We start from the raw sequence: 54,700 nt of genomic DNA on the forward strand, positions 1-54,700 counted from the left end.
GGCCAAAACGCCCACCGTCTACGCCATCGTCATCGCCATGGCGCTGCTGCTCACCGATACCTCGCTGCCCCTGTGGCTCGCCAACAGCGTGGATTTGATGTCGGGCTTCACCGTACCGCTGATGCTGATCACCCTCGGCGTATCGCTTGCCAGCATTCAGGTGAAAAGCCTGCGCTCGGGCGTTGCTTTCAGCATGGTGCGCATTCCCCTGGCCGCGGCCGCCGCTTGGTTGATTGGCCAAGCGCTCGGCCTGCCGCCGATGGCGCAGAGCATTTTAGTGCTGCAAATGAGCATGCCGGTGGCGGTTTTCAACTACCTTTTCGCCCAAAAATCCGGCCGCGAACCCGCTTACGTGGCGAGCTTGGTCTTTTGCTCGACCCTGTTGGCACTGCTCTATCTCCCCGTACTGCTGGCGCTTTTAATGTGAGCTAGGCTGAAGAGCACGCTATCGCCGACAGGAGACCACCATGTTGCCCCGTGCTTTGACCACCCCTTGCTTCATCACAGCCGCGCTACTGCTCCCCCTCCATGCCCACGCCAGTGACCCGATCGCCACCATTGAAAGCGATCACCTGACGTTTCACATCCAACGCGTGGCGCACGACCTCCACCATCCCTGGGCGGTGGCGTTTCTGCCTGATGGGCGCTACCTCGTCAGCGAACGCAGCGGCGCGCTACTGCTGGTGGAGAGAAACGGTGAGAAACGTACGCTATCCGGGATTCCCGATGTCAGTACCCACGGTCAAGGCGGGTTACTGGACGTCTCGCTACACCCGCGCTTCGGCGAAGAAGGCGGCGGGCATGATTGGGTCTACTTCACCTGGAGTAAGCCCGACGGCAACCGCAGCCGCACGGCGCTATCGCGGGCGAAGTGGCAAAACGATGCCCTTCACGATGTTGAACTTGTGTTTGAACAGAACCTCGCCTCAGCCCCCGGCCGCCATTACGGCTCGCGCATCGCCTGGCTACCCGACGACACGCTGCTCATGAGCATTGGCTGTCTCTTTTACACCCCTTTTTATGTCTAAAAGTGTGGTCCGACACTTCCCCCCCCCATCAGCAAACTTATACCGCTGACTCACTCACCCTCCGCGACGCTCCGCGGATCAGCCGCGCGCAGGCCCGCGACGACCATGCCGGCGCCACCCTACGCCTCACCGCCACCGGCGGCGTTCCCCACGACAACCCATTCGTCGATGACGCCAATACACTCGATGAGATTTACACCCTGGGTAACCGCAACATTCAGGGCCTGACCGTGCGCGACAACGGCGAGCCCTGGGCCTCAGAACACGGCCCGCGTACCGGCGATGAACTCAACTACCTGCAGGCAGGCGAGAACTATGGCTGGCCGAAAGTCAGCCTGGGCAACGACTACGCCACCAACGAGCCCATCGGCGCAGACTCACTGCCGGGGATGGTCGACCCGGTTTACGTCTTCGCGGGCCGCTTCGCGCCCTCCGGCTTGACCGAAGTGGCAAGCAGTGATTTCGCCGCCTGGCAGGGAGACCTGCTCGCCGGCGGGCTTGCCAGCGAAACGCTCATTCGCCTAACCCTCAATGATCAAGAAGTGACGCAGGAGGAAGTGTTGCTTCAAGGGCAGCTTGGGCGTATTCGCGCCGTCAACCAATCCCCGGAGGGGGCTATTTACCTGCTGACCGATGAAGCACAAGGCGCGCTCTACCGTTTAATCCCCCAAACCGAGTAAACGCCATCCCCACGCGCAATCGCGCATAGTGTCGTTCCCACCGCAGACGGCCCCTTTTGGGCCTCTGTGGAAGGGGCCTCTGTGGAAGTTTGTCACTACTTATGTATAATCACTCATAATATTTCTATCTGATTTCATGCCCTTTTATTTATGGTTGAGTAATAACGCAGCGCTAGCCTTGCGTCAGGTTAGCGTTGGCTATTGGCGACCGATCCCCGGGCATGGCGACTTTTCTCTTAATCAAAGGCATAGCCGATGGACGAGACACGCAACGTCAAAATCAAGGTGCGCGGCTTAAGCAAAGTGTTTGGCAAACAGCCCAAAAAAGCGCTTGAGTTACGCGATCAAGGCCTTAAACGCCCGGAAATCTTGGAAAAAACCGGCCAAACACTAGGCCTTTCCAATATCAATTTCGATGTCTACGAAGGTGAGCTGCTCGTGATCATGGGGCTATCGGGTTCGGGCAAGTCGACCCTGATACGCTGCCTCAATCGCCTCATCGACACCACCGAAGGCGAGATCGTCATTGATGGCGAGAACATTCCCGACCTGAGTGAAAAAGCGCTGTTAGAGTGCCGACGGCGCCACTTCTCGATGGTGTTTCAAAACTTTGCCCTCTTCCCTCACCGCACGGTGCAGCAAAACGCTGAATTTGGCTTGGAAATTCGCGGTGTCGATAAGGCGGAGCGGCAAAAAGTCGCCCATGATGCCCTCAAGCAAGTAGGGCTAGATGGCTGGGAAGACGCCTACCCCAATCAGCTCTCCGGCGGGATGCAGCAGCGTGTGGGGCTTGCGCGTGCCCTGGCCAACGATGCCAGCGTCTTGCTGATGGACGAGGCCTTCTCGGCACTCGACCCCTTGATCCGCAAGGACATGCAGCAAGAGCTGTTACAGCTTCAAACCCGCATGAAAAAAACCACCGTCTTTATCACCCACGACCTGGACGAAGCGCTGAGCATTGGCGACCGTATCGTGCTGTTGAAAGACGGGGAGATCGTTCAGATCGGCACGCCCGAAGAGATCCTCACCAAGCCGGCCGATGAGTACGTGCGCCGCTTTATCGAAGGCGTGGATATGTCGCGCATCCTCACCGCCGAGAGCGCCATGCGCAAGGTGCGCTCCACCGCACGCGACACTGACGGCCCGCGCACGGCGCTGCGTAAAATGCGCGATAACAGTATCGACTCCATCTACGTCACCGATCGCGACCGCAAGCTGATGGGGCTTTTGGAAGTCGATGCCGCCAGCCAGGCGATCGAAGCCGGCGCGGAGAGCATTACCGACTACCTCACCCAAGATTTTCGTCGCGTGGCGCCAGATGAGCCGCTGCATAACCTGTTCGCGATGTTTAGCGAGAAAAGCTTCCCCATTGCCGTGGTCGATGAAGAGCAGCGGCTGCTTGGCGTTGTCGTTAAAGGCGCTGTTTTAGACGAACTGGCACGCGCAGGAGATCAATAATGGAAATTGCAAGCATCCCCTTAGGCGCCTGGATCGAAGGCGGCTTGAACTGGCTTACCAGTGAATACTCGGTGGTCACGCGCGGTATTTCACGCGTGACGGAGAGCGGTATTGAAGCGTTAAACGAGGCGCTGATGTGGCTGCCCGAGTGGGCATTGATGGCCATTATCGCGCTTTTGTGCTGGCGCGCTGCCTCTATTCGCCTCGCGATTGGCGCGGTAGCCGGGCTTGCGCTGATCTGGAACCTCGGGCTTTGGCTGCCCATGATCGAGACGCTCACCCTGGTGGTGATCGCCACGCTTGTGGCCGTGGTGATCGCGCTTCCCGTGGGGATCGCCGCCGCGCTCTCGGAGCGGCTTTATCGCGGCATCATGCCGGTTCTCGATTTCATGCAGACCATGCCCGCCTTCGTGTACCTGATCCCGGCGATTCCGTTTTTCGGTATCGGCTCCGTCTCGGCGATCTTCGCCACGGTGATTTTCTCCATGCCGCCGGCGATTCGCTTTACCACCCTGGGGATTCGCCAGGTGCCGGTCGAGCTGATTGAAGCCGCTGACGCCTATGGCGCCACGCGCGGGCAAAAACTCGTCAAGGTTCAGCTGCCGCTATCGCTGCCAACCGTCATGGCGGGTGTCAACCAGACGATTATGCTGGCGCTGTCGATGGTGGTGATCGCGGCGATGATCGGTGCCGATGGCCTGGGTAGCGAAGTGTGGCGTGCTATCCAGCGCCTGCGCCCCGGCGACGGTTTCGAGGCCGGTATCGCCGTGGTGATTCTGGCCATGCTGCTCGACCGGTTAACGCAATCACTACGCCGCTCGCGGGCGAAATAAGCCTCGTTGAGCGCCCCGTTGAGAAGGCCCCTTGATCAGGGGCTTTTTCACAACCATGCTAAGTTAAGCCGTATTCCGTAAATCAGCTTTAACCGACTGACCTCAGTGTTATGTTGCATAACATACGATTTTCAACCCAAAGAAGGATCGCTGAATGAAGAAGCATGCACTCAATCACTCTGTTCGCCTCGCCTCGCTTTCCCTTATTGCCGGTGCTGGCTTAGCGGCCGGCAGCGCTGCCCAAGCAGATAATCACGGCCCTATCACTCTGGCATACGTTGAGTGGTCGGATGCAGTTGCATCGACTAACGTTATGCGCGCTGTGCTAGAGCAAGAGGGGTATGAAGTCGAGACCAAATCGCTCTCCGCTGCGGCTATGTGGCAGGCCGTTGCCACCGGGGACGCCGATGCCATGACCACCGCATGGCTGCCAACGACTCATGAGAACTACAACGAGCGCCTTGGCGATCAAATGGTCGATCTCGGTGTTAACCTAGACGGCACAAAGCTTGGCCTCGTTGTTCCCGCTTACTCTGAAGTTGACTCTATCCCGGAGCTTAACGAACACGTCGAGAGCTTCAACGGTGAGATCATCGGTATCGACCCGGGTGCGGGCCTCATGGGGCTTACCGAAGAGGTGATTGAGGCCTATGACTTAGATTACGACTTGCGCAGCGGCAGTGGCGCGACGATGACGGCAGCGCTCGCCAATGCGATCCAGAACGAAGAGAACATTGTTGTTACCGGCTGGACGCCGCACTGGAAATTCGCCCGCTTTGATCTGAAATACCTCGACGACCCCAAGAATATTTTAGGCGGTGCCGAGCAGATTCATACCTTTGCGCGCGAAGGTCTGGAAGACGATATGCCTGGTGCTTACGCCATTCTGGATGCCTTTGAGTGGACGCCCGAGCAGATGGGTCAGGTACAGCTACTCAACCAAGAAGAGGGTTCAGACCCTTACGAAAACGCCAAGCAGTGGGTAGAAAATAACCCGGATATCGTCAAAGAGTGGATCAACGGCGAATCGTAAAACCCCTTCATCGTTCTGTTAAGCGGCCACCACCCCATAGGGGCGTGGCCGTCTCAGGTAAGGATGACCTACCTAAAACAGCTGAGGAGTTTTCGCATGTTTAAGCACATTATGGTGCCGATTGATCTGGCGCATATCGAAGTGCTAGAGCCATCTCTCGATGTTGTCGCCGATATGGCCAAACACTACGACGCCAAAATCACCTACGTTGGCGTCACCTCCAACACGCCCAATAGCGTGGCGCGCACCCCGGATGAGTACGAGCAAAAGCTCGATGCGTTCGCGCAAAAACGCCATGACGTGCACGGGCAACCCGTCAAAGCCAAAGTATATAGCTCAACGGACCCGGTCGCCGACCTGGACGACATCCTCATTGATGCCATTGAGGAACTCAACGTCGACTTAATCATCATGGCCACTCACCTCCCCAAAAAGCTCGATGCCGTCATCCCCTCCCACGGCGGCAAAGTGGCCACCCACACAGATGTCTCTGTCTTTTTGGTAAGACCGCAAGAACAGTGATTTGCGACTCGCATTTAACGGCGCACGCTTTCGCATCACCTTTGCGCTAACGAAGGCAACGTAAACGTATCGCTACGGAGAAGTCTCGTGGAGAAAAACACACAGAAGCCCGAGGACGACGCGCCAGCGTCAGAGGGTATTCCGGCGCCTGAAGGGGCCGCCAACCTGATTGATACCGATTATGTTATCGGTCAGGACAACATCACCGCCTCGCCCATGGGGATCAACGTGGACCTGCACGGCAAGGTCTTCATGTTCTCCTCCATCGTCATCCTGCTGTTCGTGATTCTCACGCTAGCCATGCAGGCGCAGATGGAGCCGATCTTCAACAGCATGTTCAGCTTTTTGACCACCAAGCTTGGCTGGGTGTTTCTGCTGGGTGCCAATGTCTTTGTTATTCTCGCTTTAGTGCTGATCTTTACGCCATTGGGTAAAGTACGCATCGGTGGCGCCAATGCCACACCGGACTTTGGCTATCTGGGCTGGTTTGCGATGCTATTCGCCGCGGGCATGGGCATCGGCCTTATGTTTTATGGCGTCTCCGAGCCGCTGGGCCACTACGGCACCGCCATGGGCGGTATCAGCGTCGGTGAAGATGGCATACGCACCGACTGGGCACCGTTGGGGGCCGCCGAAGGCGACCAGGCGGGCGCCGTCTCGTTGAGCATGGCCGCCACTATCTTCCACTGGGGGCTTCACCCTTGGGGCGCCTACGCCATTGTCGGCCTGTCACTGGCGATCTTCGCCTTTAATAAGGGCCTGCCGCTCACCATGCGCTCCATCTTTTACCCCATCCTGGGTGAGCGCGTTTGGGGCTGGCCGGGACATGTCATCGATATACTGGCCGTATTCGCCACGCTGTTTGGCCTAACCACCTCGCTGGGGCTAGGCGCGACTCAGGCGTCGGCGGGTCTCAACTACCTGTTCGGCATTCCCGACACCAACGCCACCTTGATCCTGCTGATTCTCGGTATCACCGTGGTCGCGCTGGGTTCGATCATGTTGGGTGTGGATAAAGGCGTGCAGCGCCTCTCGCAGCTCAACATGGCACTGGCGCTGCTGTTGATGCTTTTCGTGATCCTGGTGGGGCCAACGCTGATGATCGCCACCGGTGTGGTCGAGAACCTTATTGGCTATGTGATCAACCTGCCGGCACTCTCCATGCCGTTCGGGCGCGAAGATGCTAACTTTTCGCAGGGCTGGACCGCCTTTTATTGGGCCTGGTGGATCGCATGGTCGCCGTTCGTCGGCATGTTTATTGCCCGCGTTAGCCGTGGCCGCAGCGTGCGCGAATTTTTGATCGCCGTACTGGTGGTTCCCACCCTGGGTTCGGTGATATGGATGACCGCCTTCGGCACCACCGCGATTGACCAGGTCATCAACCAAGGCATCACCGAGGTGCAGGATGCCGCGCTTGAGCTGCAGCTCTTCACGATGCTGGAGCACCTGCCGTTGACGGCCATCACCTCCTTTGTTGGCATTGTCTTGGTCATTGTGTTCTTCGTGACCTCATCGGACTCCGGTTCGCTGGTGATCGACTCTATCACCGCCGGCGGCAAGGTCGATGCGCCTAAACCTCAGCGTATCTTCTGGGCGCTGATCGAGGGCGCGCTCGCCATCGCCCTGCTGCTAGGTGGCGGTCTCGCCGCGCTGCAAACGGCGGCGCTGACAACCGGCCTTCCCTTCACCCTGGTGTTGTTGGTGGGCTGCTACGCCATCGTCAAAGGATTGATGAGCGAGCCTCGCGTGGGCAAAGCGTAACCTTCAATCCCGCATGACTACATGCAACGACAAAGGGCAGCCTTCGGGCTGCCCTTTTTTGTGCCTGCATGCGTTTTATTAACACCAAAGCGCGCGCAGGGGTGTTTTTTCGTCGTAGTTTGTCGCTATTTGCGCCTGCAGTAGCTCGGCGGTCGCCAGCGCATCGACTAACGCATGGTGGCCTTGATAAAGGGGGAGGCCATACCGATCCCGGCTGGCGTTTAAACGGATCGAGACTGGCGGGCGCCCCAACCAGCGGCGAAAGCGCGACCAAAGCGACTGACGGTGCAAGCGCGCCTCCAGCGACATCGTATCGATCACCGGAAACATCACCCCCTCCCCGCGTCTCGCCTTTACCGCGGCATCCAAAAATGGCCGCTCGATGTTGCGAAAGTGGACCACCACCACGCGCCCCGCAAGCGCTTCCAGAAGGGGCTCTAGGATGTCATTCAAATCCGGGGCATGGGCAATTTCTGAGTGAGTAATATGGTGATACGCCACGGAGGAGGCCGACAGCGGGCGCGGCGGTTTCACCACCCAGTAGCGCCGTTCAGCAAGCCTGATGCGATTGAGCGTAAACGGCACCACCCCGATACTCAAAATCGCGTGGCGGCGCTCATCCAGGCCCGTCGTCTCCATATCCAGCGCGGCCATTGGCACATCGCGAATGGGCGTATCGGGCTCGGGCAGCGGTGTGGCAAAAAAGCGGGCGATCGCGGCATCATGGGCGCGTGCCGCACGCGCCTGCATGTAGGCGCTCCAGTCCGCCTGGGTGACTTTTTTTCTTGGCCGAATACCATTCATTAGCGCTGCCCCTGCCGGCTCGCCGGCACCGGATAGCGGAACTTGAGGAACTTCTGCGCATTGCTCAGCACCTGGAAAGCATCTTTCAGCCCGTGGCGCTCTTGGCTCTCGACGTTTTCGGGCTCGATGTTGTTATCCGGTGTGCGCTCCTCTTGCAGATCAATCATCTGGTGGCGAATGCGCGACAGGCATAAAAACTCAAGCGCGTAGCTCAGCTTATCACCGACACCGCTGGCCAGTAGCTGGGTGTTATTGATGGCTTGTAGACGTTCGAAAGAGTTTTGTGCTTTGGCACCGCAGGCAAGCGCATGAACGCGGATGAGGTCGACCATGGGAGCTGTGCCGCGCCGTTTCAGATTGATGGAGTTGTTCTGCTTGCCATCTTTCTCCATCACAAAGGTGCGGAATACCCCAAGCGGCGGCGTGCGGTTGAGCGCATTACGCGCCATGGCGGCAAGAAACAGCGGCGATTTAGGCGCCTGGGTCGCGATAAGATCCTGGAGCTCCTCTATGTAGACATCCTCACCGTAGGCGCTGTCGAGATCGAAGAAAATCGAGCTATGCAGCAGCTTCTCCGGCGTGGGGTTCGCCATCCAGTCGTGAAAGTAGCCCTTCCATACCTTGAGCGGCTGACGCCACTGGGTATTGGTCGCCATCACATCGCCTTTGCAGTAGGTGTAACCGCAGGCATCCAAGCCGTCGCTGACAAATTTGGCCAGTTGGTAAAAGTATTCATCGTGCTGCTCGGGGTCGAACGCGTCTGAAAGAACAAGGGCGTTGTCCTGATCGGTGACGATGGTTTGCTCATTGCGCGCCATCGAGCCGTTGACCATATAACAGTACGGCACCGGCGGCGGCCCAAGCGACTCCTCGGCAAGCTCTAGCAAACGCCGCGTGAAACTGCGCCCGATGGTGGAGAGCGCACTGCCCACCATTTGCGAATTGGCGCCCTCCTGCACCATGCGCACAAAGGCGGCGCGTACGTCGGGCGCTAGGCGTGCAAGCCCCTCAACGCTTGCCTGATTGAAGATATTGCTGACCAGGTACAACCCGCTGTGGGTTTCGTAACGGATAATATCTGAGAGATGCACCACCCCAACCGGGCGCTGGCGATAGAGCACGGGCAGATGATGCACGTTGTTGCGCAGCATGATCAGCATCGCTTCGTAGATCGATACATCCGACTGCACGGTGATCAGCCGGTGAGAAATCACTTTCTCAATCGGCGTTGAAGGGTCAAGGCCTTTCGCCACGACCGCGGTGCGAAAATCGCTATCGGTCATGATCCCGCACATCTGCCACGACTCGCCCTCGCTGTCCTTAAAGCTGTAGCGGGGTTCATCGGCGCCTTGCTTTAGCACTAACAGGGCGGATGCCTGCGCGTCGGTCATCTGCTGGGCAGCCGCTTGCACGCTCGTGGTAACGTCCACCATGACGGGGTAGCGCGTGAGCAGCTTGCGTATCCGCGTCACCATCATGTCATTGGATTTTTTCTGCTCTTCGGCAATGCTCTCTAGCCGCGGCCTTTCCAGTTCGACGAAGTCGGCAAAGTGGTCGTCCTCTTCGCACAGGCGCTGAAAGATGGCGTCGGGGATAAAGTAGATCAGCGTGTCTTCAATCGCTTTGGCGGGAAAGCGCACCCGATGATTACGCAGCAAGCTGAAGTGGCCAAAAATATCGCCTTCGCCTAGCCGGTTGTAGAGATCGCCCTGGCGGCGGTACACCTCAACGGCACCGCTGCGGATGTAGTAGAGATCTTCGACGCGCTCGTTTAGGTACAAAATGTCGCTACCGGTTTTGAAGTAACGCACCTCAACGTTCTCGGCAATGGCGTCCAGCAGCTCGTCCGACAGTGCATCAAACGGCGGAAACTGGCTCATGTGCTGGCGAATTTCAAGCAGTTCAACGTCCATGCGTTCTCCTCATAAAGGGACCATTCGCATCATACCGCTCAGTTTGGAAGGCCTGACTGCAAACGTAAAGCGCGCCCAGCAAAAAGCCCGGCACCCATGAAGGGCCGGGCTTTGAGGCGGACTAGCCGCGCGCTGACGGGATTGCTCTTAAGACGAAATCTGGCAGACTGCCTTAGCCGTCATCGCCGTAACGGGTGTTACGACTGCTTTGCCATTTCCTGAACACGCTGCATCATTTCAGGGTCTTGCTGGATCGCTTGACCAATGGCATTGAAGGTTTCGACATCAAGGCCGCTATCTTCCACAATCTGGATCATTTCGTCATTGGCTTCGGAACGCACTTCTTGTTGCGCTTGCTCACCTTCGGCCGCTTGCAGGCGCTCGGTGTACTCTTGAGAGACAACCGCGATCTCCTGCGAGGCATCGGCGAACTGCTGCAGCTGATCATCGGAGAAGTCTTGTGCCGGTGCTTGCTGGGAGGTCATTGAGTCTTGTGCAGGCTCCTGGGACTGCTGTGCATGAGCTGTGGTTGCCATCAGGCCAGTCGCTAGCAGTGCCGCGGAAAACAGAGCCGTTAAACGTTGCATAAGTACCTCTCGGTTGTTGAAATCTCGGTTGTTGAAATCTCAGTCAGTGAGAAATCGAGACAGTGCGTTGGGTGTGCAGAATATCTGATGGCGGTATTCAGCGCAGGTTCCATCTTTTAAGTAACACATTGTAAACATTAGAACGTAGAAAACAAAGGACCCTATATGGCGACCTCTTCGCTTTCCCGCCTAACCGCCACACTGCGCAATGCCACTCCCGGTGAACTGGGGCTTGCGGCGATGCCCGTGCTGTTTGTGCTGCTCTGGAGCACGGGCTTTATCGGCGCAAAATTCGGCCTGCCCTATGCGGAACCGTTCACGTTCCTATTTATTCGCTTTATCTGCACGCTCGTGCTGCTGGTTCCGCTTATTATCATGCTGCGCGCGTCCTGGCCGACCTCCCCCGCGCTCTGGGGGCATATCGCGGTCACGGGCTGCTTGGTCCACGGCACTTATTTAGGCGGCGTTTTTTACGGCATCTACTTGGGCATGCCGGCGGGGCTGGCGTCTCTATTGGTCGGGCTACAACCGCTTTTAACCGCCGCCTGCGCGGGGCCGCTATTGGGAGAGACACTCACCAAACGGCAATGGCTAGGCCTGGTATTAGGGCTATTGGGCATAAGTCTGGTACTGGGTAGTAAACTCGACCCAAGCGAGTCGCTCTTTGATGGTTTTGGCCTTGGCGCGCTATTTAGCGTTACCGCCGCACTGCTGGGGATTTCCATCGGCACGCTCTACCAAAAGCGCTTCTGTACCCGTATGCCGCTTCTGCCGGGGACGGCCATTCAGTACATCGCGGCCGCGCTACTGCTGGGGTGCGGTGCCTTGCTGTTTGAGACACGCGAGGTCGACTGGACGCCCACCTTTATGCTGACGCTGGCCTGGCTCGTGCTGATTTTGTCTATATCCGCTATTTTGTTACTCATGGCACTGATCAAAAAGGGTGAGGCGTCGCGAGTGGCTAGCCTGTTTTACTTAGTGCCGCCAGTCACCGCGCTACAGGCTTGGTGGCTCTTCGACGAGCGCCTACCCTGGTTGGGTCTTCTGGGGATGGCCATTGCGATTTTTGGCGTGGTATTGGTCGTCAAGACAGCGCAAAATAGCGCTAAAGCATAATATTATGGGTAACTTAGGGCTTCTATGAATATGTCAACGAACCATCACTGCGCGCGGGTCAACGGCCACTGCAACCGCTGCGATAGCGCTGTGCCGTTTGCGTTTACGATGGCGTTTCAACCCATTGTGGATGTCGCCAAGCGGCGCATCGTCTACTACGAAGCGCTGGTGCGCGGCCCGAACGGGGAGTCCGCCGGCAGCATTTTGGCCCGAGTCACCGATGACTTGATGTACCGCTTTGACCAGCAGTGCCGCATTAAAGCGATTGAGCTTGCCAGCGAACTCGGCATGCAGGAGCGGCTTTCGATCAACTTTCTGCCCAATGCGGTGTATGAGCCCGAGGCGTGTATCCAATCGACCCTGGAAACATCAAAGCGGGTCGGCTGGCCGATTGAGCGGCTCAACTTTGAGATTACCGAAACCGAAAAGGTGAAAAATCGCGACCACATGCGCGTGATTATCGATAGCTATCGGGCGATGGGATTCACCACGTCTCTGGACGATTTTGGTAACGGCTACGCGAATCTTGATCTGCTCACCGACCTTCACCCCGATACGCTGAAAATCGACCGCGAACTGGTCATGGGCTGCAATAGCGATACCCGCCGGCAAGCCATTTTAAAAAGCGTGGTCACGCTTGCCGAGCAGCTCAACATCAAGCTGGTGGCCGAAGGGGTGGAAACCCGGGAAGAGTCGCGCTGTTTGCTCGCCATGGGGCTGCCGGTTCAGCAAGGCTTTTACTTTGCCCGCCCCCACTTGGAAGCATTGGCCGAGATTGATGACGCGCTTTACGATTAAAGCGCCACGCCTTAAGGCGTGGAAATACGCTCCAAATAGTGGATGCCGCCTAAATTGCGCATTTGCTGGCGAATCCACTGGCTGCGCTTTTCAACTTCAGCACTCGGCTTTGACGCACTGCGCGTTAGCGGGCTGGGGAGAATCGCGGCCAACAGGCTTGCCTGGCGTTCGGTAAGCGCGCTCGCCGAGACCCCAAAATAGTGCTGGGCCGCGGCTTCCAGGCCAAACACGCCGGCATCCCACTCGGCCACGTTCAAATACACTTCAAGGATACGCTGCTTATCCCAGGCTATTTCGATCAGCAGCGTAAACCAGAACTCCACGCCTTTGCGCACCCAGCTGCGCCCACTCCAGAGAAATACGTTTTTGGCCGTTTGCTGGCTTAGCGTACTCGCGCCGCGCAGGCGCCCACCGGCGAGTTTGCGCTCGATTGCCCGCTTCAGCTCGACCAAATCAACGCCGTGGTGATCGGGAAAACGCTGATCTTCCGCCGCGATCACCGCCAGCTTGGCCACTGCGGCCATATCCTCCCAAGCACGCCAATCGCGGCGCAGGTCGATCGGCTCGCTCGCCAGCCAGCTTTGCACTTTGCGCTCGACCATCACCATCGACCCCGGCGGCGGCACCACGCGAAACAGCAGCACCAAGACCACCGAGAGAAGCATAAACGCCAAAACGCCACGCCAGAGCCAGCGCCATAGCCCGCTTACTACTCGGCGCAGCGTTCGTTTCACCATGGGTACTCCTTCGTCCAAAACCCTCTACGAATAGGCGTTCATGCGCCCTAGCGCTTATACAAATGCTCGGCGTGGTAGCGCAAATGCTCCTCGATAAACGAAGCGATAAAGAAGTAGCTATGGTCATACCCGGGCTGGCGACGCAGCGTCAGCGGGTGATCGTGCGCTTCGCACACGGCTTCTAAACGCTCTGGCTTGAGCTGCTCGTCCAAAAACTGATCAGCGTCGCCCTGGTCGATGAATAGCCGCTGGCGCGAAGCGCCGTTGGCCACGAGCTCGCAGGCATCGTACTGGCGCCAGCGCGAAATATCGTCACCCAGGTAGGCGCCAAAGGCTTTCTGCCCCCAGGGGCTCTCCATGGGATTGACGATAGGCGCAAAGGCCGACACCGAGCGGAAGCGCCCCGGATGGCGCAGCGCTAGAATTAGCGCGCCGTGACCGCCCATGGAGTGCCCACTAATCGATTCGCGGCCGTTAACCGGGAAGTGCTGGCGCACCACCGAGGGCAGCTCTTCGATGATGTAATCGTACATGCGGTAGTGCGGCTTCCAGGGCGCCTGCGTGGCGTTGACGTAAAATCCAGCCCCCGAGCCCAGATCATAGCTATCGTGCTCACCGGGAAGCTCAGTGCCACGCGGGCTGGTGTCGGGGCAGACAATCGCCACGCCAAGCTGTGCTGCCATCCGGTGGGCACCGGCTTTTTGCATGAAGTTTTCATCGTTGCAGGTCAACCCGGAGAGCCACCAGAGCAGCGGCACGCGCTCACTCTCCGCTTGCGGCGGTAAATACACGGCGAAAATCATGTCGCAATCTAGCGCCCGCGAGTAGTGGCGGTAGCGCTTATGCCAACCGCCAAAACTGCGGTTGGCCGAGACCAGTTCTAACGTTTCACTCATGCTCATAGGCGGGCTCCTGGTAACGGGCTTATATTATAAAAGCGAAAAATCAGTCAACAAATCAGACGAAACAAAGGCAAAACGGCGGCTTAGTAGTGCAGCACCGTGCGGATGCTCTTGCCCGCGTGGAGCAGGTCGAACGCTTCGTTGATTTTCGCAAACGGCATGTCGTGGGTGATGAAGTCATCGATATTGATTTCGCCGTTCATATACTGCTCGACGTAGCCGGGCAGCTCGGTACGCCCTTTCACGCCGCCAAAAGCGGACCCCTTCCAGACACGCCCAGTCACCAACTGGAAGGGGCGCGTCGAGATCTCCTCGCCGGCGCCGGCAACGCCGATAATGATCGATTCGCCCCACCCTTTATGGCAGCACTCAAGCGCCGAGCGCATCACGTTGACGTTGCCGATACACTCAAAGGAGTAATCCACGCCGCCATCGGTTAAGTCCACGATCACTTGCTGGATGGGGTCGCTGTACTCCTTGGGGTTTACAAAGTCGGTGGCGCCAAACTGCTTGGCCAACTCGAATTTATCGGGGTTGACGTCGATGGCGATAATCCGCGAGGCCTTGGCCATCATTGCCCCTTGAATCACCGCCAAACCAATCGCGCCGAGGCCAAATACCGCCACCGTCGCGCCCGGCTCCACCTTGGCGGTATTGAGCACCGCACCGATGCCGGTGGTTACCCCGCAGCCAAGCAGGCAAATTTTATCCATCGGCGCCTCTTTCGAGACCACGGCGAGCGAGACCTCCGGCAGCACGGTGTACTCGCTAAAGGTCGAGGTGCCCATGTAGTGGTGGAGCATCTTGCCCTCGAGTGAAAAACGCGAGGTACCATCGGGCATGACACCTTTGCCCTGGGTCGCGCGCACGGCACCGCAGAGGTTGGTTTTGCCCGACAGACAGAACTTACACTTACCGCACTCGGCCGTGTAGAGCGGGATAACGTGATCACCCGGCTTCACGCTGGCGACGCCCTCGCCCACCTCCTGCACCACACCGGCGCCTTCGTGACCCAGCACGGCGGGGAAGTTGCCTTCCGGGTCGGCTCCCGAAAGCGTATAGGCGTCGGTGTGGCAGACGCTGGTGGCCGCCATCTTGACCAAGACTTCGCCCGCCTTGGGGCCTTCCACGTCAATCTCGGTGATTTCAAGCGGCTTTCCGGCCTCCAGTGCGACGGCTGCGCGTGACTTCATCTTTCTCTCCTCTCGTCATTAGGGAATGGCTAGCGCTAGTGTAGGCCAGTCAGGGCAGCGGGATAAACCAGATGCGTACAAAAGTGATACATCAACACTCGATGGCGTTCACCGCAAGCCCCCCTTTTGAGGTCTCTTTGTACTTATCCTGCATGTCGCGGCCGGTATCGCGCATGGTGCGAATCACCTTATCCAGTGAGACAAAGTGTTCGCCATCGCCATTGAGCGCCATACGCGCGGCATTAATTGCTTTCACCGAGGCAATCGCATTGCGCTCGATACACGGCACCTGAACCAGCCCGCCCACCGGATCGCAGGTAAGGCCCAGATTGTGTTCCAGGCCAATTTCAGCGGCGTTCTCGACCTGCGCAGGCACTCCCCCCAAGACTTGAGCAAGCCCGGCGGCGGCCATGGCGCACGCCGAGCCGACCTCCCCCTGGCAGCCAACTTCCGCGCCGGAAATCGACGCGTTTTTCTTACATAAAATGCCGATCGCTCCCGCTGTGAGTAAAAAATCCACCACATCGTCATCGCTGGCATCCGGTTCGAACTTCAGGTAATACGCCAGCACCGCCGGCACAATGCCCGCCGCGCCGTTGGTCGGCGCCGTGACCATCCGCCGCCCGGCGGCGTTCTCTTCGTTCACCGCCAGGGCAAAGAGGTTGACCCAGTCCATCGCGGAGAATGTCGAAACGATCACTCGCTCGTTGTCGGCCGGGTGTAAAAGCCGCTGATGCAGCTCATGAGCACGGCGACGCACACCAAGCCCGCCAGGTAAATGGCCGCGAGCGTGCAGGCCATTATTGATGCTGTCGCGCATCGCCGCCCACAGAGTGAGAAGCCCTTGGCGGATGTCGGTCTCGTCGCGCCAGGCTTTTTCGTTCTCAAGCATCAACTGGCTAATGCTCAGTCCGTGGGTGTTGCACCTCGCCAGCAACTCAGCGGCGCTGTCAAACGGGTAAGGAAGCGGCGTGGTATCTTCCCCGATATCGCCCGCCTGTGCCTGCGCCTGATCGATATAGAACCCGCCACCGAGCGAGTAGTAGGTATTACGCGCCACCTCTTGCTCGCCATTCAATGCCACAAGCTGCAGCGCGTTGGGGTGAAACGCCAAGCAGTTATCGTCCCAGGCAATGTGCTCGCCCATCGAAAACGCCACGGTTTGGCCATGGGGGAGCTCAAGCGGTGCACCACGCTCAAGCGCCTGCAAACGCACGTCAATGTCGTCGGGGTTGAGTGCTTCGGGGGTTTCGCCCATCAACCCCATGACCACGGCGCGGTCGGTGCCGTGGCCTTTTCCGGTGGCAGCGAGCGAGCCGCGTAGCGTCACCTTAATCGCCGTGACCGGCGCATCTCCCAACGACAGCACAAAGTCGCGCGCTGCCCGCATGGGCCCAACGGTGTGCGAGCTTGACGGCCCGATCCCGATACGAAACAAATCAAAGACGCTAATCGCCATAACTCCCCCTTCGCGTTTTTATTCGCGTGCGAACATAAAACAGTGACGATATACTGAACATTCACGCACGCATGCTTTCACTTTATCGCGCAAGCTCTAAGGCTTTTGCGTGTCGTTATGCTCGTCAAGGATGCCATGAAACACCCCACCGACCCCGCTTGGCCAATTGCCATTCGCTCTCTTTTTATCCGCACCGTTCTCTACACCTTCATCATAGGCCTGATCGCGCAGGGGGCTTACTGGGAGGCGCAGTACTTACCCGCCGTGCGCTTTTCGGAGCTGGGCTTTACCGAGTTTACCCAGACCTTGGCGCTCGCCACCGGGTGTTTATTGCTGCTATATGTCCGCCATGTGCTACGTGTATGGCCCAACGTGACGCTGCTGCTGCTGGCCTTTATCGCCGCCTCTCTGATACGCGAGCAAGACCGTTTTCTCGATACTTATGTAGCCGAGCACACGTGGAAAGTGCTGGTATCCCTGGTGGTTATCCCCTCCATCGCGTGGGTGGTCATCCAGCGGCGCCGTTTTCTCGCCGAATTTGCCCACTACAGTAATACCCTCTCGCTGGGTTTATTCATCGCGGGTATACTCACCACCTATATATTCTCTCGCCTCTACGGGCGTCAGACGTTCTGGCAAACCGTCATGCAGGAGAGCTATATGCGTGATGTTAAAAGCATGGCCGAAGAGGTCATCGAGCTTTTGGGCTACGCCATTATATTGATCGCGCTGGTCGAGCTACTGCTCCTTACCCGACGCATTTATCATGCACGCAACGCCGAGACTTAACCGCTTCGACACGGTACGCACTGCTACAAAAAAGCCCCTGCGGTATGGGCTTACCGACAGGGGCTTTTTGCGTCTGGGCGTTTTTAACGCCTCGTTTAACGCTACTCGTCTAAAAACGAGCGCAGCGGCTCCGAGCGGCTGGGATGACGCAGTTTGCGCAGCGCTTTCGCCTCGATCTGGCGAATCCGCTCGCGGGTGACGTCAAACTGCTTGCCGACTTCTTCCAGCGTGTGATCGGTATTCATATCGATACCAAAGCGCATCCGCAGTACTTTCGCCTCGCGGGCGGTGAGCCCCCCTAGCACGTTGCGCGTGGCTTCGATCAAGCCTTCGCCGGTGGCCATGTCGATCGGTAGCAGCATCGTGCTGTCTTCGATGAAATCCCCCAGGTGCGAGTCATCATCATCCCCGATCGGCGTCTCCATGGAGATCGGCTCTTTGGCGATCTTGAGCACCTTGCGCACTTTGTCCTCGGGCATTTCCAGGCGCTCGCCCAGCTCTTCCGGCGTCGGCTCACGGCCCATCTCCTGCAGCATTTGACGCGAGACGCGGTTGAGCTTGTTGATCGTCTCGATCATGTGCACCGGAATACGGATCGTGCGTGCTTGGTCGGCGATGGAGCGGGTGATTGCCTGACGGATCCACCAGGTCGCGTAGGTGGAGAATTTGTAGCCGCGACGGTACTCAAACTTGTCCACGGCTTTCATCAAGCCGATGTTGCCTTCCTGAATCAGGTCCAAGAACTGCAGGCCACGGTTGGTGTACTTCTTAGCGATCGAGATAACCAAGCGCAGGTTCGCCTCGACCATCTCCTTCTTGGCGCGGCGGGCTTTGGCTTCGCCAATGGAGAGCTTGCGGTTCACCTCTTTTAGCTCACCGACGCTAAGCTGCACCATATCCTCTTCGAAGGCGATTTTACGCTGCGAACGGGCAATATCGGCGCGTAGCGGCTCCAAGCGATCGGCGTACTTAGGAAAGCTCTCCTGGAACTCATCCAGCCACGCTTTGCGCGACTCATTGCCGGGGAACGCCTTGATGAAGGTTTTACGCGGCACCTTGGCTTTTTTCACGCACAGCTGCATGATCGCCTTCTCTTGCGCGCGCACCTGCTCAACGCTGATACGAATCTGGCCAACCAAACGCTCGAAGTGCTTGGGTACCAGCTTAATCGGCGAGAAGAGTTCAGCGAGACGCGCTTGCTCCGCCTTCAGCTCGGGGCTTCCGCGTCCGTATTTTTCGAACGCGGCGTCTACCGCGGCATTCTGCTCGCGGATCTGCTCGAAACGCGCGCGCGCCTCTTCCGGGTCGGGGCCGCCCTCGTTGGCGCTAGAGTCTTCTTCGTCCTCGTCGTCGGCGTCGACGTCGCCATCCTCGTCAAGCTCCGTCTCGGCCACAGGCTCTTCCGGCTCGGCTTCGGCAACGCCCGGGATCCCTTCGTCCGGGTCGATAAACCCGGAGAACAAATCCGATAAACGCCCTGGCGCCTCTTCGTCTTGGGTGGCGTCGTAGGCCTCAAGAATAGAGTTTACCGCGCCCGGCAGATACGCCAGCGCCGACATCACCTCGCGGGTGCCCTCTTCGATGCGCTTGGCGATTTCGATCTCGCCTTCGCGGGTCAGAAGCTCGACGGTGCCCATTTCGCGCATGTACATGCGCACGGGGTCGGTGGTGCGCCCCACATCGCTTTCCACCGCGGCGAGTGCCGCCACCGCTTCTTCGGCGGCGGACTCATCGGTAGAGTGATCCGACATCATCAAGGTATCTTCATCGGGCGCTTCTTCAACGACGCTAATGCCCATGTCGTTGATCATGCCGATGATGTCTTCTACTTGATCCGGATCGGCGATATCCTCGGGTAGATGGTCGTTGACCTCAGCGTAGGTAAGGAAGCCTTGCTCCTTGCCCCGCGCGATCAACTCCTTCAGACGTGACTGCTGCTGCGCATTTCCAGCCATAGAAACCCTATCTCGACGAAGAAGAATGAAGCACCTGAAGCGCTGAACGTTTGACGCTCAACAAGCCGAACAGTATAGCGTTAGCAGTGGGTTATTTTCCAGCTTGGCGTATTTGCGCGGTCATTCAGGTGTGTTAGTTTGTTCGGTTCGGCCAGCGCTTGGTGGCTGACCCTTTATCTTGAGGTTAGTGGCCAAAATTCAACCCCCGAGCACCCCGTTAAAGGGCACGCCGGCTTGCTTTCAATAGCGCCGACTTGTCAGCGTTGGGCGAGCTCCACCACCAACCGGGCCAGGCGCGCGCGCTGCTCACCGTTGAGCTTTTGCCCCGCGCGCTCCTGGGCGATCAACGCCTCGTACTCCTGCTCTGGCGAGCGCTTGCGCTGCACCTCGCGCAAGTGGGCTATCAAGCCTTTCAGCTCCTCCTCCCGGGCGGCCCGAGGGATCAAAAGCTCACGCTTGGCAAGCGCCGCCAGCGTCTGCCCCTGCTGGCTGCCCTGAAAGTGCGCCAACAGCACTCGCGAGCTGCGATAACGCCCAGCTTTGAGTAGCGCAACCAACTCTCGGCACAACGTGCCATCGGCGCTATCCGGCAGCCAATCCAGCGGCGTTTCCACGGCGTCGACCAAGCGCGGCTCGTGGAGCAGCAACTGCAGCACCCGCGCCACCGGCGAGAGCGCACCAAGGCGACGCGACCCATCGCCTCCCGCTGATGCCGACATAGGCGCATGTGGCGCTTGCTCACTCGCCTGCGGCTGCGTTTTGGCCGCCTCCGACACGTTCGCATTCGCCCCAGCGGACGCCTTGGCGGTGCGCTTCTCTAACAGGGCTTCAAGCTGCGTTTCTCGCAAGCCGCTGCGTTTTGCCAGCTCTTCCAGCAGCAGCGATTTGAGCATCCCTTCCGGCACGTTCTGCAAGGCCGCCAATACGTGGCTGGCAAAACGCTCGCGCCCCTCGACGCTGTGTAAGTCGCGCCCCTGGCCTGCCTGCTCAAACAGAAACTCCGACAGCGGCATGGCGCAGGTGACGCGATCCTTGAACGCTTGCGCCCCTTCCCGGCGCACCAGGTCATCGGGGTCATCGCCCTCGGGCAGAAACAGAAAGCGCGCCTCGCGGCCATCGATCATCTGCGGCAGCGCCGTCTCCAATGCGCGGCTTGCGGCCTGGCGCCCGGCGCGGTCGCCGTCAAAGCAGAACACCACGCGGTTGACCAAACGAAACAGCCGTTTAAGATGCTCCTCGGTCGTTGCGGTACCCAGGGTCGCCACCGCGTTATGGATGCCAAACTGCGAAAGCGCCACCACGTCCATGTAGCCTTCCACCATCACCAACTGCTCAAGCTTTTCCGGCGCCTGGCGCGCTTCATAAAGGCCATAGAGCTCGCGACCTTTATGGAACACCGGCGTCTCGGGGGAGTTTAAGTACTTGGGTTTGCCATCGCCCAGCACCCGCCCGCCAAAGGCAATGGTGCGCCCGCGCAAATCGCGAATGGGGAACATCACCCGGTCGCGAAAACGATCGTAGCTGCGCCCGGTGTCTTCGCGGTGGATCAAAAGGCCATACTCCACCTGCACCGCCTCGCTAACACCCCGTTCGCCAAGGTGCTGCTTGAGCGCTTCCCAGCCCGGCGGTGCGTAACCGATGCCGTAGGTCTTGATCACTTCCGGCGACAGACCGCGATCCGCGAGATAGCGCTTCGCGGATTGCCCCTCCTGCATCATTAGCCTCTCACGATAGAAGCTTGCCGCTAGCTCTAAGAGGTTAACGCCTTGCTTACGCTTTTTTTCGCGTTCGTGTTCGCGCGGGTCGTTCGCGCCTTCCCGCGGCACCTCCAGCCCCAGGCGGCCGGCTAGCTGCTCAACCGCTTCCGGAAAGGGCAGCTTGTCGTACTCCATCAAAAAGCGCAGCGCATTGCCGTGGGCACCGCAGCCAAAGCAGTGGTAAAACTGCTTATCGGCGCTCACCGTAAATGACGGCGTTTTCTCCTGATGAAAAGGGCAAAGGCCCGAATAGTTGCGCCCCGCCTTTTTGAGCTGGACACGCTCCCCCACCACATCAACCACGTCAACGCGGCCGAGCAGGTCATCGATAAAACGCTGGGGAATCTGGCCGGCCATACGAAAAAAGCCTCACCAACACGAAAAACAAGCGGCTACCCGTGGGCAGCCGCTTGGCATCCTTCTAGAAGAGCCAGGCTCTTCCGGTACGGATCAATAGAGCCGTTCGAAGCGCTTTTGCTCACGCTGAACCTTTTTCGCGTGACGCTTGACGGCCGCAGCCGCTTTGCGCTTGCGCTCTGCGGTCGGCTTTTCGTAATTCTCACGACGGCGTACTTCAGACAGAACGCCGGCTTTTTCGCAAGAACGCTTGAAGCGACGCAGGGCGACGTCAAACGGCTCGTTATCACGTACTTTTACAGAAGGCATTAAGCACTCACCTACCTTAAGGAGTCTTGAGTTCGAATAGCACGTACACCGACTGTGCACGAGCAGTTTTACAGCGCACGGTATTCTAGTCGTCGCGCGAGTGCTTTGCAAACCATTGCGAGTATTTCCACCCGCAGGGCAGCGCACAAAAGCGCGGGAAGCTGCTAGAATGGCGCCTTTTCCGCCGCTTGTGACGGTCGACAATCACGCTTTGGGAATCTCTTTATGCGCGTACTGGGCATCGAAACGTCCTGCGATGAAACCGGCGTTGCCATCTACGATACCGCCTACCCGGGCGGCGATGGCCTGCTTGCCGATGCACTCTATAGCCAAATCGCCATGCACGCCGAGTATGGCGGCGTGGTGCCGGAGCTTGCCTCCCGCGATCACACCCGCAAGTTGCTGCCGCTGGTGGAGCAGGTCTTACACGACGCCCGCTTAACGCGCCAGGACCTCGACGGCATCGCCTATACCGCCGGCCCAGGCCTTGTCGGGGCGTTGATGGTGGGCGCGGCGACGGCGCACGGGATGGCCCGCGCGCTGAACATTCCGGTTCTCGGTGTCCACCACATGGAAGGTCACCTGCTCGCGCCGATGCTGGAGAGCGAGGCGCCCGACTTCCCGTTTGTTGCGCTATTGGTCTCGGGTGGCCACACCCAACTCGTGGCGGTGGAGGGGATCGGGCACTATCAGCTACTGGGGGAGTCCGTGGACGACGCCGCCGGCGAAGCCTTTGATAAAGCTGCCAAAATGCTCGACCTGCCCTACCCCGGCGGCCCCCACGTCGCGCGTTTGGCCGAACAAGGCGACCCGAAACGCTTTCGCTTCCCCCGCCCAATGACCGACCGGCCGGGGCTGGATTTCAGCTTTTCGGGCCTCAAAACCCACACCCTGACCGCCATTCGTGAGCTAGAAGCAAAAGGCGCACTCGACGAGCAGGCCCGCGCCGACGTCGCCCGCGCCTTTGAAGAGGCCGTAGTGGACACACTGGTCATCAAGTGTCGTCGCGCGCTGGATCAAACCGGCCTTAAGCGCATCGTGATGGCCGGCGGCGTGAGCGCCAATACGCGGCTGCGCGAGCGCTTAGCCACCGAGTGCGCGAAGCGTCATGCGCGCGCCTACTACCCACGCGGGCGCTTTTGCACCGACAACGGCGCCATGATCGCTTACGTCGGGGCGCAGCGCCTGGCCGCGGGCGAGGCCGCGGGCGAACGCGACGACGCGGGGCAGATGCGGGCCACGCCGCGCTGGCCCCTTGATCAACTCAGCGCGCCAAATGCTGATGCTGACATTGAGAGCAACGCTTAAGGGCGACGCCTAAGGCGTGCTTCCTCGCCGCGCCGGATACGGCGCAGGTTGGCGCCGTGACGCACCAGTACCATCAGGCTGAAGGCGCCCACCACCGTCACGTACGTCGGCGAGAGCCATAGACACACTAGCGGCGCCGTGACCGCACTGACCAAAGAGGCCGTCGCCGCCGTTCGCAGCTGCCAGGCACAAAGCGACCACAGCGCCGCGCTGACCAGGGCAACCCCGGGGGTCAACACCAGCAGCACGCCAAAGGCACTCGCTACGGCTTTGCCGCCGCGAAAACCGTGCCACAGCGGGTAGCTATGGCCCAGCAGCACCGCAAGCCCCACCACCCCTTGTAGCCATACCGGGTAGCCCAGCGCTTTGGCAGCCAGCACCGCCGGCACGCCCTTGGCCGCATCCAGCAGCAGCGTCAGCGCGGCGAGTCGCGGCCCGTAAAGGCGCAGCATGTTAGAGAAGCCGGGGTTGCACGAGCCGCGCCCCCGAGGGTCGGCCACACCGGCGAGCCGACAAACGCTAAGCGCCGACAGCCAGCTGCCGCTTAGGTAGCCTAAGATCACCCATAGCATGCTGCTCTCCCCCTGTTTACCCCTGCCCATCCGTGCGCGGATTTCGCCGCCGGGTGACTGTCGTTTCCCGGCCGCCTCAAGTACAATCCCCGGCTTATCGTGGGGGAAGGTTTATGGATCGCATCTTTATCGAGGCGCTCGACGTCGACACCGTGATCGGCGTGTATGAGTGGGAGCGCACCATTTTACAGCCACTTAGCCTGGACCTGGTGCTGGCCACCGATATTCGTCCGGCGGCCGCCAGCGACGAGCTGCACCTCACCCTGGATTATGCCGCGATCTGCCAGCGCATTCAGCACTTCGCCCGTGAACAGCGGTTCGCGCTGGTCGAAACCTTCGCTGAGCGCTTAGCGCACACCCTGCGCCGCGAATTCCCCCTCACCTGGCTTGAGCTTACCGTGCGCAAACCAGGGGCTGTGCCCAATGCGCGCAGCGTCGGGCTGACCATCCGCCGCGGCACACTGCCGCAAGAGGAGGCGTGATGCCACAAGTGACCGTTAGCCTGGGCAGTAATATCGACCCTGTACGCCATATTCGCCTCTGCCTGGATGCCCTGGACGCCCGCTTTGGCGCGCTGAATATCTCCCGGATATTTGAGAGCGAACCGGTCGGTTTTGACGACAGCCGTAACTTTTTCAACCTGGTGGTCGCCTTTGAAAGCGACGCCTCCCCCGGCGAGCTACAGGCGTGGGCCAAGCGCCTGGAAGCCGATTGTGGGCGCCGCCCCGACACCCCCAAATTTAGCCCCCGCGCGCTGGATATTGACCTGCTTACCGTGGGCGGCCTGTGCGGCGATATCGAAGGCGTCAGCCTTCCGCGCGGTGAAATCACCCGCAACGCCTTTGTGCTGCAGCCACTCGCCGAGCTTTTACCCGATGACACCCACCCCCTTTGCGGCACGCCCTACGCCACGCTCTGGCAGCGCTTCGACCTTGGCACGCAGCGGCTATGGGCGGTGGATTTTCGCTGGAGGGGCCGCTTGATTTCACAAGCCGACACGCCTCTCGCCCTCGCCGCCGCCCGCTAAGTATCACGTTTTTGCATCGGGTAGCACCCACGCGATAGCGCTCAAGCGCTCGCGATCCAACGCCTTACCGATATCGGCGCCGCGATAGCCCGCCTCTACCAGCGCCTTAGGGCTAACGGCCGCCGCCTCACGCCACGCCTGGCGAAGCACTGCTTGCTGCGTTGGCGCCAGCACCTCCACCAGCGCCAACTGGGCGTCGACCTGCTCGGGCTTACGCCAGGCATCCAGCCGCGAAAGCCATTGCAGCACCGCCTCGGGCGTTATGAGTTGGGCTAAAAAACGCTCGGTGAAGGCGCTATGCGCGGCCAGCCGCGCAACCGCCTTGGGCAGTTTGAGCCGCTCGGCGAGCGCTTCGCGCTGATCGTCGTCAAGCGCTGACACCAGCCGCGCGTAGCGCCAGTGTGGCCGCGCTTCGGGCACCTGCGCCATGGCCGCCAGCCCCGGCGTTAATGCACTACCGCTAAGCTCGGGGAACCACATCGAAAGCGCGCCGCAGGCATCAAGCGCCTGGAAATAAGCCTCGGGCGTTGGCTCACCCAGCGCTTTTTCGCTCTCCACCCAAACCCGCTCGGCGGCCAAGTGCTCAAGCTCGCCGCTCTCGCTCACCTGCGCCATCAGCGCCTGGGTCTCCTCGGCAATGTGAAAGCCGCGCCCGGCGTAGCGGGCCAAAAAGCGCGCGGTGCGCAGTACGCGCAGCGGGTCTTCGCTAAAGGCATCCGAGACATGGCGCAAAAGGCGCGCCTCGATGTCGCGGCGTCCACCATAAGGATCAATGATCTCACCATTGGGCGCTTCGGCCATGGCGTTGATGGTCAAATCGCGGCGCTGCAGATCCTCCTCAAGGGTGACATCGGGGCTTGCGTGCACTTCAAAACCGCCGTAGCCGTGCCCCGCCTTGCGCTCGGTGCGCGCCAGGGCGTACTCCTCGGCGGTTTCCGGGTGTAAAAACACGGGGAAGTCGCGCCCCACCGGTTTGAAACCGCGCGCACGCATCGCCTCGGGCGTGGCGCCCACCACCACCCAGTCGTTGTCATAAACCGGCCAGCCGAGCAGCGCGTCGCGCACCGCCCCGCCAACCCGATACACCTCAAGCCCTTTTAGCCGAGGGTCTCGGCGTGGGTCTTGCTCGGGCGCTGCGCTCATGGCGTGCGTCCCGCGTTTTGGCTAGGCACTGAAGTGAGCGCCCCGGTCTCCAGCGTCAGCGCGGTCAGCGCGCCGCCCCAGGCGCAGCCGGTATCCAGCGCGCGAACGTCAATCGCCGCTTGCGGCGTCTTGCCCGAGAGCGCCGCCCAATGGCCGAACAGCAGCCGCGCCCGATCGTCGCGAGGGTACTGAAACCACGGTGCGAAGCCTTCAGGCGTGCTATCAAGGCCTCGCTTGGCGGCAAAATCGAGCCGCTCATTCGCGGCGATAAAGCGCATGCGCGCCATCACGTTGACGATGCAGCGCAGCCGCGCCACCCCTTCCAAGTCATCCCGCCAGCGATCGGGCTGATCACCAAAGAGATCGCGCAAAAAAGCCCCCGCCTGCTCGCCTTGAAGCGCGGCTTGCACCTCGCTATCCAGCGCTTGCGCTTTTGCCAGTGACCAAGAGGGCAAAATACCGGCATGCACCATGAGTGTGGCGTCTTCGCGTACGGTGAGCGGCTGCTGCTGCAGCCAGTCGAGCAGCGTTTCGCAATCGGGGGCGGCTAAAATGTCATCGAGCGTGTCATTTTTGCGCAGCTTACCGCCGCCGCGCGCCACCACCAGCAGGTGAAAGTCGTGATTGCCCAGCACGCAGCGCGCATCAAGCGCCTGGGCTTCGCGCAGGCAGGCAAGCGAACCGGGGCCGCGATTGACCAGATCGCCCACCAGCCATAGCCGGTCGCGGCCGGGGGTGAAAGCGAGCTTTTCCAGCAGCGCGACGAACTCGGCATGACAGCCGTGGAGGTCGCCGATCACGTAAGTGCTCATCGAGAACTCCCAGGAGTGTTGAGAACAAAAGCGTTGAGATTAATGAATCGCCAGCGGCGCCGCGAGGCTAAACGGCGCGACGGCCACGTCGAAGGCGCGTTGCGTGGAGGTATCGAGCAGCGTGTAGGCGCCCTCCATGGTGCCCACCGGGGTTTGTAGAATCGCCCGGCTAGTGTAGCGAAAGCGCTGACCGGGACCTATCAGCGGCTGCTGGCCAACCACCCCTTTGCCGCGCACCTCTTGGCATGCGCCGCTGCCCTGGGTGATTTTCCAGTAGCGGGCCAACAGCTGAACGCTGTGGGGGCTTTTATTCTCGACGGTGACGCGGTAGCTGAACACATGGCGGGCGTCCGCCACGCTGGACTCGTCAGCGTTGTAGTGCACCGCGATGGCCACGTGAATGGGGAGCTCGTTCACGATGCACTACCTCCCGCGTCATCCGTGGCGACGCGGTTGGCGATGCGCACAAACTCCTCCACCGTCAGGGTTTGCGGGCGGCGGGCAGGATCAATCCCCAGCGCCTGAAGCGTGTCGGCGTCCACTCGGCCCTTAAGGTTGTTGCGCAGGGTTTTGCGCCGCTGGCCAAACGCTTGCTTCACCAATGAAAACAGAAGCTGTGTATCGTGCGCCGTATGGGGAAGCTTGGCGTGCGGGGTCAGCCGCACGATCGCTGAATCCACTTTCGGGCGCGGTACGAACGCTTCCGGTGGCACAATAAAAAGCTGCTCCACCTGGCAGTAGTACTGTGCCATCACCGAAAGACGCCCCCAGTCGGCGCCGCCCGGCTCGGCGGCCAAACGCTCGACCACCTCTTTTTGCAGCATGAAGTGCATGTCCGCCACCGCGTTTTCGGCTTCGAGCAGGTGCACGATCAGCGGTGTGGAGATATTGTAGGGCAGGTTGCCCACCACGCGCAGCGGCGGACCCTCGCCTTTCAGCGCGGCGAAATCAAACGCCAGGGCATCGCCTGCGTGAATGACGAAATCGGGGTAGTTAAAAAACTGCACCCTGAGACCGGGAATCAAGTCGCGGTCGAGCTCGATCACCTCAAGCTTGCCCGTGGCCTCTAATAGGGGCTCGGTCAGCGCGCCTTGGCCGGGGCCAATTTCCACCAGGCGGTCGCCGTCGCGCGGGCCGATGGCGCGGATAATGCGCCCGATAATGCCGGGGTCACGAAGAAAGTTCTGCCCAAAGCGTTTACGGGCGCGGTGTTGCGGCACCTGAGACATGAAGCGAAATTCCTGGGTCAAGGGTGAGTGCAAGAGTGAGTGGTCGTACAGGTGGCACTGCGCTGATCGGCGAGGCGGCGCGCCAAGCGGATGGCCACGGCAAGGCTCGCCGGCGACGCCTTACCCGTGCCCGCGAGATCGAACGCGGTGCCGTGGTCCACCGAGGTGCGCACCAGCGGCAGCCCCAAGGTGATATTGGCGGCGTTACCAAAACCGGCATATTTGAGCACCGCCAGCCCCTGGTCGTGGTACATCGCCAGCACCGCGTCCACCTCGGCGAGGTGGCGCGGGGTGAAGAGCGTATCCGCCGGATAAGGGCCGCGAAGATCCAGCCCTTGTGCGCGCAGCGCGTCAAGGGTGGGCGTGATGATCTCAAGCTCTTCGCGGCCTAAATGCCCCTCCTCCCCGGCGTGGGGGTTTAACCCGCACACGGCGATACGCGGCTTATCAATGCCGAACTGGTGGGACAAATCCGCCGCCAGAATCCGGCTAATGCGGGTCAGCCGCTCAGGCGTGATGGCGTCGGCAACGCCGCGCAGGGGCAAATGCGTGGTGAGAAGCGCCACCCGCAGATCCGCCGCCCCCTGCCAGCCCGGCGCCTGGGCATGCAGCGCGCGATCGGTGGCCAGCATCATCACCACTTCCTCAACGTCGCAGGCGTCGCGCAGCCACTCGGTATGGCCGGTGAAGCTGGCGAAGCCGCCCTCGATGATCACGCCTTTGTGCAGCGGGGCAGTGGTGATCGCCGCCAGTATTTTTCACTTCGGCGAATACACCATTCCCGAAGCCAAACGCTACATGGCTGAGCGCGGTATCGAAATGCGGCTTTAAGGCATGTCACGCATAGCTTATCTGACCGGGGCGGTGTTATTCACCGCGCTGCTGCCGTCCAGCGCGGCGGCAGAGTGGCGTGAGCGCTTCAAGGAGTCTTTCGGCTGGCCTCCCACGCTCACGGTGGACCACGTGCTGGTCCAAACCAGTCTCTACACTCGCCACTTTAATCCAGACCCCGAACACACCGACCAACAGCGATTGATCAGCATTGAAGCACATACACCTGACCGTTGGCATGTGGGCGGCGCACGCTTTAAAAACTCGTTCAACCAGGACAGCGTGTATGTGTACGCAGGCAAATCCTTTCCGCTGTGGCAGCCAAATGCAACCTTTGAGCTACGCGGCAAACTGACCGCGGGGCTGCTGCACGGCTATCGCGGCGAATATCGCGATAAGATTCCTTTCAACCATTATGAAATTGCCCCGGCCGCGATGCCGGCTATTGGCATACGCTGGCACCACGTTGAAAGCGACCTGATTATATTTGGCAAGGCAGGCATGATGCTTACTGCGGGTGTGCGCTTTTAATCCTCCAGCGACAAGCCGAGGTTGCTGATGCCGTCGTTGCGGCCGAGCTGGCGGATGGCCTTAAGGGCGTTTTTATCCAGCGGCTCGGAGACGGCCTCCAATACGGCGTCCTGGAAGTTGTTTTCGTCCTCGGTGAGCGGGTGGTCGCGAATCAACAGCGCGAGTTTCTGCGCGTCCTCCTCGCCTTCGGTGAGTTCGATAAAGGCGCGCACGCCGGCGCGCGAGGTGCGGCTAACATCCAGCACCGCCTCGGGCGCCTCCCCCTGCAGCGTATCCAAAATCGATGACAGCGACACCACCGCATCCAGCGCGCGGCGAGCGCCGAAGCTATCGTCCTCCTCGGGCGGCTCGCACTCGGCGAGCTTCTCCGCCTGGCGAGCGAAATCAATGTTCGCGCCGCGCACGCTCAACTGCTCCCACACCAGGTCCAACACCGTGCGCAGGGTGTGCACATCGCCGTGGCCGGTGGTCTGCGCGTAGAGCGCATAGTTGGGCAACAGCCGCTCGCATAGTGCGGCCATAAAAGCCTGCTGGGCGGGTAGCGGTAGCGCTTGGAGACGCTGATAAAAGCCGGAGGGGGTTGACGCCATGGGGTATCCTATTGGTGAATCCGTATCGGCTAAAGAAACCCTTGTCGATACGTGACTGTCTCACTTTTCCGCCGCTCGTGTGGCAGAAAAGTATGTTATGTGCGGCCGGCGAGGAGATTACCATGCATATTCATCTGCTACAGCACGGCCCGGATCACGGCCCCGCGCGTTTGACCGATTGGCTGACCAGTATGGGCCACAGCCATACCGTGTTTCACCTCTACGACGGCGAGCTGCCGCCGCGCCCGGGCGACTGCGATGCCTTGATCGTGCTCGACGGCCCCGAGGCGCTGCTTAACGCCCCACCCTCTTGGCATAAGGCCGAAGAGAAACTCATCACCCGCTTGCTTGATAGCCACAAGCCCCTGATGGGCATTGGCCTGGGTGCCCACTATATCGCCGAGGCGCTCGGCGCGATCAGCGCACCCGGCACTTATCCGGAGGCGGGCTGGCACTCCGTCAGCTTGGCCGACGACAGCCCTTTCGCGCTGCCCGAGATCTTTGACGCCTTTATGTGGCACCGCTACGTGTTCAGCCTCCCCGATGAAGCCCTGCCGCTTGGGGGCAGCGCCGCCGCGCCGGTGCAGGGGTTTGCCTGGGACGCGGGGCGCGTGGTGGGCCTTTTGTGCCACCTGGAAGCCTCCCACGCCAGCGTCAAACAGCTCATGGCCGGCCAGCCGGTGCCCGAAGGGCGTGATGACTACCTTCAGAGCGAGGCGGCCATTTTTGCCCAGCCCAAGCGCTTTGACCATCTCGCGCCGCTGCTCGATCGGCTGCTAAGCCAGTGGCTGGGCCATGCCTGAGCGCGACCGCTCCGCGACACCGGCGGCGTGCTCGGCCTGCCACTGCTGCGCCGCCGCCAAGACGCTCTCCCAGTCGCCGACGTGTAGCTCAATGGCCCCTGCCTCCTGCTGGCGCTTAAGGTGGTAGCGGTAGAGCGGGTCGTAATACTCGGTTAAAAGCGGCGCCAGCCAGGCTTCATGGGCTTGGCGGTCGCCGCGTTCGTGAGCGGCGAAGGCCAGCGCTTGCATACGTTGCAGACGTTGTAAGCGGGCGTCGCCCAGGCGTTTTTTCAGCCGCAACAGCGAGTTTTCCAGCTGCGTTTGCATACGCTGCCACCCTTCTCCCGGGCCAAGCCGCTGTGCGTAGGCGCGCTCTAAATCGATGATGTAGTCTTGAATCAACTGCGCCAGGCGCCAATCCAGCGGCATCTCGATACGCATACGCGGCGCTTTTTCCATTGCGTGCCAAAAGGCGAGCGGCACGTTGACGCTGCCGACCTGGCGCGACTCATCCTCCACCACCAGCGGCCCGGAAAGCGTCAATAGCCGCTTGGCCAGGGTGTGTTCAAAATCGATCTGCGACGGCGGCGGCTCGGGCATCCGCCCGAACGCCGAGCCTTTATGGCGAGCAAACCCCTCCAAATCGACGCCGCTCTCAAGGCGGTTGATCAGCACCGTTTTGGCGCAGCCGGTCAGCCCGCCGATGATCAGCATCGGCTGCTCGGCGGCGGTGTCGATGCGCGCCGTCAACGCCTGGCGCAGCGCCTTCCAGCCGCCGTCGATGCGCGGACGCGTGACACCCGCCTCGGCCAGCCACGCTTGGGCAATTTGTGAGCGCAACCCGCCGCGAAAGCAGTAGATAACCGCATCGGGATGCTGGGCAACGTAGTCGCGCCAAGCGTTCACTCGGGCGGCTTTTACCGCGCCGCTGACCAGCCGCTCGCCTAGCGCTATCGCCGCCGCTTGCCCCTGCGCTTTATAGGCGATGCCCACCTGATGGCGCTCGTCGTCGTTCATCAGCGGCAGATTCACCGCGCCGGGGAGCGCCCCTTGGGCAAACTCCACCGGAGCGCGAACGTCGATTAGCGGCGTCTGGGCGCTAATCAGACGTGGATCGGCGTCAACGCTGGCAAGGCTTTCCGCGTCGGCTCGCCTCACCCAATCACCTCGATCAGCGCCGCGCCTTCCTGCTTGTGCAGCGTGCCGAAGGGTACCAGCTCAAGCTGGTGCTCGCGGCCAATACGCTCCACGTCGTCCTCCCACGCCGGGTCAACGGCCAGCAGCAGCCCCCCGGAGGTTTGCGGGTCGCACAGCCACTGCCAGTGCGCCTCGTCCATCGCTGGCAACGCCTCGCCGAGCGCCTGGCGATTGCGCTCACAGCCGCCCGGTACCGCGCCCTGGCGACGATACACTTCCGCCTCGGCAAGCCGTGGCAAGCGGCGAAAATCGATCCGTGCACGCACGCCGCTGGCCGCGCAGAGTTCGCTGAGGTGGCCAGCAAGGCCAAAGCCGGTCACATCGGTCATGGCGTTTACGCCTTGCACCTTGCCAAGCGAAATGCCGATATCGTTAGGCTTGAGCATGGTTTCCCGCGCCAAGCCCTCATGGCCGGGCTGCACCAAGCCACGTTTTTCCGCGGTGGTGAGCATGCCCACCCCGAGCGGCTTGGTGAGAAAGAGCAGATCCCCCGGCTTGGCGCCGTTATTGCGCTTGAGCTGATCCAGATCCACCAGGCCATTCACCGCCAGGCCAAAGATCGGCTCCTGGGCATCGATCGAGTGCCCCCCCGCCAGCGCCACGCCCAGCTCGCGGCATACCGCTTGGGCACCGGCGACCACGTCCCCGGCGATATCGGCGCTAAGTTTATCCAGCGGCCAACCGAGAAGGCTCAAGGCCATCACCGGCGTGCCGCCCATGGCGTAGACGTCGCTCAGGGCGTTGGTCGCGGCAATACGGCCAAAATCAAACGGATCATCGACGATGGGCATAAAAAAGTCGGTGGTGGCGATCATGCCGCGCCCGTCACCCAAGTCGTACACGGCGGCGTCTTCGCGCCCTTCGTTCCCCACCACCAGCCGGTGGCTGCCGGCCGGACGGCCCGCTTTAGCCAGAATGCTGTCCAGCACGTCGGGGGCGATCTTGCAGCCGCAGCCGGCCCCGTGGCTGTATTGGGTCAAACGAATGCTGCTCATGGCGTTTTCTCCTTAAACGGGCAGGGTCTTTATTTCGGTCGTTATCCTCAGTCTAACGTAGTCCGCGATCTCCTACAGCGCCTCTAGCGCATCGGAGAGTTTATCCACGGGGATCACCTCCATGCCCGCTGGCGCTTGCTTGGGAGCGTTGGCACGCGGCACGATGGCGCGGGCAAAGCCGTGCTTGGCCGCTTCCGCGATGCGCTCCTGGCCGCTGGGCACCGGGCGAATCTCGCCGGAGAGCCCCACCTCGCCAAACACCACCAGCTCCTTGGGCAGCGCACGGTTTTGCAGGCTCGATACCACGGCGAGCAGCACGGCGAGGTCGGCGCTGGTCTCCAGCACCTTGACGCCGCCCACCACGTTCAAAAACACATCCTGGTCGCCGGTGAAGAGCCCGCCGTGGCGATTGAGCACCGCCAAGAGCATCGCCAATCGGTTCGGGTCGAGCCCCACCGCCACGCGGCGCGGGTTGCCCAGCGCCGACTCATCCACCAGCGCCTGCACCTCCACGAGAATCGGCCGCGTGCCCTCCCACACCACCATGACGAGGCTCCCCGGCGCTTGCTCCTCGTTGCGCGAGAGAAAGATGGCGCTGGGGTTTTTGACCTCTTTGAGCCCCTGCTCCAGCATGGCGAATACGCCGAGCTCATTGACCGCACCGAAGCGGTTTTTCTGCCCGCGCAGGGTGCGAAAGCGCGAATCGGCGCCGCCTTCAAGCAGCAGCGAGGCGTCGATCATATGCTCCAGCACCTTGGGGCCGGCGAGGCTGCCATCTTTGGTCACATGCCCCACCAGCAGCAGCACGGTGTTGCTCTGCTTGGCGAAGCGGGTCAACGCGGCGGCGGATTCGCGCACCTGGGCGACGCCGCCGGGGGCGGAGCTAATGTCCTCCAGGTGCATGGTTTGGATCGAGTCGATCACCAGAATCTCGGGCTTCTCGCGCTCGGCCACGGCGAGAATGGTTTCGATGCTGGTTTCGGCGAGCATTTTCAGCCCTTGGGTGGGGAGCTGCAGGCGGTGGGCGCGCATCGCCACTTGCGACAGCGACTCCTCCCCGGTGACGTACAGAATGCGCCGCTGCTGGGCCAGTTTGCAGGCGGTTTGCAGCAACAGCGTCGATTTACCCGCGCCGGGGTGACCGCCGAGCAGCACCGCCGAGCCGGGCACCAGCCCGCCGCCAAGCACGCGGTCGAACTCGCCGAAGGTGGAGCTAAGCCGCGGCACTTCGCTCAGATCGACGCTGGCAAGGTCCACCACCTCGCGCGAAAGCGCGCCCGAATACCCCCCGCGCCCTGACGGCGCACTCGCGGTACTGCCGGCGCCAGGCCGGGCGGGTGCCAAGCGCACCTCGGTCAGCGTGTTCCACTCCTGGCAGCTGCCGCACTGCCCCTGCCACTTGCGGTACTCGGCGCCGCACTCGGTACATACAAAAGCGCTTTTGGCTTTGGCCACCGCGTTCTCCTCTATGAGCCGTCACCCTTCGACAGGCTCAGGATGATCGGTGTTAGAGCCGTTCACGCTAAAGGCGGCCGCAGCCGCCTTTATACGTTCAAGGTCATTTTGGCGTTAGTGTCGGCGTTAGGATTGACGCTGCAAGCGCAGCATCTCGCCGTTTTCGAAGCGGCGGCGCTCGGGGTCGATCAGCTCCAGCGTCTGCGGGTCGATGCGCAGGAAGTAGTACACCTGGCCATCACCGTTGGGCGTGAGTTCGTAAACGGTCGCATCCGGGTCAGAGGGGGTGCCGTCCAGCACTTCCCAGTTACCGGTATAGTTCTCATCCGGTGGATTTTGCGGGTGATTTCGATACGTGGCATTCAGGGTAAAGGTGCGCGCTTCGGCGGCGTCCGTCTCTTCGCCGCTCATGACGACATCCAAGTCGATGCCATCGCAGTTGCGGCACGGCAGCGTGCCCTGGTAGTTCACCTCGGGCGTTTGGGCGACCTGCTCACCCTGCTCCATCGGGCCTGCCGCGCAGCCGGCCAGTAAGGCCAGCATCGCGGAACCGGCAAACAAGCCTTTTAGCGGCATCGTCTTCAAATTCATGGCGTCTCTCCTTTCTGGAATGTTGAGCGTATGATCTTGAAAATGTAAGAACATGCAGCGCATTTATCGTGCTTAAGACAGCATAACCCCTACAAAGGGCAACGCCCACCCCAATCGCTGGGCGGCGCTTGCGCTTTCCCCTGCGCCAAGCGACCATGAGCGCTATCGATTTCCATGCCTCAGGATATGCTCATGAGCCAATTTTGGAGCCCCGCCGTTCAAGCGCTAACGCCGTATGTGCCCGGCGAGCAGCCCGCCGAACGGGTGATCAAACTCAACACCAATGAAAACCCCTACCCGCCCGCGCCGGGCGTGGGCCGGGTGCTGCGCGACTACGCCACCGACCATCTGCGGCTCTACCCCGACCCCACCTCCCACGCGCTACGCGTGGCCCTAGCCGAGAGCTTCGGGGTGGAGACGCACCAGGTATTCGCCGGTAACGGCTCGGATGAAGTCTTGGCCTTCGCCTTTCAGGCATTTTTCTGCCACGGGGCGCCCTTGGATGTGCCGGCGATTACCTATAGCTTTTACCCGGTCTACGCCAAGCTCTACAACGTTGAGTTGCGCACCCACCCGCTCAACGCGCAGTGGGAGGTCGACCTTGACGCGTTGGCGCAAACGCAACCGCGCAGCGGGATGATTTTTGCCAACCCCAACGCGCCAACCGGTCACGCGCACTCGCTTGCCGCGCTTGAAACGCTGCTTGAGCGCGTCACCGACCGCGTGGTGCTCATCGATGAAGCCTACGTCGACTTCGGCGCCGAGAGTGCCATCGCGCTGACCGAGCGCTACCCCAACCTGCTGGTAACCGGCACCTTCTCCAAATCGCGCAGCCTGGCGGGGATTCGCCTCGGCTACGCGGTGGGCTCGCGGGAGCTGATCGAAGGGCTTGAGCGGGTGAAGGACTCGTTTAACTCCTACCCGGTGGATAGCCTTGCCAGCCGCGTGGGAATGGCCGCACTTGAGGACCGCGCGCACTTTGACGCCTGCCGCGAGCGCGTGATCACCACCCGCGAGCAGACCCGGCAGCGGCTGGAGCGGCTCGGGTTTGAAGTACTGCCGTCAAGCGCCAACTTCGTGCTGGCTCAGCACCCGGCGTTCGACGGCGCCCAGCTTTTCGCCGGCCTGCGCGAGCGCGGCATTCTGGTGCGCCACTTCAATAAAGCCGGGCTTGAGAACTTCCTGCGCATCACCATTGGCACCGACGACGAGATGGATAGCCTGATCGAAGCGCTACAAGCGCTGATCCGCTAAACCGGCACCCACTCGTTGGCGAGCTGCTCGCGGATCAGCTCGCCCAGGCGCCGCGCCGGTTCCGAGGGCCGATGCGGCGCCCAGTGCAGCGCCAGCTCAATCGAGGGCAGCACAGGTAGGCCGCTGCTCTCATCCAACGCCTTGAGCGCGGGAGTGAGCATGCTGCGCGTGACCACCACGATCGCCAACCCCGCCATCACCACCGGCGCAAGGCCGCTCATGGATTGGCTAGTGTACGCCACCCGCCACTGGCGCCCGGCGTTTTGTAGCGCCTGCTCCGCCACTTCACGGAACACATCCGCCCCCGGCGTGTAGAGCGCCAGCGGCAGCGGGTCGCGCAGACGCGGCTGATGACTCAACCCCACGGCCCAATAGAGCGGTTCGCGGCGAATCACCTCGCCCCCCGGCGAGCGGCGCTGGCGCGTGACCAGGGCCAAATCCAGCTCGTCGTTTTTCACCCGCTCGGCTAAATCCGCGCTGGTGCCGCACACCACTTTCAAACCCACGCTGGGGTAAAGCTGGTGGAAGTAAGCGAACACCGAAGGCAGCAGCAGCGCGTAGTCTTCGGGGATGCCCAGCGTCAGCTCGCCGCTGACCTGACGCGCCTGCATATCCCGCCACGCCTCTTCGTTCAGGGTTAACAGCCTGCGCGCGTGAGCGAGCAGGCGCTCCCCCTCGGCGGTAAAGCGCACGCGCCGCCCTTCCCGCGCGTGCAGCGTGAGCCCCAACTGCGCTTCCAAGCGTTTGAGCTGCATGCTCACCGTTGACTGGGTATACGCTAGCCGCTTGGCCGCCGCGGTCACGCTGCCGGTATCGGCAATGGCGACAAAAGTGCGCAGCAGTGTGAGATCAAAGGTGGGCGGGCGCACTCATCACGCTCCTTGATGGATTGCATCAGTAATGATCGATTTTTTGATACGTCTTGGCTGAGTATGCTGCCGCTACCGTCACTCAAGCAAGGAGCGCGCCCATGCAACGCATCCGCTTTACCGCAGCACGCTATCTCGGCGTTCCAGCAGCGCTGATTGCGGTTACCCTGTGGAGTTCGGCACCGCTTTTGGCGGAGCAAGCACGCAGCGTTTCCGCGCTCGCGCTCACCACGCTTTCGCTGTTTGCCGGGGCGCTGGCCACCCTACCGCTTGGCCGGCGCGCGCCGGCGCTCTCCTGCTCCCTGGGCGGGTACTTGAGCGTTTGGCTGGGGGTGCCGCTTTTGATCTTAGGGGCCGTGAGTAGCTACTTCATCGGCATGCGCATCGCCCCCGCCGCGGAAGCCGCACTTGTCACCTACACATGGCCGGTGCTCTTTGTGCTGCTGAGCCAGTGGACACGCTTAGGGCAAGTGCGGCTCAAAAGCCTGACCGGGGCGCTGATCGCTTTTGGCGGGGCCGCGCTTCTGCTCACGCCCCAAGCTGGCGCCGGCATGGCGGACACTTCGCTACTGGGCTACGGCTTTGCGCTTCTGGCGGCGCTGTGCTGGGCGCTCTACTCCTGGGTGGGCCAAGTGGCGCCTATCGCCCTGACGCCGCGGCTCCCGCGGCTTCTGCTCATCGCCGCTTCTCTTAGCGCCGCCGCCACGCTATGGCTTGAAGGCGGCATCACATTGCCGGGCGCGACCGCGCTAAGCGCCGGCATCGCGCTGGGGCTCGGGCCCTTCGGCATTGCCATGGTGGCGTGGGATAACGCACTGCGCCGTGGGCAAGCCAGCGTTGTCGGCAGTCTCGCCTACGGTGTGCCGCTGCTGGCGGCGGCGCTATTGGTCGTGGTGGGCATCAGCCCGCTGGATTGGCGGCTGCCGCTGGCCACCGTGCTGGTGATCATCGGCTGCGTGCAGGCCAGCCGCTAGCGCGCCCGCGTTTTGCGCCGCGAGTAGCGGCGCAGCGCGAATAGCAGCAAAATACCTAGCCCCAAACCGGCCAGCGCCAGCAGCGCATCGCGACGGTCGCTCGCGGTCACAAGCGCGCCGAGCTGACTTCCCAAGAGCGTGACCGCCGCCAGCCCCGGGACGATGCCCAAGGTCGAGCCAATCATGTAATCACGAAACTTGATGTGAAAGGCGCCGGCCATCATGTTGGTTAGCGTGAAGGGTGCCAGCGGCAGCAGATTAATCAGCGTCATCGCTTGGATACCCCGCCGGGACAGGTAGCGTGAAAGGCCCTTCATGTGCCGGCCACCGTAGTTCAACAGCGCCTCGCGCCCCAGGTGATGGCCCACGCCATACGACACCACCGAGGAGGCCAGTGTCCCTAGCGTGGCGTAAACGAATCCCCACACCGGGCCGAAGATCAAGCCGGTCACCGCGACCAGAATGCTCAAGGGAAACATCACCAGCAGGGCGGCCACATAAACGCCCGTGACCAAGGCAAACGCCCAGGGCGAATCGCGCCACTGCGGCGACGCCGCGACCCACGCCACCACCCTTTTGACTGTCACCACGTCATTGACCGTCAGCCACTGCCACAGCCCACCGAGGGCGAGCAGCACCGCTATAACACTTAGCGCTATCGTGATGGAACGCGCCATTCGTTTCTCTCCTGTTGTCGCCGAACGTTTATGCCACGCTTTAATACGCCACTCTGATGATGCCGCGCGACGAATAAAAACGGATGAATAAAAGCGTGTTATCGACGCGCGTAGAGGTTTGTGGCAGCTTACCGTCCTGAAGGCGCCACCCATGTTCATTAACTTTTTCAGGAGACACGCCGCGTGCCTCGCCAGCGACTGATCCCATGGTTCTTTTATCTCAACCTTGCCCTCATCGCTGCGCTGTTGGGTTACAAAGCCTACCTGAATTTTTTTGAACAAGATTTCGCCGGTGATCACGCGGTGCAAGTCACCGCTATCGAGACGCTGCTGGCCGAGCGTGAAACGTACCGTTTCGCGGTGGTAGGCAACATCAACAACTCCGTGGGCATTTTTGAGCGCAAAATTATCCCGCGCTTAAACCGTGAGGGCTACGATTTTATCGTCTCGGCGGGCAATGCCGTGGCCAGCGGCGGCGAAGACAAGTACCGTGCGCTGTTCGGCACGCTAAGCCACCTGGAAATGCCGTACCTATTAACCTTCGGCCCCCACGAGGAGAGCCGCCTTGGGGGGTTTCGCTTTTATGACCACTTCGGCCCCTATCACTTTAGTTTCGTCGCTGGTAAAAGCCGCTTCACCTTCCTAGACAGCACCGGCACCACCGATTTCAGTTGGCAAGCACGCTGGCTTAAGGAAGTGCTCGCCACCGGGCGCGAGCCGAATCATTTCCTGTTCAGCGCCCATCCGCTCTACCCGGTGAATCATGCCGGACTTTTTGGTCTCGACAGTAACGACGACTACCATCTTGAGCATACCGCGCGACAGATGCTTACCCGCTACATCGAGCAGGCCGGCGTGGACGCGGTGTTCTCCTCCCAGGTGCCGCTGTTTGACCGCCAGCGCCACGGCGGTACCGACTACATCGTCACCGGCGGCGCCGGGGGGTTGGTGCTCAACGATGACGAGAGCTACCACCACTTTGTGTCAGTCAGCGTTGACGGCGATGAGATCCAGATCAGCGAACAGCGCCTGGATATTGGCCAACACCCGATCTGGAGTACGTTGGAGAGTTTGTGGTTTTTTATCTACTCACTGTTCTACGTCAGCTACCTGAACTTCATCCTGATTATTGCCACCTTCATCGCCTTCGGGCTCTGGCTACACAAGCGGATCTTCACCGAGCCGCACTACTACCCCGATTTCGATATCGACCCGGACGCCGGCGGTAACGCGCCGCTTAAGGTGGCCATGTTCACCAATAACTACCTGCCCTTTATCGGCGGCGTGCCGATCTCCATCGCGCGCTTAACGCGCGGGCTGACCGCGCTGGGCAGTCGCGTGCTGGTCGTCGCCCCGCGCTACCCGCAGCAAACGGACGAAGCGGAAGAAACGGACGTACTGCGCCTCGCCCCGCTTTTGCCCCTGGGTCGACATAAAGAGTTTCGCTTGGCGAACATTTTCTCTTGGCGTTTGCTTAAGCGCGTGCGCGGCTTTGCCCCACAGGTGATTCACGTTCACCACCCGTTCTGGATCGGCCGCGCCGGCCAGCTATTGGGCCGGCTACTGCGGGTGCCGGTGGTCTACACCTACCACACGCGCCTGGAGCACTACGCTCACTACGTGCCGCTACCCGGCCCGCTGTTTCGCAATTTGATTTCCCACGCGCTGGTCAAGCGCTTTGCCAACGGCTGCGATGCGGTGATTGTGCCGACGAGCTCCGCCGAGGAGTACCTGCGCATTATCGGGGTCAAACAACCCATTTTTATCCAGCCCACGGGCATCGAGTATGCGCGTTTCGCCGCCGCTGACAGCGCCGCGCTCGATACGCTACGAAAGCGCTACCGACTCGAGGGCAAGCGCGTACTGGTGTCGATTTCTCGACTCAGCAAAGAAAAAAATATCGACTTTATGCTCGATGGATTGGCGCTTTTACGCGATAACACGCCGCACGATTTTCATCTGCTGCTGCTCGGTGAAGGCCACGACCGTGACCGGCTGCAGGCGCGTATCGAGGCGCTAGACCTTGGCGAACACGTCACGCTGGTCGGCGCCGTCCCGCCCAACGAGGTGGCGTGCTACTGCCACTTGGCCGAGCTTTTTGTCTTCGCCTCGCGCTCAGAAACCCAAGGCATGGTGGTGCTTGAAGCCATGGCGGCAGGCTTGCCGGTAGTGGTGATTCGCTCCAGCGGCATCGAGGATATCGTCCGCCACGGCCTTAACGGCTACAAGACCGCGCCCGAGCCGCAGGCCTGGAGCCAGCGCATTGACACCATCCTCAGCGATGACGCGCTGAAAACGCGCATGAGTGAGCACGCCTCGCTTAGCGCCGCCGAGCACAGCATCGAAAAATTCGCCACTTCGGTGCTGCGCGTTTACCGCTACGTGATCGAGGCGCGGCAAAAACGCCGGCGTTAGATTCTGGCTCAAATATGGTGGATCTTTTCGTGCGCTGCGCTTGCCAGAAAGGCCGACCGGCTTTTCAATCCGTGCAACACCACGTACTCATCAATCTGGCGCAATACAGTTCCTGGTAGCGTCACCGTCACTTTTTCGGTCTTACCTAGGTAAGGCGTCAGATCAATATCGACCATCCCCCATCCCCAGCCTTTGAAATCTGGATGGCGGCGGTGATCGTCGATACGACCAGGCTTGGGAATGGCTTCTCCAGCGGCAACCCTTTCCTGTAGAACGATATGGGCCACTTCCAAGGCATTATCGTAGGCCTCTTCCGGCGTGTCGCCGGCACTGATTGCGCCGGGAATATCAGGAAACACAATGCCAGTGGCCGTATTGTCATCCCCCCACTCGATGGCGATCGGGTACTGCATGGCTCACCTCCAAAGGGAGTGTCGGTTGATACCCAACAAAAGCTTATAAAAGTCCGGCTTGCTTGCGAATCTGATGGACGGTGCCTTTGGGCAAATCCTTTTTGGGGTGTGGAACAGGCACGATACCGGGCTTCTCAGGATGCTTGAAGACGTGATGACTTCCTCGGATCCGCTCAAGACGCCAGCCATCAGCCTCAAGCTCCCTTATCAGCTCACTGCTTTTCACCGTCTGATCCTTAATGGTGCTCTTCTCTCTAAAGATACGCCCAGCGGTATATTATGCCGAACCCAATCGACCTGACAAGCGGCCCTCATTGCCGGGAAATCCGGAACCAGAGCGCGTAGAGCGCGGGCACGAACAGCAGCGTGATCAGCGTGCCCACCGCGACGCCGCCGATCAGCACGTAGGCCAGCGGCCCCCAGAAGCTGTCAAACGTCAGCGGAATAAACGCCAAAATCGCCGCCAGCGCCGTGAGGATCACCGGGCGGGCGCGCTGCACCCCTGCCTCGGTGACGGCCTCGCGTATCGCCATGCCTTCGTGCGTGTTGTCCGCGACCTGCTGGGTCAAAATCAGCGTGTTGCGCATCAAAATGCCCGCCAAGCCAATTAGCCCCAGCGTGGCGACAAAGCCAAACGGTTGATTGAACAGCAACAGCGCGGCGACCGCGCCAATCAGCCCCAGCGGCGCGGTGGCGACCACGATGAAGGTGCCGGCAAACGAGCGCATCTGCAGCATGATGAAGATCAACATTAACACCACCATCAGTGGCTGCAGCGCTTGGATCGAGGCTTGCGCCTTGTCCGACTGCTCCACCGAGCCGCCGATCTGCAACCGATACTCCTCCGGCAAGCGTGCCCGCACCGCTTCAAGCGCGTCCCACACTTCCAGCGTGACATCATTGGGCTGCGCCCCTTGAATCTCGGCGTTGACGGCGACAAAAGGCGCGCGGTTGTAGCGCTTGATCACCGGCTCCTCGAACGCGGTCTCAAGCTCGCCTAGCTGCATGAGCGGCACGCGCTGGCCGTCGCGGGTCAGGACTTCTAAGCTCTGCAAGTCGCGAATATCCCGGGCCGCCCCACGCCCCACGGCGGGCACCAGGCGAATGCCGTCGCGCAGCTCGGTAACGGTCACGCCATCAAGCTGGAACTGCAGCTGGCGCGCGACCTCATCCGGCGTCAGGCCAATCAACTGCAGACGGTGGTGATCGATCTCAAGGTGCAGCGTGGCGACACGTTCGTCCCACTCCAGGTGCGGGTCGCGGGTGGCCGGGTGCGCGTCAATCACCTCGCGCACCTGGTGGCCGATATCACGCAGCCGGTCGAGGTCGTCGCCAAGCACGCGAATGCTCACCGGCCAATCCACCGGCGGGCCGTAACGCAGCGCCTCCACGCGCACCCGGGCCTCGGGGAAATCCCCCGCCGCGATGCGCTCGCGCAGCATAGCGATCAAGTCGTTGCGCGAGGCCACGTCCTCCGCCACGGCAATCATCTTGGCAAAGGCGGGGTTGGGACGTTCAGGGCTTGCCGAGATAAAAAAGCGCGGCGCACCGCCGCCGACATAGGCCGAAAGCGACGCCACGCCCTTTTTATCTACGATGAGCGCTTCCAATCGCTTTGTGGTGGCGTCCGTCGCGCCAATGGCGCTGCCCTGCGGGTGGTAGACGCTGATCAGCACTTCCGGGCGGTCAGAGCTGGGAAAAAACTGCTGCTGCACCGGCCCGGCCATGCCCGCGATGGCGGCGACCAACAGCGCCACGGTGAGCGCGACCACGCTCTTGCGATAGTGCACGCAGGCGCCAATAACGCCGCGCAGGCGTTGATAGCCACGCGACTGGTACGCGGCGGCGGCCCCCTCATGGCTCTGCTGCTCCGGCAGGAGTTTGACGCCCAAATAGGGCGTAAAGACCACCGCCACCACCCAGGAGAGCAGCAGCGCGATGCCCAGCACCCAGAAGATATTACCGGCGTATTCCCCCACTCCCGACTGGGCGAAGCCGATCGGCACAAACCCGGCCACGGTGACCAGCGTGCCAAACAGCATCGGCGCGGCGGTGACCTTCCAGGCGTGCGACGCGGCACTGATGCGATCCCAGCCCTGCTCCATTTTCACGATCATCATTTCGATGGCGATAATGGCGTCGTCCACCAGCAGCCCCAGCGCGATGATCAGCGCGCCGAGGGTGATACGGTCGAGGTTGATGCCCATCGCCAGCATCACCACAAACGTCAGCGCCAGCGTCACGGGAATGGCAATCCCCACCACGATCCCAGCGCGAAGCCCCACCGCGAGCATGGTGACCAGCATCACCACTACCACCGCGATCAAAAACTTCACCTGAAACAGATTCACCGCGCCGGCGATGGCGTCCGCTTGGTTGGTCATCACGTCAAGCGACATCCCCAGCGGCAGGCGCCCGCGCTCCTGCTGCCAAAAGGCGTCCAAGCGCTCGCCAAACGCAAGGCCGTTTTCGCCCTCCTCCATCACCACGCCCAAGAGCAGCGCCTCTTCGCCAAAGGCGCGTACCAAATAGCTGGGCGGGTCTTCATAGCCGCGCGAGATGTCGGCGATATCCCCCAAGCGTATCAACCGCTCGCCGATACGAATCGGCACCTCGGCCAGCGCTTCGGGGTCCGCTCTATCCTGATCAAGGCGAAGATAGAGCCGCGGCCCCTGGGTCTCCACGCGCCCGGCGGGCAGCAGGCGGCTGTGCGCCTCAATCGCGGCGAATACCGCCTGCGGCGAGATCCCCAGACTCTGCAGTTTGGCCAGGTCAAAATCGAGGTGCATGCGCTCGGCGCGCTCGCCCAGCACTTGGGCTTTGTTCACCCCGTCGACGCGCTGCAACCGGTCGCGAATATCCTCCGCCTCGCGCACCATCTCGCGCATCGGCAGCCCCGGCGCGGTCAGCGCGACAAGGGTAAAGTACACGTCACCGAAATCTTCGTTGATGATGGGTCCGATCACGCCGTCGGGCAGGTGGGGAGCTTCGTCCTGCATGCGGCGGCGCACCTGGTAAAAGCGCTCGGGGACTTGCTCGCCGGGGGTGTGATCCTCAAACTCGACCTGCAGATCGGCGCGCCCGGGGCGAAGGGTGGTTTCAATGCGGTAGAGATCGTCGACCTCCTGGATGCGCTTTTCCAGCCGATCGGCCACGCTATCCTGCATCTGTTCAGGGGTCGCGCCCGGCCACACCACTGAGACCATCATCACTCGCACGGTAAAATCGGGGTCTTCCGCGCGCCCCATGGAGGCGAAGGCGTAAAGCCCCGAGGCCAGCGCGATCAACAGCAGAAACAGCGTCACGGCGCGCTCGCGCACGGCAAGCGCTGAAAAGTTGGGGAAGCTCACTCTGGGGCCTCCTCACCCAGCGGCCGCACCGCCATGCCCGGTGTCAGCAGGTGAGTCCCCAGGGCGATAACCGCTTGACCGTCGCGCAAGGCCTCGCCACGCACCCAGGCGTGCTCGCGGGTCATGCGCTCAAGGGCCACCGGCAGCGGCTCGGCTTGGCCCTCAACGATATGCCACAGCTGCGGGCCGTCGCCGCGCTCATCCAGCGCCGCCACGGGCACCCGAAAGCGGCCGGCGCCCTCCGCCTCGTCCAGGGTAAAACGTGCCTGTACGACTTCACCCAGACCCCGCTCGGTGAGCGCGGTTTCAAGCCGGTAGCGGGCGCGCCAGGTGCGGCTGGCGGGGTCGGCGGCGCCGGCTACTTCGCGGCGAGAAAGGGCAACGCGGCGCTCACCCTGCAAAAGCTCGCCGCTTGGCGGGGGATGNGCGTACTCCAGCGCATGGCGGGCTTGCGCGACGCGGGCGCTGGCGGCATCGCGCTGCATGGCGGCCTCGCGCACGGCAAGCTCAGCACGCTCAAACGCCTGACGGCTCAGGAAGTTTTTCTCCAGCAGTTGGCGGTCGCGCGCAAGATCGGCCCGCACCACCGCAAGGGTTGCTTCGGCGGCGTTCAGCTCGGCCTTGGCAGCAGCGAGGGCCTCTTCCAAATCGCGGGGGTCCAAGGTAAAGAGCACATCCCCCGCGCGAACCCTCTGCCCGGCATCAACGTGGCGGCTTGCGATCTGGCCGCTGACCCGAAAGGCCTGTGGGGTTTCATAGCGCGCGCGCACCACCCCGGTCAGGGAGAGCGTCGATGCGGAAACAGGGCTCACCGGCGCGGTTTTGACCCAACGCGGCGCATCCTTCACCGAGCGCTGTGACGACTCCTCGCTACAGCCGGCAAGCAGCAGCAGTGCCAATAGCACGGCGGTGGCCTTGAACATAAACATTTCCTTTGGGTGAGCGTGAAATCGATGGTGGCGCTACCGAAGGATAAATCAAACGACCGTTTGTGGCCATGCGCTAAGATCATGGAGCCAGGCGTAAACGTCTTCGCTGTGGTAGCAGATAAACCCCGCCCGCTGGTAAAGGCGGCAAGCGGGGAGGTTGGTCGCATCCACCGACAGCAGCACGCGCTCCACCCCGGCCGCTTGCGCTTGATGAAAGGCTTCATTCAGCAACTGCTCGCCGAGCCGCTCGCCGCGCCAAGCGGGTAGAAGGGCCATCAGCATCAGCTCCCAAGCATCGGCCTCGGGGCGCGGGGTCAACAGCAGCACCCCGGCGGTATCCGGCGCCTGCCCAGGGCGGGTAACGTGAACGACGTACCAATGGGCCGCCGCCGCCATGTCTTGCTGATAAAAGCCGGCAATGAGCGCCTCCGTGCCAAGGGCTTCGCGCAGGGCGACACAATCCAGGGAGTCGACCTGCACGGCGCTCATCAATGCGTGCTGCGCCTCTGGGGTCAGCATGGCCCACGGCGTCAGTGTGATGCGCGTCGCTGGCGGCTCGGGTAGCCGCGTGTGGCTGGGTGCCGCCAAATAGCGCAGCGGCGCAATCCGCTGCATGCCGGCATCGACAAGCAGCGCCGCGCGGGCGCTCTGCTCGGGAACGATCACCGTATGGCAGAGCGCAACATCATGTTTTGTGACCCACTGCCGCGCCGCGCTGAGCAGCGCTTGCGCGCTCTCACCTTCACCGGCGGGCTGCCACAGCTGCGCCATGTTGCCCGGCAGCGGCTGCACCCAGGCCGCGCCACACAAGGCATCTCCCTCATCCTCGTTAACCCGCTCCGCAATAAACAGCCCCGCCCAGTCTGGCGATGGCTGCGCCATCTGGCTATCCACCGCTTCCGCCAGTGCTTGCCACCTTGCCGATTCGTGCGCTGCCGCTAGCTGCTGTAGCGCCTCTAAACGGCAGTGAGGGGGGCACGGGCGCACCGTGACCTGACGTGTTTGCATTTCCCTTCTCCTTGCGGTGATTTTTGCCGCGACGCCTTGAATACCGGCGCCCGCGCCTGCATATCCTAGCTAAATTTCCTGTTACCCGAGTGATGCTATGTCCATTATCGACCCGCGTACCGGTGAGGCGTTAACCGCCCCGATTGACTCAGACGATACCGCGAGCGCGCAACAGAGCGCCCCCGCAGGCGGCGGCAGTGTGCGCCCTGAAGACGTGATCATCGACCTCGACGCCAGCAACATTCAGCAGGTACTGGAGGCGTCGATGCAAGTCCCGGTGCTGCTGGACTGCTGGGCGCCGTGGTGCGAGCCGTGCAAAAACTTGATGCCGGTGCTGGAGAAGCTCGCCGTGGAGTACGGCGGGGCATTTCTGCTTGCCAAGCTCGACGTGGAAGCCAACCCGGAAATCGCCGGACAGCTGGGCGTGCGCTCGGTGCCCGACGTAAAACTGGTTAGCCAAGGCGGCCTGGTGGATAGCTTCCAGGGGGCGCTGCCGGAGAAAGAGATCCGCGAGTGGCTCGGCCGCTACTTTCAGGCGCCCGCCGATGCCCCGCCCAGCCCCGAAGAGCAGGCCGAAGCGGCGCTGAAGGCGGGCGATGCGGCGACCGCGCGCGAGACCTACCAGACGCTGGTCAGCCAGTACCCGGAGCATTACGCCTATCAAGTCAGCCTGGCCAAGGCCTTGGTCGCCGAAGGGCGTGGGGAAGAAGCCCGCAGCGTGCTGGATAACCTCCCGCCGGAGGAGCGCGACGCGGCACCCGCCCGCGGCGTACGCGCCAGCATCGCTTTTGGCGAGCAGGCTCTGTCGCACGAGGAGATCGCCGCGCTGGGCGAACGCGACGATAGCGAAGCGCAGTTCCAGCGGGCGCTTCGCCACGTCGCCGATGGCGACTACGAAAGCGGCTTGGAAGGGTTGCTGGCCCTGATGAAGCGCGATCGCGCCTATGGCGACGACGCCGCGCGCAAGACGCTCTTGCAGGTTTTTGACGCGCTAGGCGCCGATCACCCGCTGACCGTCGCCTACCGCCGCAAGCTCTTTGCGCTGCTGTATTAAACCGCTAACGGCAGCTGACAGGCCTTGGCGAGGGCGCTGTAAACCCATCCTTGGGCGCTAAATTTGCCATCCCTGGCAAATAACCCTCGCTACGGCCTGCCCCCTGCCTGCAACTCTCGCTAGCGCTTGAGCACGCTATCCATCCGCGCCAGCGCCGTATCGAGCTGCGCGGCGGTGGTGCCGAAATTAAGCCGCACAAAGCCCGGGTGGCCAAAGGCCGCCCCATCGGAGAGCGCCACGCGCGCCTCTTTTAATAGCGTTTTGTGCGGCGCTTCGCCAAGCCCTGCCTCGCGCATATCCAACCACGCAAGGTACGTCGATGCCGGCGCGTGTAGCGTGACCCCTGGCCACTGGGCGACCGCGTCGATCAGCCGCTCGCGATGCCCGCGCAATACGGAAAGCAGCGCTTGGCGCCACGGTTCGCCTTCACGATAAGCCGCCTCCGCCGCGACTAGCCCCAGCACGTTGCCATCCGGCAGCAATCCTTTACCCGCACGCGCAAAGCGCTCGCGCAGCACCGGGTCAGGGATCACCGCGCAGGCGGTGGTCAACCCCGCCAAATTAAACGTCTTCGAGGGGGCCCAGAGCGTGATGGTCCGCGCGGAAAGCTCAGGAAACGCCGCGGCCAGCGGACGGTGCTGAGCTCCTTTGTCCAGCAGTAGGTCGCAGTGAAGCTCGTCAGAAACCACGTAGAGATCGTGGCGCTCAACCAGCCGAGCAAGTCCTGTGAGTTCCGCTTCACGCCATACCCGCCCGGTGGGGTTATGCGGTTGGCACCACAGCAACAGCCGCGTATTGGGCGTTATCGCCGCCTCCAGCGCGTCAAGGTCTAACTGCCAGCCCTCGTCGGTCAGCGCCATGGAGGCCTGCTGGGGGAGCCTGCCGGTACGCTCGGCCACGGCGAGAAACGGCGGGTAGATCGGTGTGACCGTCAGCACTCCGTCGCCGGGCTGGGTCAGCGCTAGACTCGCCAGGTGCAGCGCCGGCACCACGCCGGGGAGCCACTGCTGCCATTCGGGCAGAATACCCCAGCCGTAGTGCAAGGCGCTCCAGTCGCACAGGGTCTGCTGTAAGCTCGCCGGCACTTCGCCATAGCCATAAACGCCGTGGTCGACGCGCCGGTGAAGCGCCTCCACCACCGCCGGGGGCGAATGATAATCCATGTCCGCCACCCAGAGGGGGAACACATCGTCGCCGTAACGGTGCCATTTTTGCGATGGCCAACCACCTTCGGGGTGTCGTCGCTCAACCGGCGTGGCAAAATCAAACGCCATGGGGTGTCCTTTTGCGTCACTTATCACGTTTTGGGGAGTTGACCAGCATGCCGCAACCTAACGATCTGCCGCAACACGATTTCTATACCCAAGTGCGCCACGGCCTGCCGGCGCTGCTACGCCAGTGGCTAGCCCTGGGCCAAGCCTGTCTCTTATACACATAGATCGGAAGAGCGTCGTGTAGGGAAAGAGTGTAGATCTCGGTGGTCGCCGTATCATTAAAAAAAAAAAAAAAAAAAAAAAAAAAAAAAATAAAAAAAAAAAAAAAAAAAAAAAATAAAAAAAAAAAAAAGCTAGCATGAGAGAACCAATAAAAACCTACCACTCTGGAAGGATATCCAAAAACCATAAGAACACAGTATCAAACAAATAAGCCAAATCAGCATCTGCTGGCGGAAACCGCGCGGGTGGCAAAGCTCGGCACGCCGGAGGCCACGCCCAGCGGCGCCACGCTCAACGCCTGGAGCGCGGCAGAAACCGCCGAGGAGATCCCGCTCTGGGCCCCGCGCACAGCGGTGTTTCTGCTCAACCAGATGCCGGCACGGCCAGTGCCGCAAAGCGACGCGGAAGCGAGCGCCTGGGCCTACTGCTGGCTGCGTAACCGTTCGTTTGACAGCATAGACGCCGCCCAGAAGGCGCTGCCCGAACACCTTCAAGCCCCGCTGCACGCCGCCCTGGATGCCGCCTGGCAAGATCAGCAAGGGCTGCGCCTGGTTTAGCGCTTGGCTTGGATTAGCGCTTGCGCCGCCTTGCTTTGGGCTTAAAGCCCACCGGCTTGGTCGCCAACCACGCGACAAAGGTGCGAATCGCTTCGTCGCACTGTAGCGCCGTCAAGGTGTTCAAGCGATCGGCCAGTTCCCGCTCGCCATAAAGTCGGTGAATATGCTTATGGCACGGACGACAGAGCCAGACGATGGCGGTCAGGCGCTCCTCGCGGGAGTAACGCTTACGGTAGCGCGGCTTGTTGTGCAGCGCGCGCGGGATAAGATGGTGTTTGGTCAGCGCCTCGGCGCGCCCGCACAGCTCGCAGGCATCGGGTTCAGGTGGAGGCGATAATGATGGTGCGGACGTGGGCATAACGATCATTCATGGCAAACACAGTAAGGATACATAATGGCAGACGTTCCTCTGATTTGGCAGCTGGCGAAGCTTGTGGTTTCCATTGGCTTGGTGCTGGGGCTGGGCGCCGTCGCGGTGCGAGTGAGCCCTCGGGTCGCGGGGCTTTTAGCCGGCTATCCGCTGGGAACGGCGCTGGCGCTCTTTTTTATCGGGCTGGAGATTTCGCCTGTCTTCGCCACCCAAAGCGCGGTGCATACGCTGGCGGGGTTTACCGCGACACTGGCGCTGGGTGGCGGCTATCTGCTCTGTGGCCGTCAGGAGGGGCTGAAAGGGGTGTTAAGCGGCATCGCCGGTGGGCTCGCCGCCTGGCTTTTGGTCGGCTGGGGGCTCTCGCAGTTTGACTTTACCCGCCTCAGAGGGACGCTGGTCACACTCGCCGCCATTTTTGTATTTAGCTGGCTGTATCGACGCGTACCGGAAGCCCGCGTCGGTGCGGCTGGCGTGTTCTCCTGGTCGGCGCTAGCCTTTCGCGCGGCGCTCGCCACCGTGATGATTTTTATCATCACCGCCCTGGCCCACGTGGTACCCGCCGCCTGGGCCGGCACACTGGCGGCATTTCCTGTGACCATGCTGCCCTTTTTGCTCATTTTGCATGCCACGCACGGCGCAGCACCAGCGGCAACGGTGATCAAGCACTACCCCATGGGCTTGGGGTCGCTTTTAAGCTACACGCTGTGCGTTTCGCTGACCTACGAGCCTTGGGGCTTGGCGCTGGGTACGCTGGCCGGTTTTGCCGTGGCCACGCTATGGCTGATGGGGTGGATGCGCGTGCAGCTATGGTGGGCCAGTCGTCGGCTAGCGGCTCAAGCCAACACTTGACCAAGCGTTTGCTTGGGTGAATGCTAAGCGGATAGCACGCCCCTCACCCTACAATGAATAAGCGACAACAGGAGCCGCGATGTTTACCCGTACCATTGAGCCCGCGTTCTACGACACCGACGCCTTGGGGCACATCAACAACACCCGCTTACCGGCGTGGTTTGAGCTTGCGCGTAACGACCTTTTCAAGCTTTTCACCCCGGACTTGAACCCCAAGCAGTGGCGGCTAATCATGGCGCGCATGGAGATCGATTATCGTGCTGAACTGTTTTACGGCCACGATATCGAACTGCGTACCTACCTCACGCGTTTGGGTACTAGCTCCTTTACCGTGACGCAAGAAGCGCGCCAGCACGGCACGCTTGCGAACCTTGGCCATACGGTCTTGGTACAATACGATCACCAGGCCAAGCGCGCCATGCCCATTGAGGGCGAGCTGCGTAAGACACTCGAAGCGCACCTTCACGACGCGCCTGAGTGACACATGCCCGACGCAGGGCCAACGGAGAGAGCCTTATGGCGATCCGCTACAACCTCTGGATAGACCCCGATAATACCGAGCAGCATAAAGCCATGGAGGATCAGCTTGAGCGCTACTTTATCGAGCGCTTTGCCGACTACCCCCACATTCGATTGTCCGGTGCCGACCCCTACGATTATGATGCGCCGTTCAATCGCCTCTACGAGGCGTTGATGGCCCGCGCGGCGGAGTACTGCGAACGCACCTGGGGCTATGTCCCCACACCCGAGCAGCTTAACCGCAGCTTCTTTCGCGCCGTTGGCCGCTCCACCAAATTTGTTCAGGATTAGCATCATCCGATGATCATTCGTACCCACCACGCCCCTCAACCGAGCGAGCTTGCGATTATTGCTCAGCAGCTTGGCCGCGCCCCACGGGGTATCGAAGCCATCGCTGCCACCGACGGCGAAGGCACACCGCTTGCGCTGCGCATGGCGCCGATTGTCGACGGCAAACCTTTCCCGACGCTCTACTGGCTCTGCTCCGAGCGCCTCAAAGTGGAAATTTCCCACCTTGAAGCTGCCGGGGTCATCAAGGCGCTAGAGCAGCGTCTTAAGGAGGACGCCGACTTTCTCGCTGCCTACCACCAAAGTCACCGCGACTACGTCGAGGCGCGTTGGCAGTACATGAGTGCCGCGCAAAAAGCCGATGTCATCCAGCGCGGCTACGAAGGCGTGCTCACCGAGCGGGGCGTGGGCGGCATTACCAACTGGGATCAGGTGCGCTGCCTTCACACCCAGTACGCCCACCACTTGGGCCAACATAACGCCATCGGCCAGTGGATGGATGAGGTCCACCAGATCGACCGCTGCCTGCCGTAAACGGTCAGCGGCAGGACAACTTGTAAAGGAGCGTTGCATGTCTCGACTGTGCGTTTATCTCGGCTCCCGCCCCGGCAACAGTCCGATTTTTCGCCAGGCGGCCGTTGAACTCGGCACTCTCCTGGCCGCACGCGGGCATACGCTCGTCTATGGCGGTGCGCGTATCGGCCTGATGGGCGACTTGGCCAATGCGGTATTAGATGCCGGTGGCGATGCGATCGGTGTGATGCCCGACCACCTGGTGGAACGCGAACAGGCCCACTTCGGCCTTACCGAGCTAATTCGTGTAGGCAACATGCACGAGCGCAAGGCGACCATGGCCTCCCAGTCCGAGGGGTTTATCGCCCTTCCCGGCGGTATCGGGACCTTTGAGGAGCTCTTCGAGATCTGGACCTGGGGCTATCTCGGCCTGCACGATAAACCGCTTGGCCTCTTGAATATCAACGATTTCTACTCGCCACTGCTGACGTTTTTGGATAACACCGTGAGTCACGGGTTTCTGGGTGCCACCACCCGCGAGATGCTACTTGACGCCGAGACGCCTAGCGACTTGCTTGACGCTATCCAAGCCCAACTGTGATCCTGTCAAAAAACAGCATTAACCGGGAGAGTGCCATGTACGCGGTCGAGTTCGTCAATAAAAACGCCTGTTGGCAAGAAGCGACGACGCCAAACGGCCCAGAAGCGTGCGAAGTTCGTTTGCGTGTTGCCTGGGCAGGGGTCAATCGCGCCGATCTCATGCAGCGCGCGGGGCACTACCCGCCGCCGCCTGACGTGACCGCTATCCCAGGACTCGAGGTCAGCGGCACCGTGACCGAGGTAGGCGATGACGTCACCCACCTCTCCCGTGGCGACAAGGTGTGCGCGCTGCTGGCCGGGGGTGGCTACGCCGAAGAGGTGGTGGTTGACGCGCGCCAGGTGCTGCCTCTTCCCGACGGACTCAGCCTGCGCGAGGGCGCTGCCCTGCCCGAAGTCTTCGCCACCGCCTGGCTTAACCTCTTTATGGAGGGAGCCTTGCAGCAGGGCGAGCGGGTATTGCTGCACGCCGGCGCCAGCGGCGTGGGCACCGCGGCCATTCAGCTTTGTCGCGCCTTCGAGCATCCCTGCTTTGTCACGGTCGGCAGTCAGGAGAAACTCGACGCCTGCCGCCAACTGGGCGCCAGCGACGGCTGGAACCGCCACGAGGGTAGCTTTGTCGAGGCGGTAAAGGCTTGGGGCGGGGCGGACGTGATTCTTGACCCGGTGGGGGCAAGCTATTTGGCGGATAATCAGAAAGTGCTGAATGCCGATGGCAGGCTGGTATTGATTGGCCTCATGGGCGGTCGCAGCGCGGGGCTGGATATGGGCCGCATGCTCATGAAGCGCCAACGCTTCATCGGCTCAACGCTTAGGGCAAAATCGGCCGCCGCCAAAGGCGAGATCCTAAAAGCCCTGCACCAGCACGTCTGGCCGCGACTTAGCGATGGCGACATTAAGCCGCTGATCGACCGTAGTTGGCCGATTCAAGCCGTGGATGAAGCCCACGCCTATATGGACAAAGACGCCAATATTGGCAAGATACTGCTTGAAGTTAACGCCGATCGTGATTGAGCCCAAGCTAGGCGCGGGGGTCGCTCAATGCCCGCGTCCGGGCATAGGTCAGTTGCAGCAGACGCGCATCGTCACCCGCGCGGTGACGGTGGATGCCTTGCTCGGCAATGATCATTTCTTTGGTCTCGTTCCATAGCGCCAGCTGCGCCTCGTCAAGCAGAATCCGCAGTGCCTCCAACCGAAAACCGGGGATAATGCCCGCGTGATGGAACAGCAGCGACATCCAGGTATTGTCGTACCCCCAGCTATCACTGTACGCCTTGCCGATGGCACTGAGCTCATCGTTAAGCCAGCAGGCGACCTGGCGCACCGGGTGGCCTTCGTGCTTTAACTGCTCGCGGGAAATGCCGTGCAGAAGCTCTGCTTTGGGATCCCAGTGCGTCCACTCTTCTAGCGGCTGAATCAAAAACGCACAGCAGCTGCCGTCCGCGCGGGCGATGCCCACTTCAATCGGGTAGCTGCCGCGCCCGAACCCGGACGCTTCGATGTCTAGCAGTGTCGGTAGCGCTTCGGGCACAGGCTTCCCCATCTAACGCGACGGCAGGTGAAAGTCGGCAGGC

The 54,700-nt window shown here is 61.3% G+C and carries 56 protein-coding genes and 3 pseudogenes (1 of these 59 running past the window's edge); 28 read left to right on the forward strand and 31 right to left on the reverse strand.

Annotated features, from left to right (window positions below; translation table 11 throughout):
* The 8 genes from BQ9846_RS14185 to BQ9846_RS14215 form a co-directional block, all read left to right on the forward strand.
* A protein-coding gene (locus BQ9846_RS14185) for an AEC family transporter (protein ID WP_075881584.1) crosses the window boundary here: on the forward strand, nt 1–427 show its final stretch. 449 nt of this gene lie to the left of the window's left edge; only the last 427 of its 876 coding nucleotides appear in the window; the start codon falls outside the window, past its left edge; its stop codon occupies nt 425–427.
* 40 nt (nt 428–467) lie between these two features.
* A complete protein-coding gene (locus BQ9846_RS17280; RefSeq protein WP_083651586.1) occupies nt 468–1,028 on the forward strand; it encodes a PQQ-dependent sugar dehydrogenase in 561 nt (186 codons plus the stop codon).
* A gap of 2 nt (nt 1,029–1,030) precedes the next feature.
* Nucleotides 1,031–1,708, forward strand: coding sequence for a PQQ-dependent sugar dehydrogenase (locus tag BQ9846_RS17285; RefSeq protein ID WP_422821888.1), 678 nt, complete (start codon nt 1,031–1,033; stop codon nt 1,706–1,708).
* 255 nt (nt 1,709–1,963) lie between these two features.
* Nucleotides 1,964–3,166 (forward strand): quaternary amine ABC transporter ATP-binding protein, encoded by a 1,203-nt coding sequence (locus tag BQ9846_RS14195; protein WP_075881585.1) that lies wholly within the window; start codon nt 1,964–1,966, stop codon nt 3,164–3,166.
* A complete protein-coding gene (locus BQ9846_RS14200; protein ID WP_075881586.1) occupies nt 3,166–3,999 on the forward strand; it encodes an ABC transporter permease in 834 nt (277 codons plus the stop codon). Before BQ9846_RS14195 ends, BQ9846_RS14200 begins: the two co-directional genes overlap by 1 nt.
* 154 nt (nt 4,000–4,153) lie before the next feature.
* Complete coding sequence (locus BQ9846_RS14205; protein ID WP_075881587.1) at nt 4,154–5,032, forward strand: glycine betaine ABC transporter substrate-binding protein; 879 nt, start codon at nt 4,154–4,156, stop codon at nt 5,030–5,032.
* A 96-nt stretch (nt 5,033–5,128) separates the two neighbouring features.
* Nucleotides 5,129–5,554, forward strand: a complete 426-nt coding sequence (locus tag BQ9846_RS14210) for a universal stress protein (RefSeq protein ID WP_075881588.1) — start codon at nt 5,129–5,131, stop codon at nt 5,552–5,554.
* Nucleotides 5,555–5,641: 87 nt separating this feature from the next.
* Nucleotides 5,642–7,315, forward strand: coding sequence for a BCCT family transporter (locus BQ9846_RS14215; RefSeq protein ID WP_075881589.1), 1,674 nt, complete (start codon nt 5,642–5,644; stop codon nt 7,313–7,315).
* A 78-nt stretch (nt 7,316–7,393) separates the two neighbouring features.
* Here the strand turns inward: BQ9846_RS14215 and BQ9846_RS14220 are convergent, their stop codons facing one another.
* The 3 genes from BQ9846_RS14220 to BQ9846_RS14230 form a co-directional block, all read right to left on the reverse strand.
* A complete protein-coding gene (locus BQ9846_RS14220; protein WP_075881590.1) occupies nt 7,394–8,119 on the reverse strand; it encodes a 3'-5' exonuclease in 726 nt (241 codons plus the stop codon).
* On the reverse strand, nt 8,119–10,032 hold the full coding sequence (locus BQ9846_RS14225) for a DUF294 nucleotidyltransferase-like domain-containing protein (RefSeq protein ID WP_075881591.1): 1,914 nt from the start codon (nt 10,030–10,032) through the stop codon (nt 8,119–8,121). The genes BQ9846_RS14220 and BQ9846_RS14225 overlap by 1 nt, the downstream gene beginning before the upstream one ends.
* Nucleotides 10,033–10,229: 197 nt before the next feature.
* Complete coding sequence (locus tag BQ9846_RS14230) at nt 10,230–10,619, reverse strand: DUF4168 domain-containing protein (protein WP_075881592.1); 390 nt, start codon at nt 10,617–10,619, stop codon at nt 10,230–10,232.
* A 240-nt stretch (nt 10,620–10,859) separates the two neighbouring features.
* On the opposite strand from BQ9846_RS14230, the gene BQ9846_RS14235 reads away from it, so the two are divergent.
* Both BQ9846_RS14235 and BQ9846_RS14240 read left to right on the forward strand, forming a co-directional pair.
* Nucleotides 10,860–11,735, forward strand: a complete 876-nt coding sequence (locus BQ9846_RS14235; protein ID WP_075881767.1) for a DMT family transporter — start codon at nt 10,860–10,862, stop codon at nt 11,733–11,735.
* Nucleotides 11,736–11,765: 30 nt separating this feature from the next.
* The gene (locus BQ9846_RS14240) at nt 11,766–12,533 is read left to right on the forward strand and encodes an EAL domain-containing protein (protein WP_479694215.1); all 768 of its coding nucleotides are present in this window, start codon (nt 11,766–11,768) and stop codon (nt 12,531–12,533) included.
* An 11-nt stretch (nt 12,534–12,544) separates the two neighbouring features.
* Here BQ9846_RS14240 and mtgA read toward each other — a convergent pair whose 3' ends face one another.
* From mtgA to BQ9846_RS14260, 4 genes are all read right to left on the reverse strand, one after another.
* Nucleotides 12,545–13,270 carry a monofunctional biosynthetic peptidoglycan transglycosylase gene (mtgA, locus tag BQ9846_RS14245; RefSeq protein WP_075881593.1) on the reverse strand — a complete coding sequence of 242 codons (726 nt, stop codon included), beginning with the start codon at nt 13,268–13,270 and terminating at the stop codon, nt 12,545–12,547.
* 47 nt (nt 13,271–13,317) lie between these two features.
* Nucleotides 13,318–14,172 carry an S-formylglutathione hydrolase gene (gene fghA / locus BQ9846_RS14250; protein WP_075881594.1) on the reverse strand — a complete coding sequence of 285 codons (855 nt, stop codon included), beginning with the start codon at nt 14,170–14,172 and terminating at the stop codon, nt 13,318–13,320.
* An 83-nt stretch (nt 14,173–14,255) separates the two neighbouring features.
* Complete coding sequence (locus BQ9846_RS14255) at nt 14,256–15,365, reverse strand: S-(hydroxymethyl)glutathione dehydrogenase/class III alcohol dehydrogenase (protein ID WP_075881595.1); 1,110 nt, start codon at nt 15,363–15,365, stop codon at nt 14,256–14,258.
* 91 nt (nt 15,366–15,456) lie between these two features.
* Nucleotides 15,457–16,824 (reverse strand): L-serine ammonia-lyase, encoded by a 1,368-nt coding sequence (locus BQ9846_RS14260; protein WP_075881596.1) that lies wholly within the window; start codon nt 16,822–16,824, stop codon nt 15,457–15,459.
* 135 nt (nt 16,825–16,959) lie between these two features.
* On the opposite strand from BQ9846_RS14260, the gene BQ9846_RS14265 reads away from it, so the two are divergent.
* Entirely contained in the window at nt 16,960–17,613 is a 654-nt protein-coding gene (locus BQ9846_RS14265; protein ID WP_075881769.1) for a hypothetical protein, read from the forward strand.
* Between the two features lie 101 nt (nt 17,614–17,714).
* Here the strand turns inward: BQ9846_RS14265 and rpoD are convergent, their stop codons facing one another.
* The 3 genes from rpoD to rpsU all read right to left on the reverse strand — a co-directional run bounded on the left by rpoD (nt 17,715) and on the right by rpsU (nt 21,991).
* On the reverse strand, nt 17,715–19,568 hold the full coding sequence (rpoD, locus tag BQ9846_RS14270) for an RNA polymerase sigma factor RpoD (protein WP_075881597.1): 1,854 nt from the start codon (nt 19,566–19,568) through the stop codon (nt 17,715–17,717).
* A gap of 257 nt (nt 19,569–19,825) precedes the next feature.
* Nucleotides 19,826–21,682, reverse strand: a complete 1,857-nt coding sequence (gene dnaG, locus BQ9846_RS14275; protein ID WP_075881598.1) for a DNA primase — start codon at nt 21,680–21,682, stop codon at nt 19,826–19,828.
* 93 nt (nt 21,683–21,775) lie between these two features.
* On the reverse strand, nt 21,776–21,991 hold the full coding sequence (rpsU, locus tag BQ9846_RS14280; protein WP_075881599.1) for a 30S ribosomal protein S21: 216 nt from the start codon (nt 21,989–21,991) through the stop codon (nt 21,776–21,778).
* Between the two features lie 225 nt (nt 21,992–22,216).
* On the opposite strand from rpsU, the gene tsaD reads away from it, so the two are divergent.
* Nucleotides 22,217–23,299: a tRNA (adenosine(37)-N6)-threonylcarbamoyltransferase complex transferase subunit TsaD gene (gene tsaD / locus BQ9846_RS14285; RefSeq protein WP_075881600.1), complete on the forward strand. Its 1,083-nt coding sequence runs from the start codon at nt 22,217–22,219 to the stop codon at nt 23,297–23,299.
* Here tsaD and plsY read toward each other — a convergent pair.
* Nucleotides 23,296–23,871: a glycerol-3-phosphate 1-O-acyltransferase PlsY gene (gene plsY / locus BQ9846_RS14290; RefSeq protein WP_075881601.1), complete on the reverse strand. Its 576-nt coding sequence runs from the start codon at nt 23,869–23,871 to the stop codon at nt 23,296–23,298. The two genes, tsaD and plsY, sit on opposite strands and share 4 nt — an antisense overlap.
* 113 nt (nt 23,872–23,984) lie before the next feature.
* Between plsY and folB the strand changes: the two genes are divergently transcribed.
* Nucleotides 23,985–24,353 carry a dihydroneopterin aldolase gene (gene folB / locus BQ9846_RS14295; protein WP_075881602.1) on the forward strand — a complete coding sequence of 123 codons (369 nt, stop codon included), beginning with the start codon at nt 23,985–23,987 and terminating at the stop codon, nt 24,351–24,353.
* Nucleotides 24,353–24,898 carry a 2-amino-4-hydroxy-6-hydroxymethyldihydropteridine diphosphokinase gene (folK, locus tag BQ9846_RS14300; protein ID WP_075881603.1) on the forward strand — a complete coding sequence of 182 codons (546 nt, stop codon included), beginning with the start codon at nt 24,353–24,355 and terminating at the stop codon, nt 24,896–24,898. The genes folB and folK overlap by 1 nt, the downstream gene beginning before the upstream one ends.
* Before the next feature lie 3 nt (nt 24,899–24,901).
* Here the strand turns inward: folK and BQ9846_RS14305 are convergent, their stop codons facing one another.
* The 5 genes and pseudogenes from BQ9846_RS14305 to pdxA form a co-directional block, all read right to left on the reverse strand.
* Nucleotides 24,902–26,041, reverse strand: coding sequence for a tRNA nucleotidyltransferase/poly(A) polymerase-related protein (locus BQ9846_RS14305; protein ID WP_075881604.1), 1,140 nt, complete (start codon nt 26,039–26,041; stop codon nt 24,902–24,904).
* The gene (locus tag BQ9846_RS14310; protein ID WP_075881605.1) at nt 26,038–26,853 is read right to left on the reverse strand and encodes a symmetrical bis(5'-nucleosyl)-tetraphosphatase; all 816 of its coding nucleotides are present in this window, start codon (nt 26,851–26,853) and stop codon (nt 26,038–26,040) included. The genes BQ9846_RS14305 and BQ9846_RS14310 overlap by 4 nt, the downstream gene beginning before the upstream one ends.
* Before the next feature lie 39 nt (nt 26,854–26,892).
* Nucleotides 26,893–27,270 (reverse strand): Co2+/Mg2+ efflux protein ApaG, encoded by a 378-nt coding sequence (gene apaG / locus BQ9846_RS14315; RefSeq protein ID WP_075881606.1) that lies wholly within the window; start codon nt 27,268–27,270, stop codon nt 26,893–26,895.
* Nucleotides 27,267–28,082 carry a 16S rRNA (adenine(1518)-N(6)/adenine(1519)-N(6))-dimethyltransferase RsmA gene (gene rsmA, locus BQ9846_RS14320; RefSeq protein ID WP_075881607.1) on the reverse strand — a complete coding sequence of 272 codons (816 nt, stop codon included), beginning with the start codon at nt 28,080–28,082 and terminating at the stop codon, nt 27,267–27,269. The genes apaG and rsmA overlap by 4 nt, the downstream gene beginning before the upstream one ends.
* A 17-nt stretch (nt 28,083–28,099) precedes the next feature.
* A pseudogene (gene pdxA / locus BQ9846_RS14325) lies at nt 28,100–28,831 on the reverse strand (4-hydroxythreonine-4-phosphate dehydrogenase PdxA); the annotation flags it as partial.
* Here pdxA and BQ9846_RS16600 point away from each other — a divergent pair.
* Together BQ9846_RS16600 and BQ9846_RS14330 are read left to right on the forward strand one after the other, a co-directional pair.
* Nucleotides 28,821–28,913, forward strand: a pseudogene (locus BQ9846_RS16600) (imidazole glycerol phosphate synthase subunit HisF); the annotation flags it as partial. The pseudogenes pdxA and BQ9846_RS16600 overlap by 11 nt on opposite strands.
* A gap of 3 nt (nt 28,914–28,916) precedes the next feature.
* Nucleotides 28,917–29,444, forward strand: a complete 528-nt coding sequence (locus BQ9846_RS14330; RefSeq protein ID WP_075881608.1) for a hypothetical protein — start codon at nt 28,917–28,919, stop codon at nt 29,442–29,444.
* Here the strand turns inward: BQ9846_RS14330 and BQ9846_RS14335 are convergent.
* Complete coding sequence (locus BQ9846_RS14335) at nt 29,441–30,034, reverse strand: YjaG family protein (RefSeq protein ID WP_075881609.1); 594 nt, start codon at nt 30,032–30,034, stop codon at nt 29,441–29,443. The two genes, BQ9846_RS14330 and BQ9846_RS14335, sit on opposite strands and share 4 nt — an antisense overlap.
* 122 nt (nt 30,035–30,156) lie before the next feature.
* Here BQ9846_RS14335 and BQ9846_RS14340 point away from each other — a divergent pair, with 122 nt between their 5' ends.
* A complete protein-coding gene (locus BQ9846_RS14340) occupies nt 30,157–30,837 on the forward strand; it encodes a type 1 glutamine amidotransferase (protein ID WP_075881610.1) in 681 nt (226 codons plus the stop codon).
* On the opposite strand, the gene mnmH is transcribed toward BQ9846_RS14340, so the two are convergent.
* The 4 genes from mnmH to BQ9846_RS14360 all read right to left on the reverse strand — a co-directional run bounded on the left by mnmH (nt 30,811) and on the right by BQ9846_RS14360 (nt 35,039).
* Nucleotides 30,811–31,974 (reverse strand): tRNA 2-selenouridine(34) synthase MnmH, encoded by a 1,164-nt coding sequence (gene mnmH, locus BQ9846_RS14345; RefSeq protein ID WP_075881611.1) that lies wholly within the window; start codon nt 31,972–31,974, stop codon nt 30,811–30,813. The genes BQ9846_RS14340 and mnmH overlap by 27 nt on opposite strands.
* Entirely contained in the window at nt 31,971–33,008 is a 1,038-nt protein-coding gene (gene selD, locus BQ9846_RS14350; RefSeq protein ID WP_075881612.1) for a selenide, water dikinase SelD, read from the reverse strand. Before selD ends, mnmH begins: the two co-directional genes overlap by 4 nt.
* Before the next feature lie 72 nt (nt 33,009–33,080).
* Nucleotides 33,081–34,463: a DNA repair protein RadA gene (gene radA, locus BQ9846_RS14355; RefSeq protein WP_075881613.1), complete on the reverse strand. Its 1,383-nt coding sequence runs from the start codon at nt 34,461–34,463 to the stop codon at nt 33,081–33,083.
* Nucleotides 34,464–34,589: 126 nt separating this feature from the next.
* Nucleotides 34,590–35,039, reverse strand: a complete 450-nt coding sequence (locus tag BQ9846_RS14360) for a copper resistance protein NlpE N-terminal domain-containing protein (RefSeq protein WP_075881770.1) — start codon at nt 35,037–35,039, stop codon at nt 34,590–34,592.
* Nucleotides 35,040–35,246: 207 nt separating this feature from the next.
* Between BQ9846_RS14360 and hisC the strand changes: the two genes are divergently transcribed.
* A complete protein-coding gene (gene hisC / locus BQ9846_RS14365) occupies nt 35,247–36,308 on the forward strand; it encodes a histidinol-phosphate transaminase (RefSeq protein WP_075881614.1) in 1,062 nt (353 codons plus the stop codon).
* On the opposite strand, the gene BQ9846_RS14370 is transcribed toward hisC, so the two are convergent.
* On the reverse strand, nt 36,305–37,177 hold the full coding sequence (locus tag BQ9846_RS14370) for a LysR substrate-binding domain-containing protein (protein WP_075881615.1): 873 nt from the start codon (nt 37,175–37,177) through the stop codon (nt 36,305–36,307). The genes hisC and BQ9846_RS14370 overlap by 4 nt on opposite strands.
* Nucleotides 37,178–37,278: 101 nt before the next feature.
* Here BQ9846_RS14370 and BQ9846_RS14375 point away from each other — a divergent pair, with 101 nt between their 5' ends.
* Nucleotides 37,279–38,151 (forward strand): DMT family transporter, encoded by an 873-nt coding sequence (locus BQ9846_RS14375; RefSeq protein ID WP_075881616.1) that lies wholly within the window; start codon nt 37,279–37,281, stop codon nt 38,149–38,151.
* Here BQ9846_RS14375 and BQ9846_RS14380 read toward each other — a convergent pair.
* Nucleotides 38,148–38,828 (reverse strand): TVP38/TMEM64 family protein, encoded by a 681-nt coding sequence (locus tag BQ9846_RS14380; protein ID WP_075881617.1) that lies wholly within the window; start codon nt 38,826–38,828, stop codon nt 38,148–38,150. The genes BQ9846_RS14375 and BQ9846_RS14380 overlap by 4 nt on opposite strands.
* Nucleotides 38,829–39,011: 183 nt before the next feature.
* On the opposite strand from BQ9846_RS14380, the gene BQ9846_RS14385 reads away from it, so the two are divergent.
* Nucleotides 39,012–41,243 carry a glycosyltransferase gene (locus BQ9846_RS14385; RefSeq protein WP_075881618.1) on the forward strand — a complete coding sequence of 744 codons (2,232 nt, stop codon included), beginning with the start codon at nt 39,012–39,014 and terminating at the stop codon, nt 41,241–41,243.
* 8 nt (nt 41,244–41,251) lie between these two features.
* Here BQ9846_RS14385 and BQ9846_RS14390 read toward each other — a convergent pair whose 3' ends face one another.
* From BQ9846_RS14390 to BQ9846_RS14410, 5 genes are all read right to left on the reverse strand, one after another.
* Nucleotides 41,252–41,656, reverse strand: a complete 405-nt coding sequence (locus BQ9846_RS14390) for a type II toxin-antitoxin system HicB family antitoxin (RefSeq protein WP_075881619.1) — start codon at nt 41,654–41,656, stop codon at nt 41,252–41,254.
* A 43-nt stretch (nt 41,657–41,699) separates the two neighbouring features.
* A complete protein-coding gene (locus BQ9846_RS14395; protein ID WP_075881620.1) occupies nt 41,700–41,882 on the reverse strand; it encodes a type II toxin-antitoxin system HicA family toxin in 183 nt (60 codons plus the stop codon).
* Between the two features lie 85 nt (nt 41,883–41,967).
* Nucleotides 41,968–45,006, reverse strand: a complete 3,039-nt coding sequence (locus BQ9846_RS14400) for an efflux RND transporter permease subunit (protein WP_075881621.1) — start codon at nt 45,004–45,006, stop codon at nt 41,968–41,970.
* Nucleotides 45,003–45,935, reverse strand: a complete 933-nt coding sequence (locus BQ9846_RS14405) for an efflux RND transporter periplasmic adaptor subunit (RefSeq protein ID WP_075881622.1) — start codon at nt 45,933–45,935, stop codon at nt 45,003–45,005. The genes BQ9846_RS14400 and BQ9846_RS14405 overlap by 4 nt, the downstream gene beginning before the upstream one ends.
* A 48-nt stretch (nt 45,936–45,983) precedes the next feature.
* Nucleotides 45,984–46,943 carry a GNAT family N-acetyltransferase gene (locus BQ9846_RS14410; protein WP_075881623.1) on the reverse strand — a complete coding sequence of 320 codons (960 nt, stop codon included), beginning with the start codon at nt 46,941–46,943 and terminating at the stop codon, nt 45,984–45,986.
* Nucleotides 46,944–47,040: 97 nt separating this feature from the next.
* Between BQ9846_RS14410 and BQ9846_RS14415 the strand changes: the two genes are divergently transcribed.
* Entirely contained in the window at nt 47,041–47,997 is a 957-nt protein-coding gene (locus tag BQ9846_RS14415) for a tetratricopeptide repeat protein (RefSeq protein WP_075881624.1), read from the forward strand.
* Between the two features lie 119 nt (nt 47,998–48,116).
* On the opposite strand, the gene BQ9846_RS14420 is transcribed toward BQ9846_RS14415, so the two are convergent.
* Nucleotides 48,117–49,271, reverse strand: a complete 1,155-nt coding sequence (locus BQ9846_RS14420) for a MalY/PatB family protein (RefSeq protein ID WP_075881625.1) — start codon at nt 49,269–49,271, stop codon at nt 48,117–48,119.
* 386 nt (nt 49,272–49,657) lie between these two features.
* Here BQ9846_RS14420 and BQ9846_RS14430 point away from each other — a divergent pair.
* Nucleotides 49,658–49,990: pseudogene (locus tag BQ9846_RS14430) on the forward strand (hypothetical protein); the annotation flags it as partial.
* Between the two features lie 13 nt (nt 49,991–50,003).
* On the opposite strand, the gene BQ9846_RS14435 reads toward BQ9846_RS14430, so the two are convergent.
* Entirely contained in the window at nt 50,004–50,348 is a 345-nt protein-coding gene (locus BQ9846_RS14435) for a hypothetical protein (protein WP_075881628.1), read from the reverse strand.
* Nucleotides 50,349–50,384: 36 nt separating this feature from the next.
* On the opposite strand from BQ9846_RS14435, the gene BQ9846_RS14440 reads away from it, so the two are divergent.
* The 6 genes from BQ9846_RS14440 (at nt 50,385) to BQ9846_RS14465 (ending at nt 54,140) form a co-directional block, all read left to right on the forward strand.
* The gene (locus BQ9846_RS14440) at nt 50,385–51,209 is read left to right on the forward strand and encodes a hypothetical protein (RefSeq protein WP_075881629.1); all 825 of its coding nucleotides are present in this window, start codon (nt 50,385–50,387) and stop codon (nt 51,207–51,209) included.
* 79 nt (nt 51,210–51,288) lie between these two features.
* Nucleotides 51,289–51,690, forward strand: a complete 402-nt coding sequence (locus tag BQ9846_RS14445; protein WP_075881630.1) for an acyl-CoA thioesterase — start codon at nt 51,289–51,291, stop codon at nt 51,688–51,690.
* Between the two features lie 35 nt (nt 51,691–51,725).
* Nucleotides 51,726–52,019, forward strand: coding sequence for a hypothetical protein (locus BQ9846_RS14450; protein ID WP_075881631.1), 294 nt, complete (start codon nt 51,726–51,728; stop codon nt 52,017–52,019).
* Nucleotides 52,020–52,028: 9 nt separating this feature from the next.
* Nucleotides 52,029–52,550 carry a DUF501 domain-containing protein gene (locus tag BQ9846_RS14455; protein ID WP_075881632.1) on the forward strand — a complete coding sequence of 174 codons (522 nt, stop codon included), beginning with the start codon at nt 52,029–52,031 and terminating at the stop codon, nt 52,548–52,550.
* Between the two features lie 37 nt (nt 52,551–52,587).
* On the forward strand, nt 52,588–53,130 hold the full coding sequence (locus tag BQ9846_RS14460) for an LOG family protein (protein WP_075881633.1): 543 nt from the start codon (nt 52,588–52,590) through the stop codon (nt 53,128–53,130).
* Nucleotides 53,131–53,165: 35 nt separating this feature from the next.
* Nucleotides 53,166–54,140 (forward strand): NAD(P)H-quinone oxidoreductase, encoded by a 975-nt coding sequence (locus tag BQ9846_RS14465; protein WP_075881634.1) that lies wholly within the window; start codon nt 53,166–53,168, stop codon nt 54,138–54,140.
* A gap of 7 nt (nt 54,141–54,147) precedes the next feature.
* On the opposite strand, the gene BQ9846_RS14470 is transcribed toward BQ9846_RS14465, so the two are convergent.
* Nucleotides 54,148–54,657, reverse strand: coding sequence for a hypothetical protein (locus BQ9846_RS14470; protein WP_075881635.1), 510 nt, complete (start codon nt 54,655–54,657; stop codon nt 54,148–54,150).
* Between the last annotated feature and the right edge of the window lie 43 nt (nt 54,658–54,700).

It is taken from the genome of Vreelandella massiliensis (assembly GCF_900155385.1).
GTDB lineage: Bacteria > Pseudomonadota > Gammaproteobacteria > Pseudomonadales > Halomonadaceae > Vreelandella > Vreelandella massiliensis.

What these genes read in the sequence shown, in the direction of transcription:
- BQ9846_RS17280 (WP_083651586.1), top strand. Translation starts at nt 468, where the DNA reads ATGTTGCCCCGTGCTTTGACCACCCCTTGCTTCATCACAGCCGCGCTA.
- BQ9846_RS14195 (WP_075881585.1), top strand. Translation starts at nt 1,964, where the DNA reads ATGGACGAGACACGCAACGTCAAAATCAAGGTGCGCGGCTTAAGCAAA.
- BQ9846_RS14200 (WP_075881586.1), top strand. Translation starts at nt 3,166, where the DNA reads ATGGAAATTGCAAGCATCCCCTTAGGCGCCTGGATCGAAGGCGGCTTG.
- BQ9846_RS14205 (WP_075881587.1), top strand. Translation starts at nt 4,154, where the DNA reads ATGAAGAAGCATGCACTCAATCACTCTGTTCGCCTCGCCTCGCTTTCC.
- BQ9846_RS14210 (WP_075881588.1), top strand. Translation starts at nt 5,129, where the DNA reads ATGTTTAAGCACATTATGGTGCCGATTGATCTGGCGCATATCGAAGTG.
- BQ9846_RS14220 (WP_075881590.1), bottom strand. Translation starts at nt 8,119, where the DNA reads ATGAATGGTATTCGGCCAAGAAAAAAAGTCACCCAGGCGGACTGGAGC.
- BQ9846_RS14225 (WP_075881591.1), bottom strand. Translation starts at nt 10,032, where the DNA reads ATGGACGTTGAACTGCTTGAAATTCGCCAGCACATGAGCCAGTTTCCG.
- BQ9846_RS14230 (WP_075881592.1), bottom strand. Translation starts at nt 10,619, where the DNA reads ATGCAACGTTTAACGGCTCTGTTTTCCGCGGCACTGCTAGCGACTGGC.
- BQ9846_RS14235 (WP_075881767.1), top strand. Translation starts at nt 10,860, where the DNA reads ATGCCCGTGCTGTTTGTGCTGCTCTGGAGCACGGGCTTTATCGGCGCA.
- BQ9846_RS14240 (WP_479694215.1), top strand. Translation starts at nt 11,766, where the DNA reads ATGTCAACGAACCATCACTGCGCGCGGGTCAACGGCCACTGCAACCGC.
- mtgA (WP_075881593.1), bottom strand. Translation starts at nt 13,270, where the DNA reads ATGGTGAAACGAACGCTGCGCCGAGTAGTAAGCGGGCTATGGCGCTGG.
- fghA (WP_075881594.1), bottom strand. Translation starts at nt 14,172, where the DNA reads ATGAGCATGAGTGAAACGTTAGAACTGGTCTCGGCCAACCGCAGTTTT.
- BQ9846_RS14255 (WP_075881595.1), bottom strand. Translation starts at nt 15,365, where the DNA reads ATGAAGTCACGCGCAGCCGTCGCACTGGAGGCCGGAAAGCCGCTTGAA.
- BQ9846_RS14260 (WP_075881596.1), bottom strand. Translation starts at nt 16,824, where the DNA reads ATGGCGATTAGCGTCTTTGATTTGTTTCGTATCGGGATCGGGCCGTCA.
- BQ9846_RS14265 (WP_075881769.1), top strand. Translation starts at nt 16,960, where the DNA reads ATGAAACACCCCACCGACCCCGCTTGGCCAATTGCCATTCGCTCTCTT.
- rpoD (WP_075881597.1), bottom strand. Translation starts at nt 19,568, where the DNA reads ATGGCTGGAAATGCGCAGCAGCAGTCACGTCTGAAGGAGTTGATCGCG.
- dnaG (WP_075881598.1), bottom strand. Translation starts at nt 21,682, where the DNA reads ATGGCCGGCCAGATTCCCCAGCGTTTTATCGATGACCTGCTCGGCCGC.
- rpsU (WP_075881599.1), bottom strand. Translation starts at nt 21,991, where the DNA reads ATGCCTTCTGTAAAAGTACGTGATAACGAGCCGTTTGACGTCGCCCTG.
- tsaD (WP_075881600.1), top strand. Translation starts at nt 22,217, where the DNA reads ATGCGCGTACTGGGCATCGAAACGTCCTGCGATGAAACCGGCGTTGCC.
- plsY (WP_075881601.1), bottom strand. Translation starts at nt 23,871, where the DNA reads ATGCTATGGGTGATCTTAGGCTACCTAAGCGGCAGCTGGCTGTCGGCG.
- folB (WP_075881602.1), top strand. Translation starts at nt 23,985, where the DNA reads ATGGATCGCATCTTTATCGAGGCGCTCGACGTCGACACCGTGATCGGC.
- folK (WP_075881603.1), top strand. Translation starts at nt 24,353, where the DNA reads ATGCCACAAGTGACCGTTAGCCTGGGCAGTAATATCGACCCTGTACGC.
- BQ9846_RS14305 (WP_075881604.1), bottom strand. Translation starts at nt 26,041, where the DNA reads ATGAGCGCAGCGCCCGAGCAAGACCCACGCCGAGACCCTCGGCTAAAA.
- BQ9846_RS14310 (WP_075881605.1), bottom strand. Translation starts at nt 26,853, where the DNA reads ATGAGCACTTACGTGATCGGCGACCTCCACGGCTGTCATGCCGAGTTC.
- rsmA (WP_075881607.1), bottom strand. Translation starts at nt 28,082, where the DNA reads ATGTCTCAGGTGCCGCAACACCGCGCCCGTAAACGCTTTGGGCAGAAC.
- BQ9846_RS14330 (WP_075881608.1), top strand. Translation starts at nt 28,917, where the DNA reads ATGTCACGCATAGCTTATCTGACCGGGGCGGTGTTATTCACCGCGCTG.
- BQ9846_RS14335 (WP_075881609.1), bottom strand. Translation starts at nt 30,034, where the DNA reads ATGGCGTCAACCCCCTCCGGCTTTTATCAGCGTCTCCAAGCGCTACCG.
- BQ9846_RS14340 (WP_075881610.1), top strand. Translation starts at nt 30,157, where the DNA reads ATGCATATTCATCTGCTACAGCACGGCCCGGATCACGGCCCCGCGCGT.
- selD (WP_075881612.1), bottom strand. Translation starts at nt 33,008, where the DNA reads ATGAGCAGCATTCGTTTGACCCAATACAGCCACGGGGCCGGCTGCGGC.
- BQ9846_RS14360 (WP_075881770.1), bottom strand. Translation starts at nt 35,039, where the DNA reads ATGCCGCTAAAAGGCTTGTTTGCCGGTTCCGCGATGCTGGCCTTACTG.
- hisC (WP_075881614.1), top strand. Translation starts at nt 35,247, where the DNA reads ATGAGCCAATTTTGGAGCCCCGCCGTTCAAGCGCTAACGCCGTATGTG.
- BQ9846_RS14375 (WP_075881616.1), top strand. Translation starts at nt 37,279, where the DNA reads ATGCAACGCATCCGCTTTACCGCAGCACGCTATCTCGGCGTTCCAGCA.
- BQ9846_RS14380 (WP_075881617.1), bottom strand. Translation starts at nt 38,828, where the DNA reads ATGGCGCGTTCCATCACGATAGCGCTAAGTGTTATAGCGGTGCTGCTC.
- BQ9846_RS14390 (WP_075881619.1), bottom strand. Translation starts at nt 41,656, where the DNA reads ATGCAGTACCCGATCGCCATCGAGTGGGGGGATGACAATACGGCCACT.
- BQ9846_RS14410 (WP_075881623.1), bottom strand. Translation starts at nt 46,943, where the DNA reads ATGCAAACACGTCAGGTCACGGTGCGCCCGTGCCCCCCTCACTGCCGT.
- BQ9846_RS14415 (WP_075881624.1), top strand. Translation starts at nt 47,041, where the DNA reads ATGTCCATTATCGACCCGCGTACCGGTGAGGCGTTAACCGCCCCGATT.
- BQ9846_RS14420 (WP_075881625.1), bottom strand. Translation starts at nt 49,271, where the DNA reads ATGGCGTTTGATTTTGCCACGCCGGTTGAGCGACGACACCCCGAAGGT.
- BQ9846_RS14435 (WP_075881628.1), bottom strand. Translation starts at nt 50,348, where the DNA reads ATGCCCACGTCCGCACCATCATTATCGCCTCCACCTGAACCCGATGCC.
- BQ9846_RS14440 (WP_075881629.1), top strand. Translation starts at nt 50,385, where the DNA reads ATGGCAGACGTTCCTCTGATTTGGCAGCTGGCGAAGCTTGTGGTTTCC.
- BQ9846_RS14445 (WP_075881630.1), top strand. Translation starts at nt 51,289, where the DNA reads ATGTTTACCCGTACCATTGAGCCCGCGTTCTACGACACCGACGCCTTG.
- BQ9846_RS14450 (WP_075881631.1), top strand. Translation starts at nt 51,726, where the DNA reads ATGGCGATCCGCTACAACCTCTGGATAGACCCCGATAATACCGAGCAG.
- BQ9846_RS14455 (WP_075881632.1), top strand. Translation starts at nt 52,029, where the DNA reads ATGATCATTCGTACCCACCACGCCCCTCAACCGAGCGAGCTTGCGATT.
- BQ9846_RS14460 (WP_075881633.1), top strand. Translation starts at nt 52,588, where the DNA reads ATGTCTCGACTGTGCGTTTATCTCGGCTCCCGCCCCGGCAACAGTCCG.
- BQ9846_RS14465 (WP_075881634.1), top strand. Translation starts at nt 53,166, where the DNA reads ATGTACGCGGTCGAGTTCGTCAATAAAAACGCCTGTTGGCAAGAAGCG.